Source organism: Caulobacter sp. CCG-8 (genome assembly GCF_037402475.1).
Classification (GTDB): domain Bacteria; phylum Pseudomonadota; class Alphaproteobacteria; order Caulobacterales; family Caulobacteraceae; genus Caulobacter.
In genome coordinates this window covers 57672-115342 of record NZ_JBBEUD010000017.1, presented here as the reverse complement: position 1 = coordinate 115342, position 57671 = coordinate 57672, and the positions used below count along the sequence as shown (strand labels likewise).

The 57671-nt window shown below is 69.1% G+C and carries 44 protein-coding genes (2 of these 44 cut by a window edge); 14 read left to right on the top strand and 30 right to left on the bottom strand.

The genetic code is table 11. From position 1 onward, the window contains the following. Positions 1-1653 carry the 5' portion of a TonB-dependent receptor gene (locus WAE60_RS17085; RefSeq protein ID WP_337687645.1) on the bottom strand. Its footprint begins 1158 nt before the window's first position, so only the first 1653 of its 2811 coding nucleotides appear in the window; the start codon lies at positions 1651-1653; its stop codon lies off the left edge, out of view. A gap of 198 nt (positions 1654-1851) precedes the next feature. Between WAE60_RS17085 and WAE60_RS17080 the strand changes: the two genes are divergently transcribed. After that, on the top strand, positions 1852-2934 hold the full coding sequence (locus tag WAE60_RS17080) for a phytase (RefSeq protein ID WP_029912944.1): 1083 nt from the start codon (positions 1852-1854) through the stop codon (positions 2932-2934). A gap of 253 nt (positions 2935-3187) precedes the next feature. Beyond that, positions 3188-6235, top strand: coding sequence for a TonB-dependent receptor (locus WAE60_RS17075; protein WP_337687644.1), 3048 nt, complete (start codon positions 3188-3190; stop codon positions 6233-6235). A gap of 4 nt (positions 6236-6239) precedes the next feature. On the opposite strand, the gene WAE60_RS17070 is transcribed toward WAE60_RS17075, so the two are convergent. From WAE60_RS17070 to WAE60_RS17035, 8 genes are all read right to left on the bottom strand, one after another. After that, complete coding sequence (locus WAE60_RS17070) at positions 6240-7268, bottom strand: PAS domain-containing sensor histidine kinase (RefSeq protein ID WP_337687643.1); 1029 nt, start codon at positions 7266-7268, stop codon at positions 6240-6242. Then, on the bottom strand, positions 7255-7998 hold the full coding sequence (locus WAE60_RS17065; protein WP_337687642.1) for a response regulator transcription factor: 744 nt from the start codon (positions 7996-7998) through the stop codon (positions 7255-7257). Before WAE60_RS17065 ends, WAE60_RS17070 begins: the two co-directional genes overlap by 14 nt. Positions 7999-8095: 97 nt before the next feature. Continuing rightward, positions 8096-9112, bottom strand: a complete 1017-nt coding sequence (locus WAE60_RS17060; protein ID WP_337687641.1) for a FecR domain-containing protein — start codon at positions 9110-9112, stop codon at positions 8096-8098. After that, a complete protein-coding gene (locus tag WAE60_RS17055; protein ID WP_337687640.1) occupies positions 9109-9672 on the bottom strand; it encodes an RNA polymerase sigma factor in 564 nt (187 codons plus the stop codon). The genes WAE60_RS17060 and WAE60_RS17055 overlap by 4 nt, the downstream gene beginning before the upstream one ends. 140 nt (positions 9673-9812) lie before the next feature. After that, the gene (locus tag WAE60_RS17050; RefSeq protein ID WP_029912966.1) at positions 9813-10799 is read right to left on the bottom strand and encodes an alpha/beta hydrolase; all 987 of its coding nucleotides are present in this window, start codon (positions 10797-10799) and stop codon (positions 9813-9815) included. A gap of 12 nt (positions 10800-10811) precedes the next feature. Continuing rightward, on the bottom strand, positions 10812-11327 hold the full coding sequence (locus WAE60_RS17045) for an AraC family transcriptional regulator (RefSeq protein WP_337687639.1): 516 nt from the start codon (positions 11325-11327) through the stop codon (positions 10812-10814). 237 nt (positions 11328-11564) lie between these two features. Then, positions 11565-11975 (bottom strand): hypothetical protein, encoded by a 411-nt coding sequence (locus WAE60_RS17040; RefSeq protein ID WP_337687638.1) that lies wholly within the window; start codon positions 11973-11975, stop codon positions 11565-11567. 160 nt (positions 11976-12135) lie between these two features. Then, positions 12136-12597: a carboxymuconolactone decarboxylase family protein gene (locus tag WAE60_RS17035; protein WP_029912976.1), complete on the bottom strand. Its 462-nt coding sequence runs from the start codon at positions 12595-12597 to the stop codon at positions 12136-12138. A gap of 256 nt (positions 12598-12853) precedes the next feature. On the opposite strand from WAE60_RS17035, the gene WAE60_RS17030 reads away from it, so the two are divergent. After that, on the top strand, positions 12854-13609 hold the full coding sequence (locus tag WAE60_RS17030; RefSeq protein ID WP_337687637.1) for an SDR family oxidoreductase: 756 nt from the start codon (positions 12854-12856) through the stop codon (positions 13607-13609). A gap of 56 nt (positions 13610-13665) precedes the next feature. On the opposite strand, the gene WAE60_RS17025 is transcribed toward WAE60_RS17030, so the two are convergent. The 5 genes from WAE60_RS17025 to WAE60_RS17005 all read right to left on the bottom strand — a co-directional run bounded on the left by WAE60_RS17025 (position 13666) and on the right by WAE60_RS17005 (position 17758). Then, entirely contained in the window at positions 13666-14328 is a 663-nt protein-coding gene (locus WAE60_RS17025; RefSeq protein ID WP_337687636.1) for a hypothetical protein, read from the bottom strand. A gap of 45 nt (positions 14329-14373) precedes the next feature. Then, entirely contained in the window at positions 14374-15126 is a 753-nt protein-coding gene (locus WAE60_RS17020) for an NAD(P)H-binding protein (protein WP_337687635.1), read from the bottom strand. Between the two features lie 4 nt (positions 15127-15130). After that, complete coding sequence (locus WAE60_RS17015; RefSeq protein WP_337687634.1) at positions 15131-15916, bottom strand: SDR family oxidoreductase; 786 nt, start codon at positions 15914-15916, stop codon at positions 15131-15133. A gap of 365 nt (positions 15917-16281) precedes the next feature. Continuing rightward, complete coding sequence (locus WAE60_RS17010; RefSeq protein WP_337687633.1) at positions 16282-16701, bottom strand: DUF427 domain-containing protein; 420 nt, start codon at positions 16699-16701, stop codon at positions 16282-16284. Between the two features lie 133 nt (positions 16702-16834). Then, complete coding sequence (locus tag WAE60_RS17005) at positions 16835-17758, bottom strand: LysR family transcriptional regulator (protein ID WP_051695702.1); 924 nt, start codon at positions 17756-17758, stop codon at positions 16835-16837. A gap of 107 nt (positions 17759-17865) precedes the next feature. Between WAE60_RS17005 and WAE60_RS17000 the strand changes: the two genes are divergently transcribed. The 6 genes from WAE60_RS17000 (at position 17866) to WAE60_RS16975 (ending at position 25811) form a co-directional block, all read left to right on the top strand. After that, positions 17866-18615: a glucose 1-dehydrogenase gene (locus WAE60_RS17000; RefSeq protein ID WP_337687632.1), complete on the top strand. Its 750-nt coding sequence runs from the start codon at positions 17866-17868 to the stop codon at positions 18613-18615. Positions 18616-18757: 142 nt separating this feature from the next. Continuing rightward, positions 18758-19558, top strand: a complete 801-nt coding sequence (locus WAE60_RS16995; protein WP_051695706.1) for an alpha/beta hydrolase — start codon at positions 18758-18760, stop codon at positions 19556-19558. A 61-nt stretch (positions 19559-19619) separates the two neighbouring features. Beyond that, positions 19620-20516, top strand: a complete 897-nt coding sequence (locus WAE60_RS16990) for a hypothetical protein (protein WP_337687631.1) — start codon at positions 19620-19622, stop codon at positions 20514-20516. A gap of 194 nt (positions 20517-20710) precedes the next feature. Beyond that, positions 20711-22039 carry a family 1 glycosylhydrolase gene (locus WAE60_RS16985; protein ID WP_337687630.1) on the top strand — a complete coding sequence of 443 codons (1329 nt, stop codon included), beginning with the start codon at positions 20711-20713 and terminating at the stop codon, positions 22037-22039. A gap of 11 nt (positions 22040-22050) precedes the next feature. Further along, positions 22051-24267: a glycoside hydrolase family 3 C-terminal domain-containing protein gene (locus WAE60_RS16980; protein WP_337687629.1), complete on the top strand. Its 2217-nt coding sequence runs from the start codon at positions 22051-22053 to the stop codon at positions 24265-24267. Next, entirely contained in the window at positions 24264-25811 is a 1548-nt protein-coding gene (locus tag WAE60_RS16975; RefSeq protein ID WP_337687628.1) for a carboxylesterase family protein, read from the top strand. Before WAE60_RS16980 ends, WAE60_RS16975 begins: the two co-directional genes overlap by 4 nt. A 3-nt stretch (positions 25812-25814) precedes the next feature. Here WAE60_RS16975 and WAE60_RS16970 read toward each other — a convergent pair whose 3' ends face one another. After that, entirely contained in the window at positions 25815-26447 is a 633-nt protein-coding gene (locus tag WAE60_RS16970) for a TetR/AcrR family transcriptional regulator (protein ID WP_337687627.1), read from the bottom strand. Beyond that, complete coding sequence (locus WAE60_RS16965) at positions 26448-28592, bottom strand: family 20 glycosylhydrolase (protein WP_337687626.1); 2145 nt, start codon at positions 28590-28592, stop codon at positions 26448-26450. Positions 28593-28702: 110 nt separating this feature from the next. On the opposite strand from WAE60_RS16965, the gene WAE60_RS16960 reads away from it, so the two are divergent. The 3 genes from WAE60_RS16960 to WAE60_RS16950 all read left to right on the top strand — a co-directional run bounded on the left by WAE60_RS16960 (position 28703) and on the right by WAE60_RS16950 (position 32373). Then, on the top strand, positions 28703-29017 hold the full coding sequence (locus tag WAE60_RS16960) for a hypothetical protein (RefSeq protein WP_029913008.1): 315 nt from the start codon (positions 28703-28705) through the stop codon (positions 29015-29017). A 252-nt stretch (positions 29018-29269) separates the two neighbouring features. Next, entirely contained in the window at positions 29270-31570 is a 2301-nt protein-coding gene (locus tag WAE60_RS16955) for a TonB-dependent receptor (RefSeq protein ID WP_337687625.1), read from the top strand. Between the two features lie 158 nt (positions 31571-31728). Next, a complete protein-coding gene (locus WAE60_RS16950) occupies positions 31729-32373 on the top strand; it encodes a TetR/AcrR family transcriptional regulator (protein ID WP_029913012.1) in 645 nt (214 codons plus the stop codon). 52 nt (positions 32374-32425) lie between these two features. On the opposite strand, the gene WAE60_RS16945 is transcribed toward WAE60_RS16950, so the two are convergent. From WAE60_RS16945 to WAE60_RS16880, 14 genes are all read right to left on the bottom strand, one after another. Beyond that, positions 32426-34078, bottom strand: a complete 1653-nt coding sequence (locus WAE60_RS16945) for a carboxylesterase family protein (RefSeq protein ID WP_337687624.1) — start codon at positions 34076-34078, stop codon at positions 32426-32428. Then, entirely contained in the window at positions 34078-35421 is a 1344-nt protein-coding gene (locus WAE60_RS16940; protein ID WP_337687623.1) for an MFS transporter, read from the bottom strand. The genes WAE60_RS16945 and WAE60_RS16940 overlap by 1 nt, the downstream gene beginning before the upstream one ends. A gap of 2 nt (positions 35422-35423) precedes the next feature. Continuing rightward, on the bottom strand, positions 35424-36290 hold the full coding sequence (locus WAE60_RS16935; RefSeq protein ID WP_337687622.1) for a 3-hydroxyacyl-CoA dehydrogenase family protein: 867 nt from the start codon (positions 36288-36290) through the stop codon (positions 35424-35426). Continuing rightward, positions 36271-37878, bottom strand: coding sequence for an AMP-binding protein (locus WAE60_RS16930; RefSeq protein WP_337687621.1), 1608 nt, complete (start codon positions 37876-37878; stop codon positions 36271-36273). The genes WAE60_RS16935 and WAE60_RS16930 overlap by 20 nt, the downstream gene beginning before the upstream one ends. Positions 37879-38005: 127 nt before the next feature. Further along, on the bottom strand, positions 38006-40714 hold the full coding sequence (locus tag WAE60_RS16925; RefSeq protein ID WP_337687620.1) for a TonB-dependent receptor: 2709 nt from the start codon (positions 40712-40714) through the stop codon (positions 38006-38008). 308 nt (positions 40715-41022) lie between these two features. Continuing rightward, positions 41023-42204: an AraC family transcriptional regulator ligand-binding domain-containing protein gene (locus tag WAE60_RS16920; RefSeq protein WP_337687619.1), complete on the bottom strand. Its 1182-nt coding sequence runs from the start codon at positions 42202-42204 to the stop codon at positions 41023-41025. A 240-nt stretch (positions 42205-42444) separates the two neighbouring features. Beyond that, the gene (locus tag WAE60_RS16915; protein ID WP_035018449.1) at positions 42445-43617 is read right to left on the bottom strand and encodes a hybrid sensor histidine kinase/response regulator; all 1173 of its coding nucleotides are present in this window, start codon (positions 43615-43617) and stop codon (positions 42445-42447) included. Continuing rightward, positions 43614-44192 carry a chemotaxis protein CheB gene (locus WAE60_RS16910; protein ID WP_029913033.1) on the bottom strand — a complete coding sequence of 193 codons (579 nt, stop codon included), beginning with the start codon at positions 44190-44192 and terminating at the stop codon, positions 43614-43616. Before WAE60_RS16910 ends, WAE60_RS16915 begins: the two co-directional genes overlap by 4 nt. After that, on the bottom strand, positions 44189-45013 hold the full coding sequence (locus tag WAE60_RS16905; RefSeq protein ID WP_029913037.1) for a CheR family methyltransferase: 825 nt from the start codon (positions 45011-45013) through the stop codon (positions 44189-44191). The genes WAE60_RS16910 and WAE60_RS16905 overlap by 4 nt, the downstream gene beginning before the upstream one ends. Before the next feature lie 4 nt (positions 45014-45017). Then, complete coding sequence (locus tag WAE60_RS16900; RefSeq protein WP_337687618.1) at positions 45018-48398, bottom strand: response regulator; 3381 nt, start codon at positions 48396-48398, stop codon at positions 45018-45020. A gap of 404 nt (positions 48399-48802) precedes the next feature. Next, a complete protein-coding gene (locus tag WAE60_RS16895; RefSeq protein WP_337687617.1) occupies positions 48803-50218 on the bottom strand; it encodes a glycoside hydrolase family 28 protein in 1416 nt (471 codons plus the stop codon). Between the two features lie 4 nt (positions 50219-50222). Next, complete coding sequence (locus WAE60_RS16890) at positions 50223-51590, bottom strand: glycoside hydrolase family 88 protein (RefSeq protein ID WP_337687616.1); 1368 nt, start codon at positions 51588-51590, stop codon at positions 50223-50225. A 68-nt stretch (positions 51591-51658) separates the two neighbouring features. Continuing rightward, complete coding sequence (locus WAE60_RS16885; protein WP_337687615.1) at positions 51659-54595, bottom strand: TonB-dependent receptor; 2937 nt, start codon at positions 54593-54595, stop codon at positions 51659-51661. A gap of 405 nt (positions 54596-55000) precedes the next feature. Continuing rightward, positions 55001-55372, bottom strand: coding sequence for a response regulator (locus tag WAE60_RS16880; protein WP_337687614.1), 372 nt, complete (start codon positions 55370-55372; stop codon positions 55001-55003). Positions 55373-55710: 338 nt separating this feature from the next. Between WAE60_RS16880 and WAE60_RS16875 the strand changes: the two genes are divergently transcribed. Both WAE60_RS16875 and WAE60_RS16870 read left to right on the top strand, forming a co-directional pair. Continuing rightward, entirely contained in the window at positions 55711-57642 is a 1932-nt protein-coding gene (locus tag WAE60_RS16875; protein WP_337687613.1) for a methyl-accepting chemotaxis protein, read from the top strand. A gap of 1 nt (position 57643) precedes the next feature. After that, positions 57644-57671, top strand: the start of a protein-coding gene (locus tag WAE60_RS16870) for a chemotaxis protein CheW (RefSeq protein ID WP_337687612.1). The gene runs 1415 nt beyond the window's last position; only the first 28 of its 1443 coding nucleotides appear in the window; its start codon is at positions 57644-57646; the stop codon falls past the right edge of the window.

The window sequence follows — 57671 nt, the reverse complement described above, 5'->3', positions numbered from 1 at the left end:
GTTGCCGGGATTGGCCTGGAAATAGGCCTCGTAGCGGTAGCGGTCCGGCGCGATCAGCGAAAGGCCGGACACCGGCTGGTAGGCCTCGCCGCGACCGTCGTCGAAGCGCATGGAGAGGCCGTTGAAAGCGGCGAGCGTCGTCTTCGGGCCGGTGAACTGGTAGCGGTAGTCGGTGTCGTCCACCGACTTCGTGCGCAGGATCACCTTCGCGCCGGTCTGGAACTTGAACTGGTGGTCGGCCAGATCGCCGTCCCAGCTCAGGTCCGCATTGCCGGTGTAGGTCTTCTCGATGACGGTCGAGGTGACGCCGCGCAGGCGATAGACGGTGTTGAAGGCCGGGTCCGTGAAGGTCAGGCCGTTCGTCAGGGCGGTGTTGTAGGCCTTCGGCTGGGCCAGGCCCTCGCCGTTCTGCACGAAGGTGATCGCCGGGGCCTCGGTCGGCAGGGCGCCGGGCGTGTCGGTGATCGCCTCGAAATAGCGCTGATAGGGGTTCAGCTCCTTGGCGGTGGTGTAGTTGAGGTCGCCGGCCAGCTTCCAGCCCCTGCCGAAGCTGTGCTCGCCGCCGACGACGAACTGCTGCACGGGACGTTGCTGGACCTCGGCGCGGGTCTCCATCTGCGAGCGGTAGCCGGCGAAGCCGAACTCGGTCTGCGAGACCGGGTTCAGGATCGGCCGGCGCACGGCCGGCGCGGCGACGGCCCGGCCCTGCAGGCCCTTGATCGTGATCTGTGGCCGGGTGCGGTCGTCGTTGTACTGGGTGAAGAAGTAGCGGGCCCAGGCGCCGGTGGCGTCGTCCGGCCGGTATTCGAGGTTGATCGAGGCGCCGTAGCGCTCCTTTTCGCCGATGGATTCGGCGTAGACCACGCTGGTCGGGAAATAGTAGTGGGCCGGATAGCCCGGAGCCGTCTGGCTGCCCGACGAGGTGTACTGCTGCGAGGTGTACTGCTTGAACCAGTACTCGCCGCTCACGAACACCGCGAACTCGTCATTGGCGCCGAAGCGGTCGCTGGCCGAGAAGTTGGTCGACCAGATCTTGCTGTCCTTGCCGAAGTCGTTGTAGCCGGTCTCGGCGCTGGCGTTGATGTAGCGGCCGTTGTGGTCGTAACCGCTGGGGGTGACGATGTTGATCGTGCCGCCGATGGACTGGCCGTCCATGTTGGGCAGGGTCACCTTGTGGATCTCGACGCGGTTCAGGGCGCTGGCGCTCAGCACGTCCAGCGGCGCGGCCCGGCCCGACTCCCCGTCGGTGTCCGAGACGGCGATGGTCTGGCCGTTCATGGTCACGTTGTTCAGGATCGGATCGGCGCCGCGGATCGAGACGTAGCGGCCTTCGCCCTGGTCACGGATGAGGTAGACCGAGGTCAGGCGGCGCAGGGCCTCGGCGATGTTGGTGTCGGGCAGCTTGCCGACGTCGTCGGCCGCCTGCACCTCGACCAGGTTCTCGGAAGCCCGCATGATGTCCCGCGACTTGGCCAAGCCCTCGCGGAAGCTGCTGACCACCAGCGTGTCGACCGTGGTGTCCCCGGCCTTGCCGTCTTCCTTGGCCTCCTGGGCCTGGACCGGCTTGGTGTCCTGGGCCATGGCCGGCGTGAAGGCCGACAGGCCGATGAGCGAGCAGCTCCCCAGAGCCGCGAGCTTTGAAAAATGTCTCATGATCCCCTCGAACAGCGATGTGACGCCGCGCCGCGAATGGGCGCTGAGGGGGGAGACGCAGCGCGATCTCGCCCGTGAGTGAAAGTTTTATGAAGTTGTCTTCGAGCGAAAAATACCGTGGCGCGCTCGATTTTGAGCTCATAGAAGGAAAATCGGAAGCGACGAAATCGCAACAATAGAGATTATCGGAGATTCACAATGCCCGTATCGCGCCTTTTTGTTTCTATCTCCGCTTTTATTCTATATTCGTCTACCGTGAATACGGTCGCGATAGCTGCCGACGTCAGTAAGAAAGGCGCTGTCGAAACCTTGTCGATCCAGGCCGTGCGCGAGACCGTTCCGGTCGCCTCGACCGGCGACGCGGCCGACGATCCGGCCATCTGGCGCAACCCGGCCGACCCGGCCAGGAGCCTGATCGTCGCCACCGACAAGGACTGGGGCCTGCATGTCTATGACCTCGAGGGCGCCGTGCTGGCCTCCGCCCCGGCGGGCAAGGTCAACAATGTCGACCTGCGCGCCGACGTGCTGATCGGCGGCAAGAAGGGCGTGTTGGTCGCCGCCACCGATCGCAGCGAAGGCCTGAACGGCAAGCTCGCCCTTTACGCCCTGGAGAGCGCGCCCGCCGGCCTGCGTCATCTGGGCCATGTTCCCGTCGCGGGCGACAGGGTCGGCAGCGTCTACGGCTTCTGCCTGTGGCGGCGCGCCGCCGACCAGGTGATCGCCATCGTGCCCTACAACAACGGCGACGTGCGCGAATATGCGCTCGACCTTTCGGGTCCCATCCCGACCGCGACCCTGGTGCGCGAGGTCAAGCTGGCCAGCAAGACCGAGGGCTGCGTGGTCGATGATCGCACCGGCCTGCTCTATGTCGCCGAGGAGCGGCATGGGATCTGGCGCATGAACGCGGCGCCCGGGAGCCAGGAGGCCCCGACCTTGTTCGCGGCGGTGGACGGGGTGCGCCTGATCCCCGACATCGAGGGCCTGACCCTGGTTCCCAAGGGCGCGCGGGGCGGCGTCCTGCTGGCCTCCAGCCAGAACGACAACGCCTATGTCGCCTACGACCTTTCGACCGGCCGCTACGTGCGCCGCTTCCGTATCGCCGGCTCGGGCCAGGTGGACGGGGTGACTGACACCGACGGCCTCGAATTCGCCCCCGGCGACTTTGGTCGTCCGTTCAAGGAGGGTCTGCTGGTCGTGCAGGACGGCGACAACGCCCCGGAGAACCAGAACTTCAAGCTGGTCCCCGGCGGGGCGCTCAAGCGGGTGCTGAAGGCGAAGTAGCTGGGCGGAGCCGTTCAAGCGAAGCGGTTTAGGCCCAAAGGATTGGGTTCGGGAGGGCGGCGGGCGAACCTGGCTTTCAGCGGGACTTCGGGCGTAGAGCTCGTGCCCAAGCGGGAGGCGCGGCGTTTGCGCTCGAACCGTCCTGTAGGCGGTGAACACGGCTCTCGGTGATCGCCGGGGGGGCTGGGACGACAACGGGTGCAGTCTCTGATAGCGAGTTCCCCATCGCGACTCGGGGATTCCTTCTTTGCGAATGCTCGCCCTATCGTTGCTGTCGGCGTCCTGCCTCGCGGTCGGTGCGGCGGCCGCCGCGCCCACGGCGCCATTGGACATCCGCGCCAACGACATGGCGACGGCGCTCACCGAACTGGCGCGGCGGACGGGCATAGAGCTGCTCTACGACCGCAACCTGGTGCGGGGACTGAAGGCGCGCCCCGTCCGCGGCCGACTGTCCGGCGAGGCGGCGCTCTCCCAGTTGCTGGCGGGCAGCGGCGTCGGCTATCGAAGGACGCCGGACGGCGTCATCGTGCTGTTCGCGCTTCCGAAGCCCCGGCCCGTCGAAAGGGCCCAGGGCGACGACGACGGCGCCGTGGCGGAGTTGCTGGTGGTGGGGCGGCGCACCCAGAACGCCGACATCCGCCGGACCCAGAATGACATCCAGCCGTACAAGGTGTTCGGCCAGGACGAGATCGACACGGCGGCCCGCGCGACGATCGACGAGTTCCTGCGTGTCCGCGAACCGGCCAACACCCAGGCGGGGCCCCTGGCCCTGGGGGGCGGCGAGACCCGTTCGTCGATCGATCTCCGGGGGTTCGGCGAGACCTCGACGCTGGTCCTGGTGGACGGCCGTCGCATGCCCTTCGTGCCGTCGACGAGCGGCGACTTCAACCAGGCCGACATCAACGGCATCCCGCCGGGCGCCGTCGAGCGGATCGAGGTGCTCACCACCACGGCGGGCGGCATCTACGGCCCGGGCGCCGTCGGGGGCGTCGTGAACATCGTGCTGCGGCGGGACTATCGGGGCGCGGAACTGACGGCCCACGCGGGGGGAAGCGACCGCGGCGACTCCCGGCAATTCCGCGTGGAAGGCCGGCTAGGCTTCACGCCGGACCACGGCGACACCGACGTCATGCTGTTCGTCTCCCACGGCGAGGCGGACCCGCTCCAGACGGGGCGGAGGAACTACGTGGAAGGCGCGGACCGCCTGCGGTTCGCCAACAATCCCGAAGGCTATGCGCTGTCGCTTCCCATTCGAAACGGCGTCTCGGTCGCCAGCCTCGACGGGAACCTGATCCTCGACGCGGATCGCGGCGGCGCGGCGCTGGGCGCGGCCTTCACCTTCCTGCCGTTGGGGTTCAGCGGAACCAGCGCCGACGCCAACGCTCTGCTCGTGGCCAACGCCGGCAAGACGCCGGCGGACATCGCCGACGACCCTTCCGGCAAGCGCGGCTACATCGCGACGAGGGGCCATACGACCTCGGGCCTGGCCAACATCCGCCATCGGTTCGGCTCGAAGGTCGAGGTTTACGCCGACGGCGTCTATCTCAGGAATACCGGCCGCTGGGTCGGCAAGAGCCGGGACAGGACGTTCCTGTTGTCGGCCGACGCGCCGGGCAACCCCTTCGACCAGGACATCGCGCTCAGCTTCCCCATGAGCCTGCTGAGCGACGAAACCTCGTATTCTATCGAGACCAATCGCTGGAGCGCGGGGGGCATCGTGGAGCTTCCCCACGGCTGGAAGGCGTCGGCCGACTACACGGTCGGTCGTTCCATTTATCGGCGCGAGACGCTGGGCGCGGATGTCGGCATCCTGTCGGCGGTCGCGAGCGGCCAGCCGGGTCCCAGGGGCGAACCGCCCCTGGTCCCGTTCGGCGATTGGGCCGCCGTGCTCGCCGCGCTCCCGACCTATGCGTTTCCCACGGAAGACAAGCTCTATTTGAAGGGCCATCTGGTCGACGCGTCGGTGCGTCTGTCCGGGCCTCTGCTGAGCCTTCCCGGCGGGCCGCTCACGGCCACGCTGCTCGTCGAGGATCGCGAGGATCGCGTCGCGACCTCCAAGACCACGCTCTTCAGCCAGTCGCTCGAGTTTCCGTCGCGGGTTCAGAAGGTTCGCTCCGGCTATTTCGAGCTTCGGGCGCCGCTGGTTGCGGACGACGCCGACAACCCGCTGTTGCGCGGCCTCGAGGTGCAGTTGGCGGTGCGGCATGACCGTTCGATTCACGAGGGCGCCCTGCAAATCCTCGCGCTGAGCGAGGAGGACGACCGCTTCTCCATTCGTCATGGCACGACGATGTTCACCGGCGGCGCGCGCATCCTGCCGACGCCGTGGCTGATGCTGCGGACAAGCCTGGCGACCGGCGAGCGACCGCCGACGCTGGCGGACTTCCAGGGCGCCAATGGCTTCATGCTGCCCGGCGCGACGGTGCAGGATCCGCGCAGGCCGGGTCGGCCGCTCGGGAGCGAAGGGTCCTGGAAGATCCTGATGGGCGGCTCGCCCCGGATCGGCCCCGCGGAGGCGACGAGTTTTTCGGTCGGCGCCGTGCTCAATCCCCAGGGGCGCGGCGGACCACGTCTATCCCTCGACTATTCCCGGACCACGGTGTCGCACGAACCGACGTGGTTCCCGCTGACCCCCGCCGAATTGCTGGCGGCCGAGGCGCAATATCCGGATCGGGTCATCCGCGCCCCGGTCACGGAGCAGGACAGGGCGGACGGCTTCGCCGTCGGTCGTGTGATCGCGCTCGACAAGACCCTGATCAACGCCGGCCGCACCGAGGTCGAGGCCGTGGACCTCCAGCTCGACTGGCGACTGCCGACGCAAGACATAGGCGACGTGCGCGTCTACGGCGCGCTCACCTGGGAGCCGACCTACGCCACGAAGGGCGCGTTCGGCGCGGCCACGATCAACAAGGTCGGGTACGCGGACGGACCGCTCGAGTGGCGTGGCAACGGCGGCGTGGAATGGGCGCGCGGTCCGCTGACCATCGATCTCAACGCCCAATACTATGCGAGTTACAGCGTGACGTACGCGGACCCGGCCTCCGCCGGCAACGCCGAGTACATCCGCGATCAAGGCGGCGAACGCGTGCCCGCCCAGGTCTATGTGGACCTGAGCCTCCTGAGGCGTTTCACCGCTCCACTCGGTTCTGGGTCGCCGCGCACGCTGGAAGCCCGTTTGTCGATCCAGAACCTTTTCGACCGCAGTCCGCCGATCGTGGCCTCGCCGGCCAACCTAGGCTTCAGTCCGTACGGCGATCCGCGCCGGCGGTGGATCACGGCGTCGCTGACCGCGCGGTTCTGAGGCGTCAGCCGCCGCACGCGACGGGGAGGACGACCTCGAACCGGGCGCCGCCGCCGGGGGCGTTCGAAGCGTGGATCGCGCCCTGGTGCGCCTCGACGATCGACCGGCAGAGGGCCAGGCCCAGGCCCATGCCGTCGGGCTTGGTCGTGAAGGCGCGCGCGAAGATGCGGTCGAGGTCTTTCGGCGGAACGCCCGGACCGGTGTCCGTCACGGAAAGGCGGACCCCGTCGTCGCCGATCGTGGTGCTGACGCTGACCCGACGCCGCCGGGCGGTCGAGCGGTCGATCGCCTGGACGGCGTTCGTGAGCAGGTTGAAGACGACCTGCTGAAGCTGGATCCGATCGCCGCGCACGAGGGGGGACGTATCGGCCAGGACAACGTCGAGCCCGATCCGGCGATCCCCGGCGTCGTGCCGGACCAGTTCGCAGGTCTCGGCGACCACGGTGTTGACGTCGAGCGCTTCGTGCGCCTGGCGATCGCCTTGGGCTGTCCGAAGGCTCCGCAGGAGATCGCCGGCCCGATGGGCGTTGGCGCCGATGCGGGTCAGGAGCAGGCGGACTTTTTCAAGGGGCGGCGTGTCGCGGTCGAGCCACCGTAGGGCGGCGTCGGCGTTGGTGGCGATGGCCGAGAACGGCTGCTGGACCTCGTGCGCTATGGACGACAGCAACACATCGCCACGCAACCGGTCCGTGACGTCGATCATCAGGACGAGGATCGGCCCCGCTGGCGACGCGGGCGGCGGGTACGTCACCTGCAGCAGCACGTCGAGGGTCCCGCCGTCGAGCCGGCGGATCGTGATGTCCTCGACATGTTCGGCGCGCCCGGCCAGGTGCGCGGCGGCGATCCGGCCGGCGGCCCCGGGCGTCGCCGCGAACAGGCGATCCATCGGACCCAGAAGCGCGGCCTCGTCGTCGCTCCCGAACAGCGCCGCCGCGCGCGGATTGGCGTCGATGACACGATCCGGGTCTTGTCCGTCCAGCATCAACAGCGCGAACGGCGTCGCCCGAAGCGGCGTGCGCTCAAGCGGGCTCATGGGCGATTTCCCGCTGGGCGTCGACCGGCAGGGACTGCCAGGCGCGGACCAGGTCGGCGACCGACCGGGCGCCCATCTTCCGCATGACGCTGCTGCGGTGGAGCTTGACCGTCACTTCGCTGATCCCGAGGTCGAAGGCGGTGCACTTGTTGAGGCGGCCCTGGGCGACCGCCTCAAGGACCTGGCGTTCGCGCGGCGTGAGCGTGGCGTAGAGTTCGAGGCTGTGGCGCCTGGAGCGGTTCTCGGCCCGTTGCCGGACGTCGGCCGCGAGGGCCAGGGTGACGGCGTCGAGCAGGGTCTGGTCGCGCACGGGCTTGGTCAGGAAGTCCGCGGCGCCCGCCTTCATGGCCTTGGCGGTCATCGGGATGTCGCCATGACCGGTGAGGAAGATGATCGGCTTGCCGACGCCGCGGGCGATCAGCTGCTCCTGGAACGCCAGGCCGCTGAGGCCCGGCATGCGGACGTCGAGGATCAGGCAGCCGGGGGCGTCGAGCAGGTCGGTCTCGAGAAGGCGGTTGGCCGCGGCGAACCCGACCGCGGCGATGCCGACCGATTCCAGGAGTTCGCAGAGCGACGCGCGGACCTCGTCGTCGTCGTCGACCACCAGGACGACTGGATTGTCGTGGCCGTCGCTCAGGCCTGAAGGGGGAGCGGAGTGGGACAGGAGACGGTCGGGTGCGGCCGCGACCGGGGTTCCGCGATAGGCGTCGATCTTGAGCAGTGCAGGCATGGGAAGCCCTCCTGTCCACCAAGAACGTCGCCGGCGCCGGAACTCACACCTCGCGGCGCAAATTATTTTTCGGGGGTTTCGCGCAGCCGGGTTTTCGCTAGCGCGCGGCGATGTCGGCGCCGCCGTCGCGGCGCGTCCGCACATCGACGGGATAGACCTCGGCCAGGGACTGGGCGAAGCGGGTGGGGTCGCCGGCGCGGTACTGGCCGCTGACGGGCAGCGACGCGGCGGCGGGGTCCACGATCCTGGCGGTCGGGCCGCCGTAGCGGTTGACCTCGGCGACGGCCTGGGCCAGCGGCGTTTCGGAAAACTCCAGCAGGCGCGTCCGCCAGGACAGGACGTCCGTCAGGTCCACGCGGGCGACCGTATCGGCCCGGGCGCCTTCCGCGATCAGTTGCTGGCCGGGCGCCGAGAGCCTGACGGCGTTGCGTCCGGGGAGCGCCGACACGGCCACCGCGCCCTTGGCGAGGGTGACGGTCAGGGTCTCGCCGCCCAGCCGGACGTCGAACTCGGTGCCCAGGTCGGTGATCGTTCGCGTCCGCGCCGCCACGGTGAAGGGGCGCCGCGTGTCGTGGACGACGCTGAAATAGGCCTGGCCGCGCAGCAGGCGCACGGCGCGGCTGTCGGCCCGATAGTCGACGGCGATCGCGGAGTTGGCGTTCAGCGTGACGCGGCTCCCGTCCGGCAGGGCGAAGCTGTCCGGCGCGCCGGCGGCGACGGTGAAGGTCGGCGCCGCGTCGGCGGCCGGGCCGGGCTGGGCTGGCGCCGTGGTGAAGCGCGGCGCCAGCTGGGTCCAGGCCAGGCCGACCGTGAGGATCGCGACCGCCGCGATGGCGGCCGCGACGGCCATGAAGGGCCGGCGATCGGGGCGCGCCTGGAGGGCGTCGCGCCTCAGGGCCGCGAACAGCGGGTCGTCGCTGGACGGCTGGCCGGCGGCCTGCCAGATCGCGGCGGCGTGGGCCCAGGCCCGCGCGTTCTCCGGCGCGCCGTCGCGCCAGGCGACGAACCGGGGATCACGTTCGACGTCCTGGCCGTCGTCGCGCCGCAACAGCCACAGGGCGGCCGCCTCCTCGGCGGCGGCGACCTGGTCCGCCTGGGCAAGGGGATGGGTCATCGGTCGTCCCTCGTTCGCGCCAGGATGTGGCGAACCGCTTTGAGCATGTGCTTGTCCACCGCGCTGGGCGAGACGCCCAGCCGCCGGGCGATTTCCGGGGCCGAAAGGCCCTCGATCCGGCGCAGGATGAACACCCGGCGTGTCCGCTCCGGCAGTTCGAGCAGGGCCACGCCGATGGTTTCGAGCGTCTCCAGCCCGATCAGCGTCCGCTCGGGGCCGGGCGCTTCGCCGGCATGGAATTCGGGCTCGAAGGGGACGTGGCGGTCGGCCTGACGGACCTTGCGGCGCCGCGCCCGATCCGCCAGCACGCTGGCGGCCGTCCTGAAGACGTAGCCTTCCAGCTTCTCGAGCTCGCCGGCGTCTCCGCGTCGCACGATGCGGAGGAAGACCTCCTGGACCAGATCGTCGACCTCGCTGGCGTCCTGGACCCGGCGCTGGAAGTAGCGCGCCAGCGCGTTGCGCAGCGACACGGCTCGGCCCGCCAGGACATGATCGGTCTCGGGGTCGAGGGCGGTGATCGGCAGGGTCTCCCGGTCGCGCCCCAGGCGGCGCGCTTGCAAGGCGGCCTCACCATGCGCTGACCCGCGGCTCATCGCAATTCCCCGTGCTGATCCTGTTTTCGAGAGGTCCATGGTCACTGGAAAGGTCCGACCCGAAGGAAGCGCCTCCATCGGGGGAGGCGCTTCCAGGCCGGGTCCCGTCAGCTCTTGAAGAAGGCCAGCAGGTCCGGATTGATGATCTCGGCGTGCGTCGTACACATGCCGTGCGGCAGGCCCTTGTAGACCTTCAGCGAGCCCTTCTTCAGCAGCTTGATCCCGATCAGGGCCGCGTCGGCGATCGGGACGATCTGGTCGTCGTCGCCGTGCATCAGCAGCACCGGCGCGTCGATCGTCTTGAGGTCGTTGGTGAAGTCGGTGGCCGAGAAGGCGGCGATGCAGTCGTACTGCGCCTTGGCGCCGCCCATCATGCCCTGGCGCCACCAGTTGTCGACGATCGCCTCGTTGATCTTCGCGCCGGGGCGGTTGAAGCCGTAGAACGGGCCCGAGGGCAGGTCCTTGTAGAACTGGCTGCGGTTGGCGGCCAGGGCCGTGCGCAGGCCGTCGAACGCCTCGATCGGCAGGCCGCCCGGATTGTCCGGCGTCTTGACCATGATCGGTGGCACCGCGCCGATCAGCACCAGCTTGGCCACGCGACCCGCGCCGCCGTAGCGGGCGACGTAGCGCGCCGCCTCACCGCCGCCCGTCGAATGGCCGACGTGGATGGCGTTCTTCAGGCCCAGATGGTTGGTCACCACCGCCAGGTCGGCGGCGTAGGTGTCCATCTCGTTGCCGGTGTCGGTCTGGCTCGAGCGGCCGTGGCCGCGTCGGTCATGGGCGATCACGCGATAGCCCTGGGCCAGGAAGAACAGCATCTGGTTGTCCCAGTCGTCCGCCGACAGAGGCCAGCCGTGGTGGAAGACGATCGGCTGGGCGGTCTTGGGACCCCAGTCCTTGTAGAAGATCTGCGTGCCGTCCTTGGTGGTGACGAAGCCGCTGCCCATGGTGTTGGTTCCTGTGCTTTGGGGGGAGGGGGTGTTCGCGCGGGCGCCGCCGCTCGAAGGGAGGCCGGCCGCGACCGCCGTGGCGGCGAGGCCCAGGCCGGCGGTCATCACGACGCGGCGCGTGGCCTGGTGATCTGTCTGGTTCATGGCGATGTCCGTTCAGTTGGAGGCGGCGCGGTTGCGGCGGCGCCAGTCGAGCGGGGTCGCGTCGACCTCCTGGCGGAATTGCCGCGAGAAGTGGGCGTGGTCGGCGAAGCCGCAGATCAGGGCGATCTGGCTGAGCGGGATGGCCGTGTCGCGCAGCAGCCCCTGGGCCCGCTCGATCCGATGGCGCAGCACCAGCTGGCGCGGCGTCAGGCCCAGGGTGTTCTTGCAGGCCCGCGCGAAGTGGCTGCAGCTGAGGTGGACCTGCGAGGCCAGGGTCTCCAGGCTCAGGGCCCGGTCCAGGTTGGCCACGATGAAGCGTTCGATCTTCTTGACGCGCCAGAGGGGCAGCTTGGCGCCCGGGGGCGGGGCGCGGCGACGGTCCGCTCCCGCGTCGGGCTCGCCCTCGGTCCGGGCGGCGTCGAGGTCCGTGAAGCTCCGCAGCAGCTGGTCGATCACCGAGGCGGTGTCGCCGCGCGGCCTTTCCGGGAGCGCGCCCATGGGCGTGAAGGTCGCCGAATGAAGGGTCATGGGGTCGTCTCCGCGGGGCCGCCGTTCGGCCGTTGCCTGATGACCGGACCCTAGGCGGCGGCGACCGGCGGCCCCATCCGTCCCTTGGTCTGGGCGGGCTGGGCGTAGGTTTGGCGATCCTATGCGGCCGTATAGGTCGCCCGGCGGTTCGGCGTGCGAACGACGCAAAACCGCCGCGCCCCGGGGGAGCGCGGCGGTTCCGGCCATGGACGCGTGAAGGTGGGGAAACAGGCCGCCCTAGAGCGCGCCGTCGATCCGCGCCCGCTTCAGCGCCCAGACCATCAGCGTCCAGCCCAGCAGGGCCGGCAGGGTCACGGCGGGAAAGTCCCGGCCCAGGACCGAGGCCGAGCAGATGCCCACGGCCACCTCCCAGAAATGGAACAGGGCGTGGCCGGAAAGCCAGATCGTCGGCGTGGCCCAGGCGAACAGCCGCAGGTGCGGCTGGAACGCGCCCGTCAGGAAGCCGGCGCCGATGAACAGGAAGACGATGCCGATGTCGCGGATGAAGTGCTGGTTGAACGATCCGGTCGTCGTCACGCCCGGCACGGCGAAGTACCAGCCCTCGGGGGAGGTCAGCATGAAGACGCCGTTGGCCAAGGCGGCGACGCCGAGCGCGACGGCCAGGCCGATGAGGATGGGCTTGAGCATGGGGGCCTCCTTTCGAGGGGCGGGGAGGGGAAAGAGTCACGCCCCGGCTCGCGGTGACGAGCCGGGGCGCAGCGGAGCCGCATCGCGCCTTTGGGGAATGGATCGGCGCGCGTCTCCGCGGGTCCGAAGCGACGGCGGTGTCGCTTCGGAGATCGGGACCCTAGGCGGCCACGGTGGCCGGCTGGACGGGGTGGACGGCGCGGGCGGCCACCTGCAGGCGGTTCCAGGTGTTGATCTGGCCGATGATCACCGACAGGGTCGCGATCTCGACCTCGGTGAACTGGCTCTTGACCAGCTCGTAGTCGGCGTCCGGGGCGCCGGTCTTGGCGATCCGGGTCAGGGACTCGGTCCAGGCCAGGGCGGCGCGCTCACGGTCGGTGAACAGCGGGGACTCGCGCCAGGTGTCCAGCAGGAACAGGCGCATGTCGGTCTCGCCGTGCGCCTTGGCGTCCGTGACGTGCATGTGGACGCAGAAGGCGCAGCCGTTGATCTGCGAGGCGCGGATCTTCACCAGCTCGGCCAGGCCGTGCTCGATGCCGGCGGCGCCCAGGGCCTTCTCGACGGCGATCAGGGCGTTGGTGAGGTCCGGGACGATTTTGAACGGGGCGAAGCGCGGGGTCATGTTGGATCCTTCGGTGGGGTTGAAGTGATCCGAGCTTGCCGGGCCGCCGGGGGCGCCGGCCATCGTCCGGCCGGCGGGTGGACCTACGCCCTTCCGACAGGTCGCGTCCTCCCTGGGAACAGGCCGGACTCGCCGTCCTCTGTTCCCGGATCGCCCCCGGGGTTAGCTTCGGCCGCCCGGTTTGGCGGTATGGATAGCGTTCCATGCGCCAAGAGACGCGCGATACCTCTCCGGACAACCGTCAAGGAGACCTGACATGAAGATCGTCGTCATCGGTGGAACCGGCCTCATCGGGTCGAAGACCGTCGCCAACCTGACCCGCATGGGCCACGAAGCGATCGCCGCCGCGCCCAACACCGGGGTCAACACCCTGACCGGCGAAGGCCTGGCCGAGGCGCTGGCCGGCGCGGACGTCGTGGTCGACGTCGCCAACTCGCCCTCGTTCGAGGACGACGCGGCCATGGCCTTCTTCCAGACCGCGGGCCGCAACCTGCTGGCCGCCGAGCAGGTCGCCGGCGTCAAGCACCACGTCGCCCTGTCGGTGGTGGGGACCGAGCGCCTGCAGGCCAGCGGCTATTTCCGCGCCAAGCTGGCGCAGGAAGCCCTGATCGAGGCCTCGCCGGTCCCCTGGACGATCGTGCGGTCGACGCAGTTCTTCCAGTTCGTCGGGGGCATCGTCCACTCGGCCGCCGCCGGCGACGCCATCCGCCTGCCGCCGGTCCAGATCCAGCCGATCGCCGCCGACGACGTCGCGGCCATCCTGGCGCGGACCGTGGTCGGCGCTCCCGTCAACGGCATGATCGAGATCGCCGGCCCGGAGGCCTTCCGCCTGGACGTCTTCGCCGAGCAGTACCTGGACGCCCAGCAGGACCCGCGCAACGTCGTCGCCGACCCCGAGGCCCTGTATTTCGGCGCCCGCCTGGAAGAGCGGTCGTTGACGCCGGGCGCCGATCCGATCCTGGGCGAGACCGCCTTCGAGGACTGGCTCAACGAGTCCATGGCCGCCGACTAGCGGCCTTCGTCATTCGCGACGAGGGAGGACGGGCGGCCCGACGGCCGCCCGTTTTTCTATTCGGCGAAGGGGCCGTTGGCGATCACGTCGACCCAGGACGGCGCCCTGTACCCGGGGACCAGCCGCTCGCCGAAATCGCGGATGAAGTTGGCGTAGGTGGTCTCGGGCTTGGTCTGGGCCATGTGGCAGACGCAGGCGGTGAACTGGCGCTTCATGTCCAGGCGGGGCGCGGCGGCGATGGCCAGGGTCATGGTCGAAACGCCCAGCAGGTCGTTGTCCGGCGTCCCGAAATCGGCCCCGATCCCCCGTGCGCACAGCGCGACCTCCGGCTCCTTGAAGGCGGCGATCGAGGGCGTGCCGTGCAGGGCGATGCTGTCCCAGATCAGCTGGGCGCGGCGATCGTCGAAGCCCTGCTCGCGCACGAAGGCCCGGGCGACTTCGGCGCCGTTGACCTCGAAGCGGTTGGGCCCCGGCGCGTGCTCGGTCAGGCCCAGGTCGTGCAGCAGGGTCGACACGGCCAGGACCTCGGCGTCGTGCGCGACGGAGTCCAAGGCGGCCAGCTTGACCGCGAACATCCACGAGCGGGCGACGTGGTTGAACAGGAAGGCGGGGCAGCGCTCGCGGGCGTGGTTGAAGGACCGGCTGATCAGGGGCGATTGGGGAAGGCCGGGGAACAGGGTGCGCAGTTGGCCTTCGGTGGCGGGCGCGGCGTCGGTCATGGCGATGATCCTTGTGGGGGAGGGGAGCGGGAGGAGGCGGCGCGTCTAGCGCGCGGTCCGCTCCCGCAGCCAGCTGTCGAACTCGGTGTGGCCGAACCGCGGGACCGCGCCCGCGATCAGGGTCTGGTCGTCGAGCCGCGCGCCGAAATAGCGCGCCTCGGGATCGGCCGTGACGCGGCGGGCGTCGCCGCGCGCGGCCAGGTACTGACGCGCCAGCTCGTCCAGCCGGAACGGGTCGGGTCCGGCCACCTCGAGGGTGTCGTTGGCCGGCGCGCGGTCGGCGATGTCGGCCAGGGCCGCGGCGGCGTCGTGGGCGGCGATGAACTGGACCCGGGCCGGCGGCAGGCGGACCTCGTCGCCGTTCGCGCCGTCCGCGACGACGGCGTCCAGGAACTCGAAGAACTGGGTGGAGCGGACGATCGTGTACGGCACGCTGGACGCCTTGATCAGGGCTTCCTGCAGGAGCTTGGCTCGGAAATAGCCGATTTCCGGCAGGCGCTCGGAACCGACGATCGACAGGGCCACATAGTGGCGCACGTCGTTGGAGGCGGCCGCCGCCAGGATGTTGCGGCTGGAGGTCTCGAAGAACCGAAGCGACGTCTCTTCGTCGTAGGTCGACGGGTTGACGACGTCGATGACGACCTCCGCCCCGACCAGGGCCTCTTCCAGCCCCTCGCCCGTGATGACGTCGACGCCCGTCCTCTGCGAGGCGGACGTGACCTGGTGGCCCTGGCGCGCCAGGATCTCGACGACCTTGGACCCGACGACGCCCGCGCCGCCCGTGACAACGATCTTCATGGGATCAACCCTTCCGGTTCGAGTGGAGGCCGGTGGGAGCCGGGGCCTGCAGGCTCTGGCGCAGCCAGTCGGAGAAGCGGGTCGGGGCGATGCGCGGACGCTCGCCCGGCAACAGGGACCGCTCGTCGAGCTCGGCGCCGAAATAGGGGGCGTGGACGTCGGCCACGACGCGGCGCGGGTCCTCGTAGGCGGTGAGCACCTGGGTGGCCAGGTCGTCCAGGCGGTAGCGCTCGGGGCCCGCGACCTCGACGGTGTCGTTCAGCGGCGCGCCCAGGACGAGGTCGGCCAGGGCCTCGGCGACGTCCTCTCCGGCGATCGGCTGGACGGGGGCCGGCGAGATCACCACGTCGCGCGTCGTGCCGTCCTGCACCACGCCGGTGATGAACTCGAAGAACTGGGTCGACCGCAGGATCGTGAACGGGATCCCGGACGCCTTGACCAGGTCCTCCTGGAGCTTCTTGGCCTGGAAGTAGCCGCTTGCCTGCAGGCGGTCGGTGCCCACGATCGACAGGGCGATGTGGTGCCCGACCCCGGCGGCGCGCCCGGCGGCGAGCAGGTGGCGGCCCGAGGTCTCGAAGAACGCTTTGGCGTCCGCCCCATCCAGCGACGGCGACTGGGTGACGTCGACGACGACGCTCGCGCCCTCCAGCGCCTTGGCCAGTCCCGCTTCGGTGAGGGTGTCGACGCCGAAGGTCGGCGAGGCCTCCAGGACGCGGTAGTCGTCCTGACGAAGATTATAGACGAGCTTGCCGCCGATCCGGCCGCTGCCGCCCACCACCACGATTTTCATGTGCGTCGCCCTTCGCGCGATCCAGAACCCAGGATCGGAAGGCTAGGACCGGGGGCGGGGATGGGTCGATTGGCCGAAAGGGTCAGGGCGGGCTATCCCGCCGTATAGGGTCTCGGCGCCGTTCGGCCGGGGTGCGCGACGCCGCGGCGCTGTGGCCGTCGCGGCGTCGCGCGGGTGAGCCGGACAGGTAGGATGCTCGCCTGCCGTTTCGTCGGCCGTAAGATGAAATCGGAAAAAATCTTACGTTCATCATCCCTGTCGCGTCCGATTAACACGGCTGCGGGATGTTATTAGGAAATCGTCCTGCCTAAACGGAATTGTACATAGGTATAGGAAGTATAGGTGGGGCGAACATCGCCGCGGGTTCAGCGCCCTTGGTCGCCGATGTCGACGCCCTCGTCGTCGATCTCGGTCTCGGCCGCCGAATGCCCGTCCACCTGGATCTCGACGTGTTCGGGGCGGAAGGCGATGCGCCCGGCGATGTCGGCGAACGGCGCGTTGGGCGTCTCGTAGGACCAGGCCACGTTGTCGACGATGTGCTGGTCCCGGTAGATCGTGAAGTACCGCGCATCGCCCTTGTCGGGGTTGCGGGTGACCTTGTCGGTCTGGCTCAGGAACACCATGAACACGTCCTTGCGCGGGAAGTAGCGCACGGGCGGCCGGCCGGCCTCGCGCACCACGACCACGTCGCTGCTGTCGGCGATGTCGTGGCCCTCGAACAGCGCGCGCACGCGCGTCCGCTCACGGACGATCTCGAAGGTCGGGTCGGATTGGGGAGAGGTCATGTCGTTCGCGCCTGGCTTGAGGAAACCGCTGGTCCCAGGGGTACGGGACTTGGGGGCGCGTCGAAACTGTACGGAGGGCGGCCGGCGAGCCCGCCGAAGGTCTTGCCCGAGTTGGACCAAGGGATAGGACGTCCTAGTCCGGGGGCGTGGCGGGATCGCCGGACGCCCGCCCCAGCGCCGCCGCCTGCTCGGCCACGAAGTCGGCGAACAGGCGCGCGCGAAGAGGCTGGAAGCGGCCGAAGGCGTGGAGGATCTGCAGCGGGACGGCGGGAAGCGGAGCCTCGGGCATGACGATCTCCAGCCGGCCGGCCCGCAGGTCCTCGTCGACGGTCCAGCGCAGCAGTTGGGCGATCCCCACGCCGTTGATCGCCGCGGCCCTCAGGGCGAAGCCGGAATCGCAGTCGAGGACGCCGTCCGGCGACAGCGTCGCGCCGTCGGCGAAGGTGATCGGGAAGGGGCGTCCGTCCAGGCGGTAGCGGACGTGGCGCGCGGCCCGCAGCGCCTCGAGCGTTCGCGGCCGTCCGTACTGGTCCAGGTGGTCCGGGGCGGCCACCAGGACCAGCGGCGCCCGGCCCAGCGGCCGGATCGTCAGCGCGCTGTCGTCCACTTGGCCGACCCTCAGGGCCAGGTCGTAGCCTTCGCGGATCAGGTCGACATGACGATCGGTCATGTGGAGTTCCAGATGGATCCGGGGATGCCGCTTCAGGAAGATCCGCGTCAGGGGGTCCATGAGCAGGCGGCCCAGGTCGCTGGGCAGGGAAACCCGAAGCCGACCCTGGGCGACGGCGGCGGTCTGGACGACGTCCTGCGCCTCGCCGAGCGCCCGCAGCAGCGGCATGACGCGCTCGAAATAGGCCGCGCCCTCGAGCGTCAGGTTCAGGGTGCGGGTCGAGCGCGTGAACAGGACGACGCCCAGCCGACGCTCCAGCCGGGCCACGCTCTTGGAGACCGACGACGGGGTCGCGCCCGCCAGCCGCGCCGCGGCGCTGAAGGAGCCCGCCTCGACCGTGTTGATGAAGGCCGTCAGGCCGGCGGCGTTGTCGAGAAGGTCGGTCATTCTGTTCCGTCATGGAATAGGTAACTTGCCATTTCCCTGACTTATTTGAGTTCCCGTCAAGACCATTTGGAGGGCCTGGACAACACTCCCAAGGAGGCGAAAGCCCAATGGACTCCCTTATCGACAAGGTCGCGGTGGTCACCGGCGGCAACAGCGGCATCGGCCTGGAGACGGCCAAGCTCTTCGCGCGGGAAGGCGCGTCTGTGATCATCACCGGGCGTCGCCCGGACGTGGTCGAGGCCGCGGTCGCCGAGATCGGGCCCCGAGCCGTCGGCCTGGCCGGCGACACCGCCGATCCGGCGCACCAGGCGGATGTCGCCGACCTGGCGCGCGAGCGCTTCGGCGGCGTTGACATCTACATGGCCAACGCCGGCGTGAACACGATCACGCCCTCGTCGCAGGTTTCCGAAGCCGAATACGACGCCCAGTTCGCGATCAACGCCCGAGCGGTGTTCTTCGGGGTCCAGAAGATCGCGCCGCTGTTGCGCGACAACGGCGCGGTCATCCTGACCAGCTCGATCGCCAGCGACAAGGTCCTGGACGGCCACGCGGTCTATGCCGGGTCGAAGGCGGCCTTGAACGCCTTCGCCCGCAGCTGGGCGCTGGAGTTCAAGGCGCGCGGCATCCGCGTGAACGTCCTGAGCCCGGGACCGACCGACACCGCCATCCTGGACAAGTTGGGCGTCCCGGCCTCGGAGCGCGCGGCGTTCGAAAGCGCGGTGGCCAGCGGCATCCCGCTGGGTCGTCTGGGGCGACCGGAGGAGCTGGCCCGGGCGGCGCTGTTCCTGGCCTCCGACGCGGGCAGCTTCGTCAACGGCGTCAACCTCAAGGTCGACGGCGGCATGAGCCTGCTCTAGCGCCTCGCCGGGCCAACCCCGGAGAGGCTCCCGCCCTAGACTTTCGGACAGGTCCGCCAGGCCCTTCCGCGAGATAGGCGCGGGGCGGGCGGACCCGCAGTCTTGGCGCAGAGGCCGTTCCCGGCCGCCACGGAGACACCCCATGCGCAAGTTTCATCCCGGCCTGTCCTTGGCCGCCCTGTCCCTGGCCGCCGTCCTCGCCCTGGCGGGTCCGGCGGTGGTCCGGGCCGCGACGCCGCGCGAGAAGCCGACCATCGTGCTCGTCCACGGCGCCTTCGCCGACTCCTCGGGCTGGAACGGCGTGGTGACGCGGCTGAACCGGGACGGCTACCACGTGGTGGCCGCGGCCAACGCCTTGCGCGCCCTGAATTCGGACGCCGAGACGGTGTCGGCGCTGGTCAAGTCGATCCCCGGGCCGGTGATCCTGGTCGGCCATTCCTACGGCGGCGAGGTGATCACCGAAGCGGCCAACGGCAACGGCAACGTCGAGGCGCTGGTCTATGTGGCCGGCTTCCTGCCCGAGGCCGGCGAGTCGGCCCTGTCGCTCTCCGGCAAGTTCCCGGGCGGCACGCTCGCCACGGCGCTGGCGCCGGTGGTGCTGCCCGACGGCGACGAGGACTTCTACATCCAGCCCGCCAAGTTCCGCGACCAGTTCGCCGCCGACGTGCCGGCCGCCACGGCGGCGCTGATGGCCGCGACCCAGCGTCCGGTGACCGGACGGGCCCTGTCCGACATGGCCGGCGCGCCGTCGTGGAAGCGCCTGCCGTCCTACGTGATCTACGGCTCGGCCGACCGCAACATTCCGGCCCAGACCCAGCGGTTCATGGCCGAGCGGGCCGGGGCGCGGAAGACCGTCGCGGTCGAGGGCGCGTCCCACGCCCTGATGGTCTCGCATCCCGACAAGGTCGCGGCCCTGATCGAAGACGCCGCCTCCGGCCGGTGAGGTCGCATTTTCCCGGATTTCGTGCGATCCGGTTTCGGGTCGCACGATGTTGGAGACCCCGATGAACGCCCGTCCGACGCGCATTCTGCTGCAGACCACCATCCCCCCGATCGAGGACGACTGGTCGATCGCGCGCTTCAGCCTGCTGCGCGATCTCCTGGCGGGCGCGGTCGATGACGAAGGGCGGCCGCTGTACGCCGTGGAGGCCCGGAACCGCGGACCGGTCGGCGTTCCCGACCCTGTCCTGTCCAGGCTGGACGAGAGCGACTTCGACCAGCTGTGGCTGTTCGCGGTCGATGTCGGCGACGGCCTCGCCGACGCGGACTGCGAGGCGATCTCCCGCTTCCACGCCGCCGGTGGCGCCCTGATGGTCACGCGCGACCATATGGACCTGGGCTCGTCGGTCTGCAACCTGGGCGGGGTCGGCCTGGCCCATCGCTTCCATAGCAAGAACCTCGAGCCCGACGAGAGCCGTCACGTCCGCGACGACGAGGAGACCCAGGCCATCTCCTGGCCGAACTACCGGTCCGGGGCCAACGGCGACTATCAGGAAATCCGGGTGGTCGAGCCGGCGCACCCGATCTTCTCGGCCCCGTCGTCGCCCACCGGCGTCCTGCGCTATCTGCCGGCCCACCCGCACGAGGGCGCGGTGATCGTCCCCGACGGGACCGAGGCCCGCGCCGTCGCGACGGGCAGGAGTCGGACCACAGGGCGGGATTTCAACCTCGTCGTGGCCTTCGAGCGCAGCGAGGAGGGCGGTTCCGCGGTCCTCCAGAGCACCTTCCACCATTTCACCGATTACAACTGGGACCTGGCGATGGGGCGCCCGAGCTTCGTGTCGGAACGCCCCGGCGACGGCATGGCTCGCGAACCCCAGGCGCTGGCGGACACGCACCGATATGTCCTGAACGTCGCGGCCTGGCTCGGCCGGCGTCCAACCGCGTCCCCAGGGGCCTGATCTTCGGGTCCCAATCAGAGCCAAGGCCCGCCGGCAGCGCGCTTCCATCGCGTGCATCGGCCTGGACAGGTCTCTGGACACCAGGCGCCGTGCGAGCAGGTCAGGGTGTGATAATTAAAAGCAGGATTGACTGTATCTTGTCGCGTTTCTAAGTTTCTCCCCGATCGCCCATCCAGGGCGGCGGGAGGAAGTGCATGGGTGGGGTTTTCGATCGGCGTGCGGTGCTGTGGGGCGGGACGGCGACCGTCGCCGCGATGGCTTCGGCGGCGCAGGCTGGGTCCGGCAAGTCCACGGCGGGGCCCGGGTTCCTATGGGGTTCGGCCGGCGCGGCCTATCAGATCGAGGGCGGCAACTACGCCAGCGACCTGTGGGTGATGGAGCACGTCAAGCCGACCATCTTCAAGGACCCCTCTGGCGACGCCGCCGATAGTTATAACCGCGTCTGGGAAGACATCGCCCTGGCCGCCTCGCTGGGCTTCAACACCCACCGTTTCTCGATCGAATGGTCGCGGATCGAGCCCGAGCCGGGCCAGATCTCGCTGGCGGGCATCGCCTATTACCGCCGCGTGCTGGAGACCATCCGCAAGCACGGCATGACCCCGTTCGTCACCTACAACCATTTCACGACCCCGCGCTGGTTCGCGGCGGCGGGCGGGTTCGAGACCCGAGACAACATCCCGGCCTTCGTCCGTTACTGCACCCTGATCACGGAGCACCTGGGCGACCTGATCGGCGTGGCCTCGACCTTCAACGAGCCCAATCTCGGCGCCCTGGTCAGCTGGTCGCCGGCCATCCGGCCGCTGCGGCCCTATATCGAGATGTCGAAGAAGGCGGCCGCGGCCTCGATCGGCGCGGCCCATTGGGCGCCGCCGGTTCTGGGCGACTTCCGCATCCAGCAGCCGATCATGATCGAGGCCCACGAGCGAGCCTATGAGGCGATCCGCAAGGCCTCGAACGATCGCTACCTCGTGGGCGTGACCCTGTCGCTGAACGACGAGCGCGCGCCGCCGTCGGGTCCCAGCGGGGTGGAGGCCAAGCAGGCCCAGGTGATGCTGCCGTGGCTCCAGGCCCAAGGCGACTTCATCGGCGTGCAGAACTACACCTACACCGAGGTCGGGCCGGACGCCGACCTGCCGGCGCCCAAGGGCGTCGAGCTGAGCCAGATGGGCTATCCCGCCGCGCCCGAGGCGCTGGAGGCGGTGATCCGCACGGTGGCCAGGCACACCAGGAAGCCGATCTACGTCACCGAGAACGGCGTCGCCACAGAGGACGACGCCCGCCGAGTGGCCTTCATCGACAAGGCCGTGGCGGGGGTCGTCGACTGCCTGCGCGACGGCATCGACGTGCGCGGCTACATCCACTGGTCGCTGCTCGACAACTGGGAATGGTTCTCCGGCTACGGCCCAAAGTTCGGCTTGGTCGCGGTCGACCGCACCACCTTCGCCCGCACCCCCAAGCCCAGCGCCCGCCACATGGGCGCGATCGCCCGCAAGGGCCTGCCCGCCGGCGTGAAGAGCCGTTGAGGAGCCCGCCCATGTTGAAGCGTTTTGTCGGATTGCTGCTGATGACCTCGACCCTGACGACGGCCGGCGCGGCCCTGGCGCAGGTCTCGGATCCGGACGCCCGCGCCAGGGCCATGGTCGACGCCATGACCCTGGATGAGCAGATCGGCCTGCTGCGCACCCAGGCCGGGTTCGGCCTGCTGTCGCTGGGCGTGCCCCTGCCGGCGTCGATCCCCGAGAGCATGCGCAAGGCCACCCCGCCCGGCGCCCTGGGTTCGGCCGGCTATGTACCGGCGGTCGAGCGCGTAGGCATGCCGGCCCAGCAGATGTCGGACGCCAGCCTGGGGGTCGGCAATCTGGGCGGGTTCATCCGGCGCGGCGACGAGGCCACCTCGCTGCCGGCGACCCTGGCCCTGGCCGCGACCTTCGATCCGGAGCTGGCCCGGGCGGCCGGTGACATGCTGGGCGCCGAGGCTCACGCGAAAGGTTTCAACATCCAGTTGGCCGGCGGGGTGAACCTGACCCGCGAGCCGCGCAACGGCCGGAACTTCGAGTACGCCGGCGAGGACCCGCTGCTGGCCGGCCAGATCGTCGGCGCCCAGGTGGCCGGGATCCAGGGGCGCCACGTGGTCTCGACCGTCAAGCATTTCGCCCTGAACGCCCAGGAGACGGGTCGCTTCGTGCACGACGCCCAGCTGGACGAGGCGGCCCTGCGCGAATCCGACCTGCTGGCCTTCGAGATCGCCATCGACCGTGGCCGGCCCGGCTCGGTCATGTGCGCCTACAACAGGATCAACGGCGACTACGCCTGCGAAAGCCAGTTCCTGCTGGGCAAGGTGCTGAAGGGCGACTGGCAGTATCCGGGCTGGGTGATGTCGGATTGGGGCGCCTCGCACAGCCTGGCGCCGGCCCTGAAGGCGGGCCTGGACCAGGAGTCGCCGCAGGACGGCCCATACTTCGACGGCTTGAAGGCGGCGGTCGAACGCGGCGAGGTCTCGCCCGAGCGGGTGCGCGACGCGGCCTATCGGATCGTCCGCAGCTTCCACGCGGTGGGCGTGATCGACGATCCGGCCAAGCCAGGCGGCGTGATCGACAAGGACGCCCATGCCGAGGTGGCCGAGCGCGTGGCCCTGTCGGGCATGGTGCTGCTGAAGAACGACGGCGTGCTGCCCCTGGCGGCGACGGCGAGGAAGATCGTGGTGATCGGCGGCTTCGCCGACAAGGGCGTGCTGTCGGGGGGCGGCTCGTCGCAGGTGATGCCTTACGGCGGTCACTTCACCGACCGGCGGGGGCGCGACGGCATCGCCGCCATCCTGGCGCCGGTCTACGGTCTGTCCTCGCCGCTGGCCGCGCTGAAGGCCCTGCGGCCGGACGCCGACATCCAGTTCGACGACGGCGGCGATCCGGCGCGCGCGGCGGCCCTGGCCAAGGGCGCGGACGTGGCCATCGTCTTCGCCACGCGGCCCGAAGAGGAGGGGATGGACGCCATCGCGCCGGACCTGCCCTATGGCCAGGACGCCCTGATCGCAGCCGTGGGCGCGGCCAATCCGCGTACGGTGGTGGTGCTGGAGACCGGCAACCCGATCCTGATGCCGTGGCTGTCGAAGGTGGGCGCGGTGCTGCAGGCCTGGTATCCGGGCCAGCGCGGCGGTCCGGCGATCGCCAAGGTCCTGACCGGCGAGGTCTCGCCCTCGGGCCGCCTGCCGATGACCTTCCCGGCCGGCGTCGCGCAGCTGCCGCGTCCGGCGATCCCGGGCTTCGACCCGAACAACCGCAAGCCGCTGGGCCTGGGCGCCAAGGTCGCCCCGTTCGCCGTGCCGTTCCCGGAAGGGGCCGACGTCGGCTACCGCTGGTTCGAACGCAGGAAGGCCAAGCCCCTGTTCGCGTTCGGCCACGGCCTGACCTACACGACCTTCGGCTATTCGAAGCTGGCGGCGAAGGGCGGGGAGGGGGTCTCGGCGACCTTCACCCTGACCAACACCGGCCCGCGCGAAGGGACGGAAGTCGCCCAGCTCTATGTGGCGCCGCCGGGACGGACCCATCGCCTGGCGGGCTGGGCGCGGGTGACGCTGAAGCCGGGCGAGAGCCGTCAGGTGACCATCGTCGCCGATCCGCGCCTGCTGGCGTCGTACGACGTCAAGGCGGGGGCCTGGCGTCGGGCGGGCGGAAGCTACGACCTCTATGTCGGCAAGGCCGCCGGCTCGCGCGACCTGGTCGCCAAGGCCAGCCTGACGGAGGGCGGCCGATGAGCCTCGTCGCCCTCGTCGCCGCAGCCGCCCTGGCCGGGCCCGTCGCCAAGATCGACACCGGCGCGCTGCAAGGCGCGACCACGGACGGGGTGACCGCCTTCAAGGGCATTCCGTACGCCGCCGCGCCCGTCGGCGATCTGCGGTGGCGCGCGCCCCGGCCGGCCGCGCCCTGGACCGGCGCGCGCGACGCGTCGGCGATGGGGCCGGACTGCGTGCAGGGCCGCATGCCCGGCTCGCCCGAGCCCGCGCCGCAGTCGGAGAACTGCCTGTTCGCCAATGTCTGGCGACCGGCCGGGGCCAAGGCGACAGGCAAGCTGCCGGTCATGGTCTGGATCCACGGCGGCGCCTTCGTCAACGGCGGCTCGTCCTCGCCCGAGACCTGGGGCGACGCCATGGCCCGGCGCGGGGTGGTGTTCGTCACCTTCAACTATCGCCTGGGCCGGTTCGGGTTCTTCGGTCATCCGGCCCTGAGCGCCGAGCATCCGGACGAGGCCACGGGCAACTACGGCCTGATGGACCAGATGGCCGCCCTGGCCTGGGTCCGGCGCAACATCGCCGCCTTCGGGGGCGACCCCAGGAACGTCACCGTCGTGGGCGGCTCGGCCGGCGGCATCTCGATCAACCTGCTGCTGGGCGCGCCCAAGGCCGAGGGGCTGTTCGACAAGGCCATCATCCAGTCCGGCGCGGGCCGGCGGTTCCTGACGCCCGAGCGGCGCCTGTCGCAGGACCTGCCGGGCAAGCCCTCGGCCGAAGGCGTCGGCCTGGCCTTCGCCAAGCGGCTGGGCGTCGAGGGCCAGGACGCCGCGGCCCTGGCCGCCCTGCGCGCCCTGCCGGCCGACAGGATCGCCGCCAACCTCAGCATGGCCACCCTGGTCTTCCAGGGCGAGGGCGCGCTCTATTCCGGACCGGTGGTGGACGGCAAGCTGATCGTCGAGACGCCGGAGGACGCCTTCGCCCACGGGCGGCAGCACAAGGTCCCGACGATCGTCGGGGCGACCAGCGCCGACCTCAGCCTGGACTTCACGCCCAGCGCCGACGCGGCCTACGCCAGGTTCGGCGAGGGCGCGGCGGCGGCGCGGGCGGCCTACGACCCGGACGGCAAGCTGGCGCTGAAGGCCCTGAACCAGGCGATCGGCGGCGACCGCAACATGGTCGAGCCGGCCCGCTTCGTGGCCCGGGCGACGGCGGCCAAGGGCGCGCCGACCTACGAATACCGCTTCGGCTATGTCGCCCCGGCGGCGCTGGCGGGATCGCCCTACGGCGCCAACCACTCGACCGAGGTGGCCTATGTCTTCGACCGTCTGACCCCGGTCTACGGCGCGGCGACCACGACGGCCGACCAGGCGGTGGCGGGGAAGCTGGCGGACTACTGGGCTAATTTCGCACGCAGGGGCGATCCGAACGGACCGGGCCTGCCGATCTGGCCGCGCTACGACGCCAAGGGCGACAAGCTTCTGGACGTGCGCGCGGATGGAAGCTTTGTGGGCGAGGTCGATCCTTGGCGCGCGCGCCTGGACGTCGCGGAACAGGCGGCGGGGAAGTAGGCCTCAACCGAGGCGGAGCGGACGCTTCGCCTCGGAATCCAGCGCGACCGCCACCATGTCGCGCAACAGGGCGACCACCCGGTCCAGATCGGCCCTTGGGTCCAGCGTGCGGGCCACGGAGAGGCCGCGCACGGTCCAGACCGTCAGGCGCAGCAGGGGCGTGGTGATCGGTTCGCCATAGATGTCGTCGAAGCGTCGGGCCCAGGCAAAGGACTCGGCTTCGATCATGTTCTGCATCGGCAGCAGCCGTTCGGCCAGTTCGGGATCGCTGCGGGAGCCCTGGAACACCTCCAGCACCGCGACGCCCGAGGGGTGGCTCAGGACGTCCCAGGCGACCTCGACAAGGCTTTGCAGCTTCTGGCGCAGGTCGCGGATGTGACCGAGGCGCGCGACATACTCCTCGACTTCCCGGTCATAGACGGCGCGCACCACGAACAGCATCAGGTCCACCTTGGTGGGGAACTGATGCAGCATCGCGCCCCGACTGACCCCGGCCCGCGCGGCGACCAGCGAGGTGGTGGTGGCCGCGTAGCCGCTCTCATGCAGGCAGTGGATCGCCGCCTCCAGCAGGCGCATGCGCGTGCCGTCGCTGCGCTGCGCCTGGGTGCGGCGAGGTTTGGGAATGGGGTCGTCCACCTAAGGCGCCGCCGCGAGCAGGGCGCGGACGCCCGGGGCGATCTTGATGATCAGGTCGGCGGGCGGCTGCTTGCCCAGGAAACTGAACAGCGGGCGGGCCGAGGCGGCGTCGAAGGCCTCGACGCGAGCCAGCACGGTGTGGGCCTGGGCGCGGTCGGCCTCGGCCAGGGGCTTTCCGGCCTCGACGGCGTCCATGGCCGCGAGGGCGGCCCCGGCCAAGGCGGCGATGTCGGCCGAGATCGGCAGGGCCTGCTCCAGGGCCGGCCGGCCCCGGGCCACGGCCTGGAAGCGGGCGTCGTTGGCTCGCCAGGCGACGAGGTCGGCGCGCAGGGCGGCGGCCTGGCTGAGGTCCCCGGCGGCGAACGCCTTGGCGCGGGCCTCGAAACGATGGGCGACCAGGCTGTCGACGGGCGCGGCGTCGGCCAGGCCGTTGAGCTCCTGCACGATCTTCTGGCCGCGCAACGCCGCCAGGATGCGGTGGTCGTGGGCCATGTTGCGGGTCGGGCCGACCAGGTCCAGCAGCGTCATGACCGGTTCCGACTGGCCCGGCGCCAGGCGCGCGGCCATGCGGGCGCTGTTGGCCTGGTCGCGCAGCCCTTGGACGCGCAGTTGGTCCTGGACGACGGGCAGTCGGCGATAGAGGTCGTCGGTGTCGCGCACCGTGCGGGGCGACCAGAAGCGCTCCGCCAGGACGGCGGCGCGGGGCCACAGGCGCGAGTCGATCGTCTCGTCGGTCACGATCTCGGCCCACAGCGGCGCCTCGCCGCCCAGCACCAGATTTTCCTGCTCGGGCGTCAAGGGCGGCAGCGGCTTGGCGACCAGGGCGTCCGTCAGGACGGCCGCCATGATCGGCGAGAGCTTGCGGCCCTTTTCCGCCTCGGCCGGGGTGAGGCCGGCGGCGGCGGTGTCCAGCGGATCGAAGGCGTAGTGGAACGCGGCCGGGTTCAGCAGGTCCAGATAGTAGCCGGCCGAGACGATCGTCCGGTGGCCCTTGGCGACGGAATCGGCCGTGGCGTTCGAGGTCTGCCAGGCCTGGATCACCACGTCCTTCGGCGCGGTTCCGGTGGCGGCGACCTCCTCCCAGCCGATCATGGTCTTGCCGTGCTTGCTCAGGATCGCGGCGACGCGCGTGTGGAAATAGCCCTCCAGAGCGGCCTTGGAGCCCAGCCCCTTGGCCGTCATGAAGGCCCGCACCCGCGGATGGTCCAGCCAGACCGCGTCGCTGACCTCGTCGCCGCCGGCGTGGAAATAGGCGTCGGGGAACAGGGCGCCCATCTCGGCGAACAGGCCGTCGAGGAAGCGGTAGGTCTCTTCCCTGGTGGGATCGAGCGCGCGGTCCTGGGCGGCGAAGGCGTTGGCCGGCTTCAGCGGGGCCAGGGCCAGGTCGGGATAGACCTGGGCGATCGCGCGGGTATGGCCCGGCACGTCGAACTCCGGGACGATGCGCACGCCCCGGTCGGCCGCATAGGCCACCAGCTCGCGGATCTGCGCCTGGGTGTAGTGCTGGCCGTCGCCCGACGCTTGGAGCCTGGGATAGCGCCTGCTCTCGACCCGGAAGCCCTGGTCGTCGGACAGGTGGAAGTGCAGGACGTTCAGCTTGACCCGCTCCATGGCGTCGATCTGCCGCTTGACGGTTTCGAGCGTCATGAAGTGGCGGGCGGTGTCGATCAGCACGCCGCGCCAGACGAAGCGCGGGGCGTCGTCGATCGTCACGAAGGGCAGGGCGGCGCCGGGCGGATTGACCGCGATCAGCTGGCGCAGGGTGGCCAGGCCCCGCAGCACGCCCAGCGGTCCGTCGGCCTCGAGGGTCACGCCGTCGGCGGTCACCTCGAGGCGGTAGGATTCGGCGGTGGGATCGGGGCGGCAGGCGATGCTCAGCTTCGGCCCCGGGCGCTGAGCCAGCGCCATGCCGGTCAGGTTGGCCGCATCGTGCTGGAAGCGTTCGGCGGCGCGGCCCGCACGGGGATCGCGGCAGCCGGCGGAGTCGATCGCGAAGGCCCCGTCCAGCGCCAGCTCGCCCGCGTTCCAGGTCGCGGCGGCGGGCAGGGGCATCAGGGCCGGCTGGGCGGCGGCGGGCAGGGCGCCCATCGCCAGCATGGCCCCCAAGCAGGTCGATCCCAGCAGGGCGAAGGCGCGCTGACGCATGAAGGCTCCCATCCTTGATCTAACTTACAAGCGATCTTGACTGCATGTTAATTGCGCCACTATCGTTCGTGCAACAGAAAGGTCCTCGGACCCAAGCGTGGGAGAACGGAATGCGTGTGACGGCCCTGGCCCTGACCCTGATGGCGGCCTCGCCGGCCCTGGCCCAGAGCGCGCCGGCCCCCGCGCCCGTCGCGGCGCCAGCCGCCGCCTTCTCGGCCGACACGCCGCTGGAAGTCGTCGTCGCCGATCCGGCGGCCAAGGCCGTCCTGGCCAAGACCTTGCCCAACCTGGCGTCGCATCCGGCCTTCGACCAGTTCAAGGCCATGAGCCTGCGCCAGCTGCAGCCCTACGCCTCGGACAGGATCAGCGAGGACCAGGTGGCCAAGGTGGACGCCGACCTCAAGGCCTTGGCCGCCAAACCCTAGGGCGCTCGCGCGCCGACATCGCGGTCTTTCCGGCGCGGTCCGGCCGACGTCTTCGGGGCGTCGCCGAGGCCGCACGCCTGCGTTCGGGCCGCAAGAGCGCGTCGTAAGCGGCGAAAAAGACACATCAATTCGATAAACAGTCAGATGTGATCGTGAATTGGCTTGCAAGCCATAAACAATCATAATTGACTGTAAGTGAGGGCGTCGCGAACGGCAAAGAGCGCCCCACGAAACCAAATGAGGGGATTGGGAATGCGAAACACCGCTAGGACCTACCGGGCCGCCTTGCTGGGATCCGCCATGCTGGCGGGCGTCCTCGGCGCCACGACCGCAACGGCTCAGGAGGCGGCGCCGTCCTCGTCGTCGGTCACCAGCCTCGACGCGATCATCGTCACGGCCACCAAGCGCGAGCAGCGCCTGCAGGACGTGCCCGTGGCGGTGACCGCCGTGTCGGGGAAGACCTTGGAAGCATCGAACTTCCGCGAGGTCTCCGACATCCAGTACCTGGCCCCGAACGTCACGTTCTCGTCGACCAATCCGGTCGCCAACGGCGGCGGCTACCAGATCCGCGGCGTCGGCACCCAGACCTATGACAGCGGCGTCGAGCAGACCGTCGGCCTGGTGGTGGATGGGGTGATCATCGGGCTGCCCCGCGACCCGGGCGCGGCCGGCTTCGCCGACATCGAGCGCGTGGAAGTGCTGCGTGGACCGCAAGGCACGCTGTTCGGCAAGAACGCCTCGGCCGGCGTCATCCAGATCGTCACCAAGAACCCGCGCCTGGAGCAGACCTCGGGGCAGCTGGACCTGTCGTACGGCGAGCGCGACGAGCAGATCGCGCGCGGCGTCGTGAACCTGCCGCTGGGCAAGACGGCGGCGGTGCGGGTGTCGGGCTTCTACAACGCCCAGGACGGCGCCATCCCCTATGCGGTGCGCACCAGCGGCCACGTCGGCGACCGCGAGAACAAGGGCGTCCGCGCCAAGCTGCTGTGGGAGCCGGTCGACGACCTGACCATCGTGGTGGCGGCCGACTACCAGAAGGCCTTCGCCCGTGACGCGGCCATCATCCACACGCTGGGGATCAACCCGCGCTACAACAACCTGTTCGCGGCGTTCCCCGAGAAGCCGGGTCCCAACACCTACATCAGCTTCCAGGACGGCGACTGGAAGGCCAACACCAAGGTCCAGGGCGTCTCGGGCCAGGCCGACTACCGGATCGGCGGCTTCACGCTGACCTCGATCACGGCCTATCGCAAGTCGCAGATGACCCAGCTGACGGACATCGACCACGCGCCGATCGACATCTTCAACTTCAGCGACGGCGGCCTGGACAGCGACCAGTTCACCCAGGAATTCCGCATCACCTCGCCCTCGGGCGAGAAGCTGGAATACGTGGCCGGCCTCTACTACCTCGACACCCAGGTCGATGGCTGGACGACCCAGAAGGGCGACTTCCTCAAGTTCTCGACCGGCAGCGCGCTCTATCCCCCGGCGGTGCTCTACGGCCGGCGCGACCAGAGCAACGAGACCCGCAGCTACGCCGCCTACGGCCAGGCGACCTATGCGATCAGCGACGTCTTCAAGCTGATCGGCGGCCTGCGCTACACCGACGACAAGGTCTCGGGCGACCTGAAGGTCAGCCCGGTGCCCGGCTACTTCACCTACGGAACCCTGCTGCCCTATTCGGGCGAGGTGTCGGCCGACAACTGGTCCGGCCGGGTGGGCGCGCAGTACCAGCCCAACCGCGACCTGATGGTCTACGCCACCTACGCCACCGGCTACAAAGGCCCGGCGATCGACTCCCTGAACGGCCAGATCAAGCCGGTGAAACCCGAGACGGTCGACAGCTACGAAGCGGGCGTGAAGTCCACCCTTTGGGAAGGCCGCATGACGCTGAACGCGTCGATCTACCGGGCGGACTACACCGACTTCCAGGCCCAGGCCCTGGACCTGACCTCGGCGACGCCGCGGCTGGGCCTGACCAACGCCGGGCTGATGCGGGCGCAGGGTGTCGAGGTCGAGACCTCGATCCGCCTGGCCCCCGGCCTGACCGTCGGCGGCAGCGCCAGCTACAGCGACGCCAAGTTCAAGGACTATACGGGCGCCTGCTACACCGGCCAGCCGACGTCCGCCGTCACGGGGCAGGGGTGCTACCTGCTGCCGGGCTCGACCGGGACCTACGTCGCCAACTACGCCGGCCAACGCCTGACCAACGCGCCCAAGTGGAGCTACACGATCAACGCCGCCTACGAGCGGCCGGTGACCGCCGAGCTGAAGTTCGACGCCAGCGTCAACTGGGCGTGGCGCGACGACAGCAACAGCATCACCGCCGATCCCAAGTCGGTGGTCGGCGCCTACGGCATGCTGAACGCCGCCCTCGGCATCGGCCGCGACGACGGCCGCTGGCGGCTGGGGCTCTACGCCCGCAACCTGCTGGATAAGCGCTTCTTCGCGCCGTATCCGTCGCTGACCCTGATCAACGCCGGCGGCTACGAGAAGATCGTCAGCCCCGATGCGTTCCGCACGGTCGGCGCCAAGTTGAGCCTGAGTTTCTAAGGCTCGAATGGGCGAGCGCACCGATCTCCCTTGGGACGCTCGCCCACCCCTTTCTCGACGGGACGACGCCGCGACGCCGGGGCCGGCCAAGCGTGCGCGCTGACCGCCAGTTCACGAAGAGGCTGGACCGCGAGGGCGGTTGCCCTGATCTTTCCGCCATGACTCAAGGTTCGCAGACCCTCGCTCCGGTCGATCCTCGCCCCCGTCGCCGAACTCAGGCCGAGCGCAGCGGCGAGACGCGCCGCATCCTGTTGGAAACAACGATCCGCTGCCTGCACACCAAAGGCTATGCGGCGACGACCACTTTGCTGGTGGCGCAGGAGGCCGGGCTCAGCCGCGGCGCGATGCTGCATCATTTCCCGACCCGCGTGGACCTGATGATGTTCGTCGTCCAGTCGGTGTTCGACGACGAGGTCGCTATCTATGACGCGCGCCTGACGGCGATCCCCAATCCCAAGGAACGGATGTACGCCTTCCCGCAGATCGTCTGGGAGGTCCTCAGCCGTCCGTCCGGCGTCGCCGTGCTGGAAATCCTGCAAGGCTCGCGCAGCGATCCCGACCTGACCGAACGCCTGGCGCCGTTGCAGGCCGAGATCGAGCAGAACGCCCTGGCGCTGCTGGGGCGGTGGTTCGGCGACACCGGCGGCGCGTCCAAGACCGCAATGCGCCTGGTGGTCTGGGCCGTGCGCGGCCTGTCGATCGCCCAGGTGCTGGTTCCCGACCCCGAGGAGGTCGAGAAGTCGGTGACGTTGCTCCGGCGCATGCTCGAGGTCTACGCCGAGCGGCCGCGCGGTACGGAATAGGGGTGCGGCGGCGCAGTGGCGTGTCCGAGTTCTGCGCCGCCGCCGATGCCCGCTAGTGGCAATCGCTCGTCCGCGCCGGCAGCACCGGCGCGGTGCTGCCCGTGCGCCAGTTCCATGACTGGCTTCCCTCGGCCCGGCGTCGGCACATCACCTGCTCATGGAGCGCGTACATGCCCGGCATGAAGCCTGTCGCCGCTTGCGAGCTCTCGGCGAAGTGCATGTAGGCGCCGGCGGAGCCGAAGGCGTCCCAGGCCGGGCCGTGTTCGGACGACGGCTTTCCGCTGCGCGCAAAGCTGGTCCAATAGTCCAACATCTGGCTGGAGATCCGCCGCTCCGCGTCCGTCTCCGGGATCGCCGGCCAGGCCGGCGGCGTGTTGGCGATCGTGCCGAAGACGAAGGGCACTTCGCTGGCGTGGAAACCCGTCACGCCGGCCGCGTCGGCGCTGGGGTAGCTGTGGCTGAAATAATAGAGGAACGCGGGCTGACCCACGGCGGTCTGCTTGCGCACCAGGCGCTCGGAGGTCCAACCGAAGACCGCGTCGCGCGTGCTGTCCAGTCCGTTCTGTTCGAGATTGGCGGTCGCCGGATAGAGGCGGAGATAATCGTCCGCCAGGTCGCCGTAGCGCGCCTTGACGCCTTCGACATAGACCGCAGGGCTGGCCGGGACCGGCGGCGCCAGGAAGCGAAGGGTGCGGATCTCACCGCTGTTGAACCCCGCGATCAGCGGCACGGGCGCCTGCTCGCCATGATCGAAGGTGTCGACCAGCTGGCGCTTCAGGACCTTGCCGTCGATCGTCCCGTAGGGCGCATAGCCGGTCGCGGCCGACGCCTCGACCAGCTTGCGCGCGTCCATCGCCCGCAGCGTCGCGAGATCGGGCGCCTGCAGCTTGCCCGCCAGCCAGGCGCCGATGTCCTCGGCCGAAGCTTCCTCGCCCCGCTTGGCGCGCAGCTCGGGCATGGTGAAGAGGTAGCCGCTCTCCACGATCGCCTTGTCGAAGGTCCCGCGCGCCTTGGGCGAGGCCAGCAGATATTCGACGCTGAGCGCCCCGGCGGATTCCCCGAAGATCGTCACGTTGCGCGGGTCGCCGCCGAAGGACGCGATGTTGTCGCGCACCCATTGCAGCGCCTGGATCTGGTCGAGCAGCCCGTAGTTTCCCGAGGTGTCGTCGGGCGACTCCTTGCTGAGCGCCGGATGGGCCAGATAGCCGAGCACGCCCAGGCGGTAGTTGATCGAGACCAGCACGACCCCGCGCTTGGCGAATTCCCGGCCGTCGTACATCTTCGAATGACCCGATCCCCAGATCAGGGTGCCGCCATGAATCCAGACCATCACCGGGGCGTTGCGCGCGTCGGCGGGCGCGGTCACGTCGAGGGTCAGGCAGTCCTCCGCCATCGGCACCTTGCCGCGGTCGTAGGGACCCGCCGCCATCGGCGGCTGCATGCACGCCACGCCCATCGTCTGGGCGGCGCGCACGCCCTGCCACCGGGGCATCGCGGCCGGGGGCTTCCAGCGGCGCTCGCCGACCGGCGGAAGGGCGTAGGGGATCGCGCGGAACACCGTGGCGTCCCCCTCGCGCAGGCCTTCCACGGAACCGGCCGGTGCGTTCACGACCGGCGCCTGGTCGGCCGCGGACGCGCAGCCGGCTCCCGTGACCAAGACGCATGCGGCGAGGGCGGCGGCCATCAGGCGCGGAAAACTCGTCATCAGAGGGTTCCTTTTTGGAGGCGTTGGTTGCGGCGGATCAGGCGCGCGAGGATCAGGAACAGCGCGGCCGCGATCAGGTACATCGGCGCGAGGGCGTAGTAGGCGGCCCGCAGGGCGTGGTCGCCGTAGACGGGGCGGAAGTGGTCGCTGGCCATGCCGACATAGGTCGGGCCCAGCCCCAGGCCGATGAAGTTCATAACCAGCAGTAGCAGGGCGCCGGAGATCACGCGGCGTTCAGCGGGGACCTCGCCTTGGACGAAGGTGACGGTGGCCGACAGGAAGAAAGAGTTGAGGAACATGGGGACCAGCAGGAACAGCAGGGACAGCTGCCAGGTCGGCGCCCAGGCGAAGGCCAGGAAGAAGGGCAGGGCGAGCAGCAGCGAGATCGCCGGAACCGTCGCATAGGCGGCTTTGCCGCGCGCGGCGAACCGATCGACGATCCGCCCCGAGGCGTAGATGCCGGCGCTCATGCCGATCCCGACGACCAGCGCGTACCAGATCGCGACGTCGGCCAGCTGCATGCCCTTCTCGCGCATCAGGAACAGCGTCGTGAAGTTGAGCAGGCCGTAGGTGATGAAGTTGCCGGCGCCGCTGGCCAGGGACGCCATCAGCAGCAGCGGGTTGCCGAAGAACTGCGCGATGGTCGGGAACAACCCGGCGCCCGCCGCGTCCGGGGGCGTCGAGCGTCCCGGAGCGTCCATCTGTCCGCGCCTCGGCTCACGGACGATCAGATGGACGGCCACCGCGGCGACCACGCCGACCATGCCGATCACGTAAAAGGGGATGCGCCAGCTGAAGGCGGAGGCCAGCGAGGCGCCGAAGGCGACGCCCAGCGCCGAACCGATCGGCGGGCCGAGATTGAAGATGGCCATGGCCGTGGTCCGCCGCTCGCGCGGGAAGGAGTCCGAGATGATGGCGTAGGACGGCGGCACGCCGCCCGCTTCGCCGACGCCGACCATCATGCGCGCGACGACGAGCTGCCCGTAGTTGCCGACCATGCCGCACGCGGCGGTCGCGCCGCTCCACAGCGCGCAGGCGATGGCCAGGACCCTGACGCGGCTGGTGCGGTCGGCCAGCCAGCCGATCGGGATGGCGATGAAGCAATAGAAGAGCGCGAAATAGAAGCCGGTGAGCAGGCCCAGCTGGCCGTCGCTGATCTTCAGGCCGTCCTGGATCGGCTTGGCCAGGATCGAGATGAGCTGGCGGTCCAGGAAGTTGAGCACATAGACGAAGCAGAGCATCGCCAGCGTGATCCGCGCGCCGCTGGGGACGGGGACGGCTGGCCTCGGGGGCGTTTCGGGCGCCGGCGTCATATCGAGTTTCGCCTCTCCAGAAATCTTCATGGTCACGCCTTCTCCAGCCAGCCTGGCTTGCCCCGGCCGCCGGAATAGCCGGCGGCGACGCGCTGTTTCAGCAGGGCGGGCGGTCGGAAGCGCTCCCCGTAGGACTCCTGCAGGATCTCCTGGACCTGCAGGCACAGGCCGGAGGTGACGTTGTCCATCAGGGCGAACGGTCCGATCGGGTGGCCCAGGCCCAGCCGGCATGCGGTGTCCAGGTCCTCCGGCGTGGCGACGCCTTCCTCGACCAGCTTCACCGCCTCGATCAGCATCGCGTGCAGCATTCGATTGACCGCGAAGCCGGGGACGTCCTTCACCGCGATGGGCTTTTTGCCGACGCCTTCGAGAAGCGCGGTGGTCCAGGCGACGGTCTCCGGGCTCGTCTCGAAGGCCGGCACGACCTCGACCAGCTGCATCCGAGACACCGGCGAGAAGTAGTGCGTGCCGAGGAAGCGCGGCCGGCGCTCCGGCGACAGCGCAGCGCTCAGGGTGGAGATGGGCAGGGTCGAGGTGTTCGACGCGATCACGCAGGCCGGCGGACACGCCTTGTCGAGCGCCGCCAGGACCTCGCTTTTGACCTCGAGCGCTTCAAACACCGCCTCGGTCACCAGGTCGCGGTCGCCGAAGCCGGCGAGGTCCGGCGCTGGCCGGATGCGGTCGAGCGCCATGGCGCGTTGGCCTTCCGTGTAGAGGCCCCGCGATACGCCCCGGTCCAGCAGCGCCGCCAACCGGGCCAACGCCTTCTCCAGCGCCGCCGCGTCGCGGTCATGGAGCAGCACGTCCAGGCCGGCCAGCGCGAAGACCAGTGCGATCTCCGCGCCCATCAATCCGGCGCCGACGACACCGGTCTTCAAGTCAGGGGCGGGCGGTGACATAGCGGTCAAGCTCCCCCGTCTCGTAGTCGGCGCGCAGCCGGACCTTGTCGATCTTGCCGGTCGCGGCCAGCGGCATCGCCGGCAGCTGGACGATCTCGTCGGGAAGCCACCAGTCGGCCACCTTGCCCCGCAAGGCGTCGACGAACCCGTGTGCGTCGTCGGCCTCGCCCTGCCGCAGCTCCACCACCAGCACCGGACGCTCGCCCCATTTGGGATGCGGCTTGCCGATCACGGCCACCTGTCCGACGCGGGGATCGCGGCCGATGATCGCCTCGATCTCCGTGGGGTTGATCCATTCGCCGCCGGACTTGATCAGGTCCTTCGAACGTCCGCAGATCGTCAGGGCCCCGCCGTCGTCGATCATGGCCAGGTCGCCCGTGTCGAAATAACCCTCCGCATCGAGCGCGCTCTCGGCGGCCTTGAAATAGCGGTCGATCACCGAGGGGCCCTTGACCTTCAGGTGGCCGACCACGCCGCGCTGCTGATCCAGCGTGACGCCGTCGGCGTCGGTCAGCTTGAGGTCGACGCCCATCGGCGGCCGCCCGGACGAGCGTTCGCTCGCCGGAGGGAACTGGATCGAGTCCACCGTCCCGAGCGGCGACATCTCGGTCATGCCCCAGCTGGTCTGGACCCGCACGCCCAGGCGCTCCTCCATGCGCCGAAGCAGGGCGTCGGGGCATTTGGAGCCGCCGATGACCACCCGCTCCAGGCTGGGCACGTCCCCGCCGGTGGCGTCGAGATGGTCGAGCAGGCCGATCCACACCGTCTGCACGCCGCAGGCGATGGTGACGTTCTCGGTCCTGATCAGCGAGGCCAGGCTGGCGCCGTCCAGCTCCCGTCCCGGCAGCACAAGGCCGGCGCCGACCGCCGGCGCGGAGAAGGGGAGGCCCCAGGCGTTGGCGTGGAACATCGGAATGGCGACGAGGATCGTGTCCTTGGCGGACAGGCAATAGGCGTCCGGCTGGATCGACATCAGCGTGTGGAGGTAGTTGGAGCGATGGGTGAACACCACGCCCTTGGGCTTGCCGGTCGTTCCCGACGTGAAGCAGAGTCCCGCGGCGCTGGTCTCGTCGAACTGCCCCCACTGGACCGTTTCCCCGTGCGCCTCGATCAGCGCGTCGAGGTCTTCGACGGGAACCAGGCAACGGTCGGCGATCGACGGATCGACGGCTTCGTCCAGTACGATCACCCGTTCGATGGTCGGGCACAGCAGCAGCAGGTCCGGCAGCATCGGCGTAAGGTTCGCGGCGATCGCCAGCACCCGGTCGGCGGCCTCGTTGATCATGGCCGATAGGTGCGCCGGGGTCAGCCGGGGGTTCAGCGTGTGGCAGACCAGGCCGGCGTTCATCGTCGCGTAGTAGAGCTCGAGATGATGCTGGGTGTTCCAGGCCAGTGTGCCCACGCGATCGCCGACCCCGAGGCCAAGTCCGATCAAGGCGCCCGACAGGCGGTTGCTGCGCGCTCGCAGCTCCGCATAGCCGGCGCGCCGCTGGACCGCGCCGCGCGAGGCGGTCGCGACCGTGCGGGCCCCGTGCCACTTCGCGGCGTGGTCGATGAACTTGTCCAGGGTGAGCGGGTACTGTTGCATTATCTTGGGTACTTACCGAGGTCAGGGGTAGGGGCGGGCGCTGTCGGGCGCGCCGTGCCGCGGGAGCGGCGATCGCTCGCTGGCTCCCGCGGGGCTTTGGCGACCGTTCGAGGCGGCGCCGGTTCGATCAGAAGCTCTTCCGCAGGTTCAGCGCCACGTAGCGGCCGATCGGGTTGTAGGCGCCGCCGATGCCTTCGGCCTGCGGGAAGAAGGGCGGGTCCTGGTCGAACAGGTCGTTCACCTGCAGGCCCAGCTCGGTCCCCTTGGCCAGGCCGCCGTAGGGCAGCTTCATCGAGAACCGCAGGTCGACGGTCGTATAGGCCTCGGCGCTGTACTCGGCGGTGCCGGTGGGCGTGGCGTAGAGGCCCGTCACCCCGCCGCGATAGTTGACGAAGGCCACGGCGTTGAACTGGCCGACCTGGGCGCCGAGCGTTCCCCTCAGCGTCGCCTTCGGCACGCCGAGCTTGAGGCTGTCGGAGACCGGCGCCGTCGGCGACAGCTGGGTTTCGAACTTGAAGATGTAGTTGCCGGCCAGGCCCGCATAGAGCGCGCCGAAGCTGGTCGGCTGGCGATAGCCGAAGTCGAAATCCAGGCCGTTGGTCTTGCGGACGCCGAAATTGCCCTGCCGGAAGTCGAGCAGGTTTCCGATCGGCGGCAAGGCTCCCGGCACGAAGTTGACCGGCACCGCGATCCCCAGAAGGCTGTTCAACTGCGTCGCGGTGGGATTGCGGAAGATCACCGAGGCGAAGGTGGGGTCGGTGAAGGCGATGGCGCCGCCGGGCGTGCCGATCACGTTGGTGTAGCGGATGTCGTAGAACGTCACGCTGCCATGGAAGTTGGGCAGGAAGTCCGGGTGCAGGTCGGCGCCGATCGAATAGGTCCGGGCCTCTTCCGGCTGGAGGTTGCGGTTGCCGCCCAGCAGGAAGATCGTGTCGACCTGGGCGGCGCCCCGGGTGGGGTCGCGGAACGTGCTGCCGGCGATGGCGGCGGCGTTGTAGTAGTAGGCGCCGACGGTGGCGCCGACGTCGCGCAGGCCCGGCGCCCGGAACGAGCGGCCGTAGGTGCCGCGCAATGTCAGGCCGCTCACCGGATCCCAGTTGACCCCGATCTTCGGGTTCGTCGTCGATCCGAAGTCGCTGTAGTGGTCGTAGCGACCCGAGAGCGACACCGCGAGGCTGTGGACCAGGGGCGCTTGGTTGTCGTCGCCGACGATGGGCACGAACAGTTCGCCGTAGATCGAGCCGATGTTGCGGGTCAGGTCCTCAGGCACCTGGGACCCGCCGTAGATGCCCCGCTGCTGGAAGGTCTCACGCCGATATTCCGCGCCGACCGCGATCTTCAGTTGGCCGCCGGGCAGGTCGGTTAGCGGGCCGTCGATCTTGGCCGCGCCCAGATAGGTGCGCTGGTGGATGACCAGGTCGCCGGCGTAGTCGGTGATCTTGGCGGCGACCTCGGGAGAGGTGCCGGCGCCGAACGGATCGAGCGCCGTGGCGGTCGTGGTCCCCAGCGCCGCCGCATCGAGCGCCGCCGGATTGATCGCGGGCAGATAGGTGTCGTTCGTGGCCCAGTCGTAGGTGCCGTACACGGTCAGCTTCAGATCGCGAGGAAGCTTGGCGTCGAAGCCCGCCGACGAGTTGCCCGCCCGCACCCGGAAGATGTTGTCGATATGGTCGGCGCCGTAGAGGTTGTCGGTCCGGAACTGGACGAATTCCGTCGTGGCGCCGGTGCCCGGCGGCGTCTTGAAGAAGGGGTTCGCGAAGCCGGGCAGGTTGTAGAGGATCACCCCGCCCGACGCGCCGGCCCCGGCGGGCGGCGGCGCCTGGACCGTGTCCTTGCGGTCCGAATAGAGCAGCTCGCCCCACAGGGTGACCCGGTCGCTCACCTCCTGGCGGGCCGTGAGATAGGCGCTGTGCAGGCGCGACTTGGGGACCAGGGCGGTCACCGCGCCGTTGTCGCAGGCGTTGGTGGTGTTCGGGGCCAGGGCGGGCGCCGCGTAGCTGACGGCGTAGGCCGTGGTGTTGACCAGCACGTTGGGCGACGGACAGACCGTGGTGCGCGTATCGACGCCGCCATAGGGGCGCAGGTCGACGATGCGGTAGTCGCGGTCGGCCCCCAGGATGTCGCCGTTCTCCGCGTACTGGTAGGCGGCCACGACGGAGCCGCGATCCCAGGTGCGGCCGACCAGACCGCTGGCGCTGAACGTGTGGTAGTCGTCGGCCGTCCCGTAGCGAATGGACGTGTCGACGCCCGAATAGCGTTGGCGGGTGATGAAGTTGACCACGCCCGCGACCGCGTCCGAGCCGTAGATCGCCGACGCGCCGTCCGCGACGATCTCGACGCGTTCGATCGCGAGCTCGGGAAGGAACGGGAAGTCGGGATTGGTCTGGTTGGTGCCCCCGGCCACCAGGCGGTGGCCGTTCATGAGCGGCAGCGTCGCGCTGGCCGGCAGGCTGCGCAGGCCGGGGGCGAAGGCGCCGGCCCCGCCGTTCGCGGCTCGGGGCGCGGTGTTGAAGCTGTTCAGCTGCGGCACGGTGGCCAGCAGGTCCGGCGTGGTGTTCGCGCCGATGGTCCGGATGTCCTCGCGCGAGACGCTGATCAGGTTCGAACCCGTCGGCGGGACGCCGCGGATGCTCGATCCCGTGACCACGATCTCGGAAACCTGCTCCGGAGCGTCCTGAGCCGCGCGATCGCTTTCCGGCTGGGTCTTGGACGCTTGCGAAGATGCGGTTGCATCCGAGGTCTGGGCCCAGGTCGGCCCCGCGGCCAACAGCGCCAGGGCCAGCAAGGACGCGCCGGACAGCGCCAGGCGCGATCTGTTGTTCAAGGTGATAGGCAAGTGTTCCCTCCCGATTTTTTATTGCTTTGACCGTCGAGGAGCTTTCGGGCCGCCTTCCTCGTTCGCGGAAGGTTTGGCCGAGTAGTCGACGACGGCTTCAGTGTTTCTTGAGTTTACCGGCGCCGTGATCGGGCGCCTGTCGCAAGGCCGGCGATGCGGCGCGCCTCGGCGGCGCTATGCCGGGTATGGACCGGCAGGTCAGGCTCTCCCCTTGATCACTCTTGTTCCGCACGGTCGACGCCGCGCGGTGGTTGGCTATCGATGTCCAAGAGCGGGGAGATTGGCTATGACGCGGGTGACGTGAAGATTTAACGCAAGTGACCAGCTTGCGTCCCGGCCTGGGGCTCGCGCCGTTCGGTCACCAGGGTGGTGGCGGCCGCCATCCGCGCGGTGTCGGCCTTGTAGCGTTGGCGATACTCGGAGGGCGCCATCGCGGCCCACTCGCTGAAGTTCCGGGTGAAGCTGCCCGGTTCGCTGAAGCCGACCGCGTAGCCGACATGGGTCACGGGGAGATCGGTCGCGAGCAGCAGGGCCCCCGCCATTTCACCGCGCAGCCGCGTTCTGATGTGCTGAAACGTCTCGCCTTCGCCGGCCAGGTTGCGTCTCAGCCGGCGCGGTTGGCTTCGAAGCCGTTCGGCGACGTCCTCGATCGACGGCAGCCACTTTCCCTCGCGCTGAAGCCCGACCAGCACCTGTTCCGTCCGGCTGCGCCAGCTCAGTTCGCCGCCTGGCGGCGCGAACCAGTCCGGCGCGCCGGCGTTGTGCGCCTCGTATTCGGCGAGGGTTCCGTGCACGAGGCGAACGTTGAGGTCGTTGCGGTCGTAGCAAAGCGCATCGACCTTCGCCCCGAACTCGATCGGGCACTGGAACAGGGCGAACCGGTCGAAGCCGTTCGCCTGCACCGGACGCCGCCCTTGAACGAACACGCGACGCAGCTTGAGCGGCCGGCCGATCAGCCAACTGAACAGGTGATAGATCCAGACGAACCGCAGCCAGACGAAGATGTCCCGATCAACGCCCTCGACGGTGTTGTAGGCGCAGACGTGCATGACGCCGAGCCGGTCGGTCTCGATCAGTTGCGGACCGATGTCGCTGGAAAGCGCCTGGGTGAACCGGATGCTGACCCTGAGCGCCTCACCGAAGGTGTTGGCGTGCAGATAGGCTCGCGTGCGTTCGGTCTCGAGCGCCAGCCGGCATCTTTCCGCCAGGAACCCGACATAGGCGTCGTCGAGCTTCTGCTGGATGCATTCGACCAAACGGAACAGGGCGCTGCCGTCGATCGCCGCGTGCTCGTCGCCATACGCCGACGGATCGATCCGGGCTTCGCGCAAGATCTCCATGGGGTCGTGCCCCTTGAGCACGGCGCCGCGCAGCAGCTTCTCGACCGCGAGGCCGTCCAGTCCCGGACGCCCGTCGTCCATCGCGGCCAGCCTGTCGACCGGAGTCGAGGGCGTGGGCGGCACTGATAGCGCGGGCGATTTGGCGGCCATGGATTTCAGTGTCTCTCCCCGACTTCGATTGTAAGGCGCATTTCGCGCCTCAAGGCCTCCTTTTTACGAAAGAGCCATGAGCAAACCACGCGCAACAACGAAGGGCGGGTTTCATCTCTCAACCTAGGGCGCAAAGAGATCAGCCGCGCTGCTCGCGCCGGCTTCTCATGGCGAGAGCACGGGTGTCTCCCTCCGGGGCGCTAGCCGAGCAAGCGGCACGCCGTCCCTGGAAACCGCGTCCTAGAGGCTGACCAGCCCCTCCGACGGAGCGGCGGCGATGGGTAGGGTGACGATGAAGGTGCTGCCCGTGCCTTGACCCGCGCTCTGCACCTCGATCCTGCCGCCGTGGAGCGCGACCAACTGCTTGACCAGGGCGAGTCCGATCCCCAGCCCGCCCTGCGCCTTGGTCAGATGGTCCTCGACCTGGGCGAAGATCTCGAAGATGCCCGACTGCATCTCGGGGGCAATCCCCACGCCCGTGTCGGAAACCTTGATCTCGGCGGCGCCGTCCTGGACCTTGGCGGACAGGGACACGGCGCCGCCCGGGGGCGTGTACTTGGCCGCGTTGTTCAGCAGGTTGGCCACCACCTGGGCCAGCCGCGTGTGATCGGCGTCCAGCCAGATGGGGCCCTCGGGAAACTCGGTGGTGAACCGGTGGGCCCCTGCGTCGATATTGTGCTGGCTGGCTTCGATCGCCGATCGGAGGATTTCGCGCAGGTCGAGCCGCTCCTTCTTCAGCGAGATCTTGCCCTGGTTGACCCGCGAAACGTCGAGGAGATCGTCGACCAGGTGCGACAGGTGGGTGAGCATCCGGTCCATGCGGGTGCGGATGTCGCGCGAGCGTTCGGGCGAGTTGTCCTTGCCCAGCAGGTGAAGGCCGCCGGTCAGGGCGGCGACGGGATTGCGCAGTTCGTGCGCCAGGACCGCCAGGAAACTGTCCTTGTGGCGATCGGCCCGCCGCAGGGCCTGGGCCGCGGCCTCCAGCTCGTCGCGCTGCAGTTCGATCTGCAGGCGCTGCCGATGGAGGTCGAAGAACACATTGGCCTTGCTGCGCAGCACATGGGCCTCGATCGGCTTCTGGATGAAGTCGACCGCGCCGGCCTCGTAGCCGCGGAAGCGGCGCAGGGCATCGACGCCGCCCGCCGTGCCGGCGGTCACGAAGATGATTGGGATATGGCGCGCGCGCTCATTGCCCCGCATGAATTCGGCCAGCTGGAATCCGTCCATGCCGGGCATCTGCACGTCGAGCAGGGCCAGGGCGATGTCGTGCACCAGCAGCAGCTCGAGCGCCTCCTCGCCCGAACGCGCCTTCAAACAGGTCAGGCCGTCGCGCTGCAGCAGCGCCTCCAGCGCCAGCAGGTTCTCTTCGAGATCATCGACCAGCAGGAAGTTGATCGGCTTTTCCGCGATCATCGCGCAGTCCCCAAACTCGACAGATAGGATGCGATCGCATCCAGGTTCATGACCTTCGCGGTCGCGGCGGCGTCCAGCGCCGCATCCGGCATGGCCGAGGCGTAGGCCTGCGCGGGGTCCTCGACGATCGCCACGCCGCCGGCGTCGGTCACGGCCTTCAGGCCCGCGGCGCCGTCATTGTTGGCGCCGGTGAGGATGACGCCGACGAGCGCCGGGCCATAGGCGTCGGCGGCGCTTTCGAACAGCACGTCGATGGAGGGTCGCGAGTAGTTCACCGGTTCGTCGTTCGACAGCGCCAGGGCGCCGTCGGCCTCGACAAGCATGTGGTAGTCCGAGGGCGCGAAATAGATCACCCCGCCGTCCATGGGCTCCTTGTCCTCGGCTTCCTTCACCCTCATCCGGCACTTGGACTGGAACAGCGGCAGGAGGACGTTGGAGCGGTCGGGCGGCACGTGCACGACCACCAGGACGGGCAGCGGATAGCCGACGGGCAGCCGGGGCAGGATGACCTGCAGGGCCTGGACGGCGCCGGCCGAGGCGCCGATCGCGATCGCCTTGATCGTTGTCCGGGTCACGGCTCGCGCCTCTGATAGATCTTTTCCTCCGGCACGAAGTCGGCGAACCCGGTCGCGTGCCTGGAAAAGCGCAGGCTCTCCTTCGACCCCAGGCCCAGGAAGCCCTTTCGGGTCAGGGACTCGCGGAACAGGCCGATGGCCCGGTCCTGCAGCGCGCGATCGAAATAGATCATCACGTTGCGGCACGAGATGAGGTGCATCTCGGCGAAGACCGCGTCAGTCACCAGGCTGTGGTCGGAGAACACCACGCGATCGCGCAGTGACTTGTCGAAGACCGCGCGCCCGTAGGCGGCGGTGTAGTAGTCGGACAGCGACGACTTGCCGCCCGATTTCTGATGGTTCTCGGTGAACTTGCGGATCCGATCCAGCGGATAGAGGCCGGCCTCCGCGGCGCTCAGCGCGTCCGGATTGATGTCGGTGGCGTAGAACAGGGTGCGCTCGTAGAGGCCCTCCTCGCGCAGGAGGATGGCCAGCGAATAGAGCTCCTCGCCGGCGCTGCAGCCCGCGATCCAGACCTTCAGCGACGGATAGGTCCGCAGGTGGGGCAGCACCTTCTCGCGCAGCGCCCTGAAGTAGGACGGGTCGCGGAACATCTCGCTGACCTGCACGGTGAGATAGCCGAGCAGGCGGGGCAGCATGTCGGGGTCGTGCAGGACGCGGTCCTGCAGCGCCGAGATGCTGGCGAAGCCGAGCTGATCGCGCGCCTGCACCAGACGCCGCTTGATCGACGCCCGCGCATAGTGGCGGAAGTCGTAGTGGTAGTGCTGGAAGAGCGCCTCCAGCAGCAGCTGGATCTCTAGGTCTTCGATCTTGTCGGGCACGGCTCTACCTAGGCATCCACACGCGCACGAGCGAAAGCAGTTTGTCGACGTCGATGGGCTTGGCCATGTAGTCGTTGGCCCCGGCGGCGATGCAGCGCTCCTGGTCGTCGGGCATGGCCTTGGCGGTCAGCATCAGGATCGGCAGCTTGGACCATCGCGCATCCTCGCGGATCTGGCGCGTCGCGGTCAGGCCGTCCATCACGGGCATCATCACGTCCATCAGCACCAGGTCGACGGCGCGGGAAGGGTCTTCGGCGGACCGCCCCAGGGCCTCGATCGCCTCCTGGCCGTTGCGGGCGATCTCGACGACGGCGCCGCGCGGCTCCAGGACGTTGGTCAGGGAGTAGACGTTGCGGATGTCGTCCTCGACGATCAGCACGCGGCGGCCCTCCAGGACGGCGTCGCGGTTGCGGGCCTTCTGGATCATCTTCTGCTGTTCGGGCGGCAGCTCGGACACCACCTGGTGCAGGAACAGCGAGACCTCGTCGAGCAGGCGTTCGGGCGACTTGGCGCCCTTGATGATGATCGAGCTGGAATAGCGACGGAGGCGTTGCTCGTCGTCCGCCGACAGGTCGTGGCCGGTATAGACGATGACGGGCGGGAACGCGTGGTCGCCGTCCTGGCTCAGCGTCTCCAGCAGCGAGTAGCCCGAGGCGTCGGGCAGGGACAGGTCCAGCACCATGCAGTCGAACGTCTGCTGCTTGAGTTGCTCCAGGCATTCGGCGGCCGTGCCGACGCCGACGGTCTCGACGTCGCCGGATGACAGCAGCTTGCCGACGGCGTCGCGCTGCACCGGGTCGTCCTCCACGATCAGCACCCGTCGCACCGTGCTGGTCAGCTTGGACTGCAGGGTCCGGAGCACCTCGGCCAGCTCGTCGCGCTTGACCGGCTTGACCATGTAGCCGATCGCGCCCAGCGACAGGGCGGTCTGGCTGTGGTCGGCGGCCGAGATGACATGGATCGGGATGTGCCGGGTCGTGTCGTCGCGCTTGAGGCGGTCCAGGACCATCAGGCCCGACTCGTCCGGCAGCCCCACGTCGAGGACAACCGCGCTGGGCTTGAACTGCCGGGCCAGCTTCAGGGCGTCTTCGGCCGTGCCGGCCACGAGGCAGTCGAAGCCGAGCTCCTTGGCCAGGTCGCGCACGATGCCGGCGAACTTGTCGTCGTCCTCGATGACCAGCAGCACCCGGCGGCCCTTGGTCAGCTGTTCGCGGTCGTCCTCGACCGTCTTGGCCAGACGCTTGGCGCGCGGCGGGCGCGGCGCGGGGGAGGGGGGCGCCTCCACGGGCGAGGGCTGCTCGCGCGGCGCCACGAAGGTCGGATCGTAGGTGCGCGGGATGGTGACGGTGAAGGTGCTGCCTTCGCCGGCCGTGCTCTTGAGCGTGATCGCCCCGCCCAGCAGGCGCGACAGTTCGCGCGAGATCGACAGGCCCAGGCCCGTGCCGCCATATCGACGGCTGATGGTGCCGTCCGCCTGGCGGAAGGCCTCGAAGATGCTCTCCTGCTGTTCGCGCGCAATGCCGATGCCGGTGTCGGTCACCGCGAACGCCAGGCTGTCGGCGCCGGCCGGCGACACGGCCAGGCGGACCTGGCCCTGTTCGGTAAACTTGAAGGCGTTCGACAGCAGGTTCTTGAGGATCTGCTCGAGGCGCTGGCGATCGGTCTCGACCAGGGCGGGGCAGTCCTTCGCCACGACGATCTCGAAGCCCAGGCCGCGCTCGTCCGCGACGGGCTGGAACAGCTGGCGCAGGTCTCCCGTCAACCGCTGCAGTGGAACGCTCTCGGGGCGCACCTCGATATGGCCGGCCTCGATCTTCGACAGGTCGAGGATGTCGTTGATCAGGGTCAGCAGGTCGTTGCCCGACGACTGGATGGTCTGGGCGAACTTCACCTGCTCGCCCGAGAGGTTGCCGTTCGGGTTGTCGCTGAGCAGCTTGGACAGGATCAGCAGCGAGTTGAGCGGCGTGCGCAGCTCGTGGGACATGTTGGCCAGGAAGTCGGACTTGTACTGGCTGGCCTGTTCCAGTTCGCGCGCCTTCAGCGCCACGGCGGCGCCGGTGCGTTCCAGTTCGTCGCGCTGGGTCTCCAGCGTCTGGGCCTGCTCTTCGAGCTGGCTGTTGGTCTGCTCCAGTTCGACCTGTTGCTGCTCCAGCCGCGTCTGCGACTCCTTGAGCGCGCGACCCTGCTCCTCCAGCTCCTCGTTGGAGACCCGCAGCTCCTCGCTCTGGACCTGCAGTTCTTCCGCCTGGCGCTGGGTTTCCTCCAGCACGCTCTGCAGCTCGGAACGATAGCGCGCCGAGCGCAGGGCGATGCCGATGGACGGCGAGACCTGGTCCAGGAATTCGAGCATCAGCTCGTCGGCCGGATGCAGGAAGCCCAGTTCGATCACGGCGTTGACGACGTCGTCGGCATGGGTCGGCACGATGACCAGATGCCGGGGCTTGTCGCGCCCCAGGGCCGAGCTGATGGTCAGATAGCCTTCGGGCACGTCGCGGACGATGGTCGAACGCCCGTCGGCGGCCGCCTTGCCCAGCAGACCCTCCCTGACGCCGAAGCGCAGGGTCACGTCGGCGTCGGCGGGAATCCCCAGGGCCGCGGCGCGATAGAACTGGCCCTTCTCGCCCTTGAACAGGGCGCCGGCCTGGAAGCCGAGATATTGCGCCAGGAAACCCAGGATGCTGTCGCTCAGCTCCTCGACCGACTTGTCGCCCATCATCGCTTCGGCGAGGCCGACCTGGCCCGACTGCAGCCATTCCTCCCGGCTGCGGGCGCGGGCGCTGCGGCGGATCAGGGCGAACACCGCGATCGTCAGCGCCGCCCCCAGGAGGCAGGTCAGCACCCCGCTGATCAGGGCCGTCTTGTGGGCGGCGTCCATCTCGGCCAGGCGGATGTCCCGCAGCCGGTTTTCCTCGTTGCGCATCACGTCGAGCTGGGCGCGGACCGCGTCCATTTCGATCTTGCCGCGGTCGGTGGCGACGACGGCGAGCGCGGCCTGGGTCTCGCCCCGGCGTCGCATGTCCACGGTCCTGTCGAGTTCGTCGAGCTTGGCGGCGATATGACGCTTGAGCGGGATGAGGTTGGCCTGCTGCGCCGGGTTGTCCTTGGTGAGCGCGGCCACCTCGTCGGCGCGCTGGCCGACGGCGCTGACCGCGTTCTGGTAGGGTTCGAGATACCGGTCGTTGCCCGTCAGCAGGTAGCCGCGCTGGCCGGTTTCCGCGTCCTGCGCGGTGGACAGCAACTCGTCCAGCGCCATCAGCACATTGTGGGTGTGCCAGATCCTTTCGTTGTTGGTCCTGAGAACCTCGATGTTGCGGAAGGCGATCATCCCGCTGAGGAGGAAGAACGCCAGGACGAGCGCGAGCCCGATGGTCGCCCATAGTTCCACTTTCGTCCCGGAGGAGGACGGGCGACGAGGTTCGATTGACGACATGGAGTACTCGGAGTCGGAGTTGTCGATCCTGCCCCCTCAGACGAGACCGGGGGCAAATGGCGGTTGGCTTGGCGAGCGGTCAGGACACGAGCTGCGGACGGGAATGGCGCGAAAGCGGTTCGGGCTTGGCGAGAGACCGCGCTTGAGCCGGGAGCAAGGAATCCGTGGCGCCCGGTCGACGGCTTTGAGCCACGACGCTCCTAAATTCAACAAAGGCCGGAATCACCAAGCACCCCCCGTAGCGCACCCGATCGCGCGGAGCCACTAACGCCAAGCCGTCGTTGAGGTTCCATCGGAAAAGCGACGGGCGTCTCGGCCTGTCATCAGGGCTGCTCCACATGGAGGCTGTGCCGCGAGTGTCAGGACGCTGAGGTGAAGCCTTCCACGTTGGTGTTGTCCGTGGCGGCGTCGTGCAGTTTGGCGACCTTGATTTTCCGCAGGCGCACGTCGCGGACGGGCAGGGCGGGATCGCCCTTGATGCGGCAGACGAACTTGGCCTCGTCGACGGTGACGTTGCTGACGCTGAGGCCCTGGATCGGCGTCAGGCGGCGCTCATAGGTCGGGACCAGATCGCGCCACTGGTAGAGGACGTCGGTCTCGACGCACAACACCCCGCCCGACACGATGGTGGCGGTGACGTTGTCCATGACGATGTTCCGCACGAAGCCGCCGCGCCGCTCGTTGGTCTTCACGTAGAGGATGTTGTTGATCGGCACGGCCCAGCCGTCGGCGCCCTTGCCGTCGCCGGCGAAGTGGCAGTTCTGGACGAAGACGTTCTCCACCCCGCCCGACAGCTCGCTGCCGATCGCCATCAGCTGGTGGCCGTTCAGGATCCTGCAGTCGCGCATGACGATATTGCGGGCCGGTGTCGCCAACCGCCAGCCGTCGAACTCACGTCCCGACTTCACCGAGACCGCATCGTCGCCCTGGTCGAACTGACATTGCTCGATCAGCACGTTCTGGCTCATCTCCGGATCGACGCCGTCGTTGTTGTGGCCATGGGCGCGGATCTTCACGCGACGGATCACGACGTCGGTGCAGAGCAGGGGGTGGACGGTCCAGAAAGGGCTGTCCTCGATGCTGACGCCCTCGATCAGCACGTGACGGCAGCGGTTGAACTGGATGAACTGCGGGCGAAGATGCGCCTCGCCCGTGGTCATGTCGCGTTGCTCGACCGGCGCGCCTTTCACGGCTTGCCGGTATAGCGCCACCAGGGCGTCCATGTGCGGCTTGGGACGCGCGTACCAGACCTTCCAGACATCAAGCCTGGCCTTCAGCCGCCCCGGGCCGGTGATCGCGACGTTCTCGCAGCCATGGGCGTAGACCAGCGGCGAGTAGTTGTAGCACTCCAGCCCCTCCCAACTGGTCAGGACCGGCGGCAGGTAGTCCTGCGGGTTTTCGGAGAACAGCAGCGTCGCGCCCTGGGACAGGTGCAGGGCCACGTTGCTCTTCAGATGCACCGGTCCGCACGGCCATTCGCCCTTGGGCACGACCACCACGCCGGAGCCGGCGGCGTTGGCGGCCGCGACGGCCTTGGCGATGGCTTGGGAGGTGGTGGCCTGGTCGCGCGGGTCGGCGCCGAAATCGGTGATGGCGAACCGGCGGCTGCGCGAGAAATCCGGCACGGCGATCGGCGGCATGGCGAACGGCGCGGCCGGCCGGACGATTTCGTGGCGAAGCCCCGAGGCGGCGGCCGTCGTGGCCATCATCGAGGCGAGCCCGGCGGTCAGGGCCGCGCGGCGCGAGACGGGTGTGGCGAGGGGGCGATGGGGCATGGCTTCAGCGACGCTTCCGCCCGGCCAGCGGAACCGGCGGAGCGTAGTGGGGATCGTCCTTCATCGGGTCGAAGGCCTGGTCGGCGACGGTCGCCCGCTCGGCCTCGCCGCGCTCGCGTTCGCGCCGCTGCGCACCGGTGGCGTCGGCGGGCAGGGGACGAAACCGCCAGCTGGCCGCCGGGTAGGTCAACTTGGGCGGGACGGGCAGGGCGACCGGCAGCGGCGTCGCGGGGCGGCCGAGGGCGGCGACCTCGACCCCGGCCAACAGGAAGGCGCCGCTGGCGTAGAGGGTCGTGGTCTCGGGCCTGGTCGGCACGGGCTGGTCGCCGGCGCTCTGCACCTGGCCCAGAAGGCCGCTGGGAAGGACGTAGCGGTTGAGGCCCGCCCAGCCCTTCAGCACCGCCGGCAGAAAGGTCTTTCGGTCCAGGAGTCCGTGATTGACGCCGAACGCCAGGGCGTAGGTGTTCAGCGCCGTGCCGGAGGTCTCGGGCTCGGGGAAGGCCGCCTCGTCCAGCAGGCTGCTGCGCCACAGGCCGTCGGCGGCCTGCAGTGAAACGAGGCGCTCAGCCATCTGCCGGTACAAGGCGACGTAGCGCGGCCGCGAGGGGAAGTCGGAGGGCATGTATTCGAGCGTGCGCGCCAGGCCGGCCAGCACCCAACCCTGGCCGCGCGACCAGAAGATCTTTTGGCCGTTGGCCGAGCGCCGCGTGATGAAGCGCGTGTCGCGCGCGAAGAGGTGCTGATCCCTGTCGTACAGGTGGTCGTAGACGCGCCAATATTGCGCATCCATCGCCTGGATGTAGCGGGGATCGCCTGTGATCGCCGACATGCGGGTGAACATCGGCGGAGCCATGAACAGCGCATCGCACCACCACCAGACCAGCTTGTCGGGCTTGGGCGTGAAGCCGAGATAGGGGACCGTGTAGTCGAGATTGGCCTTGAGCGGCAGCAGCACGCCCGGCGCGCCGGTGCGCAGATAGACCGACTGGTAGAGATCGCCGACCGCCTGGTCGTCGGCGTTGATCATGTGGATCGGCACGCCGTCGCCCTGCAGGCCGTAGTTGAAATGGCGGGCCGTGGCGAACAGGTAGTCATCGACCTCGGGCGCCGCGATCGTATCGGTGAGTTTGATCGCGCCGGTGTAGAATACGGCCGAGATCCACTCGACGCCGGCGCCGTGGCGGCGCGGGCCGGCGCTGGTCTCGAACGCCTTCATCTGCTCGACCTGGGCCAGCGCCGACCTCCTGGCGACCGCCAGCACCTGGTCGCGGTCGGGGAGGTCCTGGGCCCGGACCGGCGCCGCCGCGGCTGTCGCCAACAGCATTGCGGCCAGCGCGGCGCCGGCCAGGGATAGGTGTCGGGCGGCGATCATGCGGGGCGCCTCTCGTGACGCGGGAACCGCGCCCGGAAACCCGTGAGGGTCCCAGGGCGCGGCGGGGACTAGAAGCGGACGTTGACCCCGAACGTGACATTGCGACCGACACGGGTCTCGAACAGCGTGTCCTTGCGCTGGCTGTCGATGTACAGGCGGTTCTGCTCATCCGTCAGGTTCTGGGCCTCGACGATGAACTTCACCGCCTCGTTCAGGCTGTAGGAGGCCGAGGCGTCGACATAGAGCGTGCTGGCGTTGCCCTGCAGGTCGCTGCCGCCCGAGGCCGGGATGCCGCGGATGAACGGACCGCGATAGTTGGCCGTCGTCCGGACGCTGAACTTCTTGTCCTCGTAGTACAGCGTCGCCGAGGCGGTGTTCTTCGAGAGCCCCACCAGGTCGGCGGTGGTCGTCGAGGTCGGCACGCCGCCCGAACTGGTCAGGATGTAGTCGATCTGCGACGTGACGCGGGTGTAGTTGGCCAACACGCCGAGGTTCTTGAACGCACCCGGCAGGAAGGTCAGCGGCGCCTGGAGGTTCAGCTCGACGCCCTTCAGCGGACCGCCCGGGGTGTTGAACGGCGTCGACACGGTGAAGAGCTCGGTCGGCGCGGTGTTCGAGCCGATCAGCAGTTCGTTGGGCAGGCCCAGCTGATTGAACGGCACCAGGGTGTTGACCCGCTGGATGTAGGTCTTGATGTCCTTGTAGAAGAACGCCGCGGAGATCAGGGAGCCCGGACGGAAATACCACTCGACCGCCGCGTCGACGGTGTTGGCCCGGATCGGATCCAGGAACGGGTTGTTGACGGTGCCCGTGCGGGTCACCGGATTGACGCCGCTGGTCGGGGTCAGGTTGCCCAGGTCCGGGCGCGACATCACCTTGGCCGCGGCCAGGCGCACCAGCACGTCCTGCGTCGGCTCGATCACCAGGTTGGCGGCCGGCAGCCAGTCATTGTAGGTGCGCTCGACCTCGCCGTACTTGCCGGTGACGCCCGTCGGAGAGGTGGCCGAGGCCACCGAGACCAGGCCCGAGCTCAACTGGTTGGTATGGACATAGCGCGTTCCGATGTCGCCGCGCACGCCGACGCCCAGCACGTCTTCGAAATTGAACTCGCCCATCACATAGCCGACGGAGACGGCTTCGCGGACGGTCGGATTGGGGCTGCCGCACTCGACCGTGCACGAGCGCGACTGGCCCAGCTGCATGGTGTCGTAGAACTTCTTCCAGTCGATCACCGCCCAGGCGGCCGGCGCCCCGTTGCCCCACAGGCTGTCGAGGCCGGTGATCTGACGGGTCAGGCTGGCCAGCGACGTCCCGGCCGGTAGGGGCTTCACCAGCGTGTCGGCGGTGTAGTAGCGGGTGTCGTAACCCTTCTGCTGGTTGCGGCGGAACTGGCCGCCGGCCTTGACCTTCAGGGCGTCGTTGAGCGTCCAGGCCAGATTGATCTCGCTCTTGAACCCGTAGGTGACCGTACCCGCCGGTTTTCCCTGAAGCGAGAAACCGCCCAGCACCGTGCCGTCGGCCAGGCCGGGCGCATAGGTGAAGTTGGCCGGGTTGGAGACGTCGAAACCGTAGCCGATCTTCGGCGTCGAGCCGCCATCACGGTAGTCGATCGACACGCCGTTCGCGTCGACCCTGTCCATGAAGTACTGCATGCGCATCTTGTCTTGCCAGGTCGACTCATTCACGCCGACCAGACCCGACACCGTCAGCCTTGTGTTCAGCTCGTGCCTGAAGTCGAGATTGGCCTGCTTGAAGGTCGAGACGAAGTGCGAGTGCAGGCCTTCGGAACGCACATCGACGCCGTCGAACAGGCCGTAGACCAGCGATCCCTTGGGCGACAGCTGGATGTCCCGCAATGAGGTCATCGGCTGGCCGTTGTTCGATGCGCTGCGGGCGAACGAAACCAACTCGATGTAGTTGTCGTCGCGATGAACGTCGAACTTGGAATAGATCAGGTCCAGCGCGATGTCGGTCTTGTCGTCGGGCTGGAACTGCAGGGTGAAGCTGCCGCCGGTGCGCTCCTGCTCCTGCACCGAGTCCATGTAGCGCGGCAGGCGCGGGAAGAAGGCGCCGCTGCCGGGCGTGGTCGCCGCGTCCGGGCGGGTGGCGTTGTAGACCGTCTGATAGGCTGACGTGGTGCTGGTCCGCGGATTGCCGGTGCTGCAGTTGGCCGCGTCCGTGCCTTTGGCGGCGTTGGTCGCCGGGTTCTGCGGGGCGAAGCCGAGCGGCGAGCAGAAGAGGCCGTTGGTGTTGGCCGACAGGATGTCGACGGCCGAGTAGCCGACTTCGCGCAACTGACGCTTCTGATAGCTCAGGGAGCCCAGGACGCCGATCTTGCCGTCGGCGAACTTCTTGGAGACCAGGGCCGAGACGCGCGGATCGACCTTCTTGGCCAGTTCGTTCCAGACGCCGCGTCCGGTGGCGGTGAACACCATGTCGCCGCGCTGATCGAGCGGGCGGGGCGCCGACAGGTCGACCGTCGCGCCCAGCGAGCCTTCTTCGATGTCGGCCGACGAGGTCTTGCGCACGGTCAGGGCCGAGAAGATCTCGGTCGGGAAGACGTTGAAGTCGAAGGATCGGCCGCTGTTGCCCGCGCCGTAGATGTCAGACGAGCCGGTCTGGGCCGCGCCCTCCATCTGGTTGATGCGCACGCGGGTGAAGGCCGCGCCCAGGCCCCGGACGCTGATGTTGCGGCCCTCGCCGCCGTCGCCGCGCGACAGGGCCACCCCGGGGATGCGCTGCATCGACTCGGCGAGATTGGCGTCGGGGAACTTGCCGATGTCCTCGGCGACGATGGTGTCGATGGCGGCGGCTTCGGCGCGCTTTTCGACCAGCGCCTTGTTCAGCGAGGCGCGAAAGCCGGTGACCACGATCTCGTCGACGACGGCGGGCTCGTTGCCGGCGGCGGTCTGGGCGAGGGCCGAGACCGGGGCTGACAGCACGGCTACCGCCATCGCCAAACGCGACGCGCTCGTGCGCAGGCGCGCGCTGGTGAAGTCGCTCATCTCTTTCCTCCTGGCGAGCCGCCGTTATCCGCAAGCGCTGGCCTGGAGGCCAAGGACCGACGGTCGGAGGCTTTCATATTGTGGGATTGAATCCCTATAATCGGGATATATCGTAGTTATCGTACAAATGTCGAGCCTGATAAAATTGCTCGAATTGGAAATAATCGGCCGCGGCGCAGTCGAGGCGCATTGATCTCCCGCCCCGGGGTCGAGCTAGGGCCTTGAAGGTCAGGTTATGGTCGTGGGGAGGCTTCGCGGCGCCTGGGCTCGAACGTCGCCTTTCTGGCGACGCGCCAAGGTCGTCTCTGGCGTTTCAGGAGCGTGGATGCGCCGAGGTTATGAAGACGCCGAGCGGCGACGCTTCCGTCAGTGGCGGCGGCCAAAATCGACCGTGGCCATGATCGATCAATGGCCTTCTCTTGCAGCCTCGTCGACGGCGCTGATCAGCTCAGCGATGCTGTAGGGCTTGGGCATGAAACGCCCATCCTCGGGGAGGGGCGCATCCAGGCCCCGGCCCGAGGTGATCACCAGTTGGACGGAAGGCCAGCGTTCGTGAACGCGTCTTGCCAACTCCAGGCCGTCCAGCGGGCCTGGCATGTTGACGTCGGTGAACAGCACGGTCACATCGGTGCGAGCGCCCAGGATCTCCAGGGCGGTCTCGGCGTCGTTCGCCTCGACAACCTTGAAGCCGGCGTCTTCCAAGCCCTGGCGCGCGATCATGCGCAGCATGGGCTCGTCATCGACCAGGAGCACGACAACGGGATTGGGGCCAGCCATGGATAGCCAACCGGCGGCGATGCTCGTGGTTCCTGCGCAGGCGCCAATAAGAAATTGATATTCTTGGTGAAACCGAGCTCGCTTTCGCGGGTTGCGCGCGTGGAGCGGTCGGCTTTCCAGGAGGGGGCTGCAGCACGGGCGCCCTGGGGTGAGGAAGGGCGGAACAACCGGCGTCGTTTGGAGTTGTAGCATGGTCAAGCTTGCCGGACCCGTCCGTTGAGCTTGCCTTGGCGCGACATTGGGCGTCTTCGTTGCGATAGTTTGGGCCGCCCGGACGGTGTTCGGCGCGGTTCGATGATGTTGTGTAAGCGGCGGCCGTGGTCGCTTGGAGGGGCGGCATGGCTCTGGTGAAGAAATCGACCTTGGCCTCGCGCGCGAAGACGCGAACGCCGGCTTCCGAGAAGACCGTCGAGCCGTCGACCCCCGTCGTGCCGCGCGCCACGGTCCGCAAGGCCGTTTCCCGCCGCCAGAACGCCAGCGAGCGAATCGGGGCGGCGACCCTGGAATTGGCCGGCGGCCTGGCCGAGGCGTCCAGCGCGGTCGAGGAACTGCGGCGGGCTCTGGCCCAGATCGCCAGCGGCGCCGAGGAGGCGGCCGGGGCGGCCCACGAATCCCTGGCCGCGGTCACCGCCATGAGCGTCAGTTTCGGCCAGGCGCGCGAGCGGGCCGAGACATCGCGCCAACGCACCGAAGTGCTCCAGACCCTGCTGACGGAATCCGGCGCGGCCATCGACGCCTCGGTCAAGGCCGTCGCCCTGAACGCCCAGCGGCAGTTGGCCAGTGTCACTGTGATCGAAGCCTTGGAACGCCATGCGGCGCGGATCGGCGAGATCACCAAGAGCGTCGCCGACATCGCCGACCAGACCAATCTCCTGGCGCTGAACGCGGCGATCGAGGCCGCGCGGGCGGGCGACGACGGGCGTGGCTTCGCCGTGGTCGCCGACGAGGTCCGGGCCTTGGCCGAAACGTCCGAAAAGCGATCGCAGGACGTGCAAGCGCTGGCCGAGCGCATCGCCGGTTCGGTGCGCGACGCGGCGGATCGGCTGCGCCAGGCCGCGACGACCGCCGAGGCCGAAGCCGAGGCCGGCGCCCAGGTCGGTGAAATCCTGACCGCCGTGCGGCGCGAGATGACGGTCCTGGGCGAAGACAGCCAGATGATCCTGATCGCCGCCGTCGAGGCCGCGGGCGCGGCGAACGAGGCGCGACGCGGGGCCGAGAGCGTGTCGAGCGCGGCCGAGGAGCAGGCCGCCGCCGCCGCCGAGGCCCAGCGCTCCGTGCAGCAGCAGGCTCAGTCGCTGGACCAGAGCCAGACGGCCTCCGACGCCCTGGGCGAGATGATCGAGATGCTGGTCGGCGGCGAAGGCGGTTCGGCGGCGGCCGAAGAGGCCTCGGCGGCCGCCGAGGAATTGTCCGCCACGGTGCAGGAGCTGTCCGGCGCGGCCGGCGAGATCCTCGTGGCCATCGACCAGATCAGCCGCGGCGCCCAGATCCAGGCGGCCGCGACCCAGCAGGCCGGCTCGGCCATGGAGGAGATCGAGAAGGCGGCCCGGCAGTCCAGCGCCAATGCGATCGCCAGCGCCGAGCGCGTGGCGGTCATGCAGACCTTGCTGACGGAAGGCCGTGACGCCGTCGGCCGCCTGGCGCGGGGTGTTGCGACGTCGGTCGAGGAGAACAGCGCCGTCTTGGAGACCGTCGAGGCGCTGGAGGAACTGGCCAGCGCGATCGGCAAGATCGTCGACGGCCTGGGCCTGGTGGCCGTGCAGACCACGATGCTGGCGACCAGCGGCGCGGTGGAAGCCGCCCGGGCCGGAGAGGCGGGCCGCGGCTTCGCGGTGGTGTCGGGCGACATCCGCACCCTGGCGCGTGACGCTTCGCACAACGCCGACGCGGTCAAGGACCTGGTCACCGGCATCGTCTCCCAGATCGCCAAGGTCCGGCGCGAGGTCGACCAGATCAACGCCCTGGCCAGCGCCGAGCTCGACAAGAACCGCGCCATCGAGGTGCGTCTGACCCAGGTGGCCGCCGAGACCGAGATGCTGAAGGCCGGCTCGGACGACATCGTCAAGGGCTCGGGGGACGTTCTGGCGGCCAGCGCCCAGGTGTCGTCGGGGATCGGCCAGATCGCCGCGGCCGCCGAAGAGGCCAGCAGCGCCGCCGCCCAGGCCGCGGCCGCCGCCCGCCAGCAGTCCCAGAGCGCCGAGGAACTGGCCGCCGCGATCGAGGAGATCGCGCTTCTGGCCAACGAGCTGCAGCAAGCCGCGGCCGGCTAGGATGGCGTCCGACGACACCCGCCAACGGC

Excerpts from the sequence above, each read along its gene's own strand:
- WAE60_RS17020 (WP_337687635.1), bottom strand. The coding sequence starts at position 15,126 with ATGAAGATCGTTGTCACGGGCGGCGCGGGCGTCGTCGGGTCCAAGGTC.
- WAE60_RS17030 (WP_337687637.1), top strand. The coding sequence starts at position 12,854 with ATGAAGATCGTCGTCATCGGTGGAACCGGCCTCATCGGGTCGAAGACC.
- WAE60_RS17060 (WP_337687641.1), bottom strand. The coding sequence starts at position 9,112 with ATGACCCATCCCCTTGCCCAGGCGGACCAGGTCGCCGCCGCCGAGGAG.
- WAE60_RS17050 (WP_029912966.1), bottom strand. The coding sequence starts at position 10,799 with ATGAACCAGACAGATCACCAGGCCACGCGCCGCGTCGTGATGACCGCC.
- WAE60_RS17075 (WP_337687644.1), top strand. The coding sequence starts at position 3,188 with ATGCTCGCCCTATCGTTGCTGTCGGCGTCCTGCCTCGCGGTCGGTGCG.
- WAE60_RS17040 (WP_337687638.1), bottom strand. The coding sequence starts at position 11,975 with ATGCTCAAGCCCATCCTCATCGGCCTGGCCGTCGCGCTCGGCGTCGCC.
- WAE60_RS16965 (WP_337687626.1), bottom strand. The coding sequence starts at position 28,592 with ATGCGTCAGCGCGCCTTCGCCCTGCTGGGATCGACCTGCTTGGGGGCC.
- WAE60_RS16940 (WP_337687623.1), bottom strand. The coding sequence starts at position 35,421 with ATGAAGATTTCTGGAGAGGCGAAACTCGATATGACGCCGGCGCCCGAA.
- WAE60_RS16990 (WP_337687631.1), top strand. The coding sequence starts at position 19,620 with ATGAACGCCCGTCCGACGCGCATTCTGCTGCAGACCACCATCCCCCCG.
- WAE60_RS16920 (WP_337687619.1), bottom strand. The coding sequence starts at position 42,204 with ATGGCCGCCAAATCGCCCGCGCTATCAGTGCCGCCCACGCCCTCGACT.
- WAE60_RS16995 (WP_051695706.1), top strand. The coding sequence starts at position 18,758 with ATGCGCAAGTTTCATCCCGGCCTGTCCTTGGCCGCCCTGTCCCTGGCC.
- WAE60_RS17080 (WP_029912944.1), top strand. The coding sequence starts at position 1,852 with ATGCCCGTATCGCGCCTTTTTGTTTCTATCTCCGCTTTTATTCTATAT.
- WAE60_RS16950 (WP_029913012.1), top strand. The coding sequence starts at position 31,729 with ATGACTCAAGGTTCGCAGACCCTCGCTCCGGTCGATCCTCGCCCCCGT.
- WAE60_RS16885 (WP_337687615.1), bottom strand. The coding sequence starts at position 54,595 with ATGAGCGACTTCACCAGCGCGCGCCTGCGCACGAGCGCGTCGCGTTTG.
- WAE60_RS16930 (WP_337687621.1), bottom strand. The coding sequence starts at position 37,878 with ATGCAACAGTACCCGCTCACCCTGGACAAGTTCATCGACCACGCCGCG.
- WAE60_RS17010 (WP_337687633.1), bottom strand. The coding sequence starts at position 16,701 with ATGACCTCTCCCCAATCCGACCCGACCTTCGAGATCGTCCGTGAGCGG.
- WAE60_RS17065 (WP_337687642.1), bottom strand. The coding sequence starts at position 7,998 with ATGCCTGCACTGCTCAAGATCGACGCCTATCGCGGAACCCCGGTCGCG.
- WAE60_RS16875 (WP_337687613.1), top strand. The coding sequence starts at position 55,711 with ATGGCTCTGGTGAAGAAATCGACCTTGGCCTCGCGCGCGAAGACGCGA.
- WAE60_RS16975 (WP_337687628.1), top strand. The coding sequence starts at position 24,264 with ATGAGCCTCGTCGCCCTCGTCGCCGCAGCCGCCCTGGCCGGGCCCGTC.
- WAE60_RS16915 (WP_035018449.1), bottom strand. The coding sequence starts at position 43,617 with ATGATCGCGGAAAAGCCGATCAACTTCCTGCTGGTCGATGATCTCGAA.
- WAE60_RS17015 (WP_337687634.1), bottom strand. The coding sequence starts at position 15,916 with ATGAAAATCGTGGTGGTGGGCGGCAGCGGCCGGATCGGCGGCAAGCTC.
- WAE60_RS17005 (WP_051695702.1), bottom strand. The coding sequence starts at position 17,758 with ATGACCGACCTTCTCGACAACGCCGCCGGCCTGACGGCCTTCATCAAC.
- WAE60_RS16960 (WP_029913008.1), top strand. The coding sequence starts at position 28,703 with ATGCGTGTGACGGCCCTGGCCCTGACCCTGATGGCGGCCTCGCCGGCC.
- WAE60_RS17035 (WP_029912976.1), bottom strand. The coding sequence starts at position 12,597 with ATGACCCCGCGCTTCGCCCCGTTCAAAATCGTCCCGGACCTCACCAAC.
- WAE60_RS17000 (WP_337687632.1), top strand. The coding sequence starts at position 17,866 with ATGGACTCCCTTATCGACAAGGTCGCGGTGGTCACCGGCGGCAACAGC.
- WAE60_RS17070 (WP_337687643.1), bottom strand. The coding sequence starts at position 7,268 with ATGAGCCCGCTTGAGCGCACGCCGCTTCGGGCGACGCCGTTCGCGCTG.
- WAE60_RS16935 (WP_337687622.1), bottom strand. The coding sequence starts at position 36,290 with ATGTCACCGCCCGCCCCTGACTTGAAGACCGGTGTCGTCGGCGCCGGA.
- WAE60_RS17045 (WP_337687639.1), bottom strand. The coding sequence starts at position 11,327 with ATGACCCTTCATTCGGCGACCTTCACGCCCATGGGCGCGCTCCCGGAA.
- WAE60_RS16945 (WP_337687624.1), bottom strand. The coding sequence starts at position 34,078 with ATGACGAGTTTTCCGCGCCTGATGGCCGCCGCCCTCGCCGCATGCGTC.
- WAE60_RS16955 (WP_337687625.1), top strand. The coding sequence starts at position 29,270 with ATGCGAAACACCGCTAGGACCTACCGGGCCGCCTTGCTGGGATCCGCC.
- WAE60_RS16890 (WP_337687616.1), bottom strand. The coding sequence starts at position 51,590 with ATGATCGCCGCCCGACACCTATCCCTGGCCGGCGCCGCGCTGGCCGCA.
- WAE60_RS17025 (WP_337687636.1), bottom strand. The coding sequence starts at position 14,328 with ATGACCGACGCCGCGCCCGCCACCGAAGGCCAACTGCGCACCCTGTTC.
- WAE60_RS16880 (WP_337687614.1), bottom strand. The coding sequence starts at position 55,372 with ATGGCTGGCCCCAATCCCGTTGTCGTGCTCCTGGTCGATGACGAGCCC.
- WAE60_RS16980 (WP_337687629.1), top strand. The coding sequence starts at position 22,051 with ATGTTGAAGCGTTTTGTCGGATTGCTGCTGATGACCTCGACCCTGACG.
- WAE60_RS16895 (WP_337687617.1), bottom strand. The coding sequence starts at position 50,218 with ATGCCCCATCGCCCCCTCGCCACACCCGTCTCGCGCCGCGCGGCCCTG.
- WAE60_RS16985 (WP_337687630.1), top strand. The coding sequence starts at position 20,711 with ATGGGTGGGGTTTTCGATCGGCGTGCGGTGCTGTGGGGCGGGACGGCG.